Annotated in this window: 45 protein-coding genes; 22 read left to right on the top strand and 23 right to left on the bottom strand. The window is 57.2% G+C overall.

The window, feature by feature from the left end:
* Positions 1 to 194: 194 nt before the first annotated feature.
* Positions 195 to 668 carry a hypothetical protein gene (locus EI293_RS00485; RefSeq protein ID WP_125434662.1) on the top strand — a complete coding sequence of 158 codons (474 nt, stop codon included), beginning with the start codon at positions 195 to 197 and terminating at the stop codon, positions 666 to 668.
* Between the two features lie 13 nt (positions 669 to 681).
* Here EI293_RS00485 and priA read toward each other — a convergent pair whose 3' ends face one another.
* The 5 genes from priA to rpsF all read right to left on the bottom strand — a co-directional run bounded on the left by priA (position 682) and on the right by rpsF (position 7,390).
* Positions 682 to 3,228, bottom strand: a complete 2,547-nt coding sequence (gene priA, locus EI293_RS00480; protein ID WP_211339453.1) for a replication restart helicase PriA — start codon at positions 3,226 to 3,228, stop codon at positions 682 to 684.
* Positions 3,229 to 3,514: 286 nt separating this feature from the next.
* Positions 3,515 to 5,908 carry a GSCFA domain-containing protein gene (locus EI293_RS00475; RefSeq protein ID WP_125434658.1) on the bottom strand — a complete coding sequence of 798 codons (2,394 nt, stop codon included), beginning with the start codon at positions 5,906 to 5,908 and terminating at the stop codon, positions 3,515 to 3,517.
* Positions 5,909 to 6,200: 292 nt separating this feature from the next.
* Entirely contained in the window at positions 6,201 to 6,644 is a 444-nt protein-coding gene (gene rplI, locus EI293_RS00470; RefSeq protein ID WP_044002833.1) for a 50S ribosomal protein L9, read from the bottom strand.
* 115 nt (positions 6,645 to 6,759) lie between these two features.
* Complete coding sequence (rpsR, locus tag EI293_RS00465; RefSeq protein ID WP_044002832.1) at positions 6,760 to 7,011, bottom strand: 30S ribosomal protein S18; 252 nt, start codon at positions 7,009 to 7,011, stop codon at positions 6,760 to 6,762.
* Positions 7,012 to 7,015: 4 nt separating this feature from the next.
* Entirely contained in the window at positions 7,016 to 7,390 is a 375-nt protein-coding gene (gene rpsF / locus EI293_RS00460) for a 30S ribosomal protein S6 (protein WP_044002831.1), read from the bottom strand.
* Between the two features lie 403 nt (positions 7,391 to 7,793).
* On the opposite strand from rpsF, the gene EI293_RS00455 reads away from it, so the two are divergent.
* The 19 genes from EI293_RS00455 (at position 7,794) to EI293_RS00365 (ending at position 33,337) form a co-directional block, all read left to right on the top strand.
* Complete coding sequence (locus EI293_RS00455; RefSeq protein ID WP_125434656.1) at positions 7,794 to 9,119, top strand: c-type cytochrome; 1,326 nt, start codon at positions 7,794 to 7,796, stop codon at positions 9,117 to 9,119.
* Between the two features lie 156 nt (positions 9,120 to 9,275).
* Positions 9,276 to 12,317, top strand: a complete 3,042-nt coding sequence (locus tag EI293_RS00450) for a TAT-variant-translocated molybdopterin oxidoreductase (protein ID WP_125434654.1) — start codon at positions 9,276 to 9,278, stop codon at positions 12,315 to 12,317.
* Between the two features lie 75 nt (positions 12,318 to 12,392).
* The gene (gene nrfD / locus EI293_RS00445) at positions 12,393 to 13,850 is read left to right on the top strand and encodes an NrfD/PsrC family molybdoenzyme membrane anchor subunit (RefSeq protein ID WP_081768456.1); all 1,458 of its coding nucleotides are present in this window, start codon (positions 12,393 to 12,395) and stop codon (positions 13,848 to 13,850) included.
* Positions 13,843 to 14,367 (top strand): DUF3341 domain-containing protein, encoded by a 525-nt coding sequence (locus EI293_RS00440; protein ID WP_044002828.1) that lies wholly within the window; start codon positions 13,843 to 13,845, stop codon positions 14,365 to 14,367. The genes nrfD and EI293_RS00440 overlap by 8 nt, the downstream gene beginning before the upstream one ends.
* On the top strand, positions 14,367 to 15,110 hold the full coding sequence (locus EI293_RS00435) for a c-type cytochrome (RefSeq protein ID WP_125434652.1): 744 nt from the start codon (positions 14,367 to 14,369) through the stop codon (positions 15,108 to 15,110). The genes EI293_RS00440 and EI293_RS00435 overlap by 1 nt, the downstream gene beginning before the upstream one ends.
* A gap of 9 nt (positions 15,111 to 15,119) precedes the next feature.
* Positions 15,120 to 16,433 (top strand): quinol:cytochrome C oxidoreductase, encoded by a 1,314-nt coding sequence (locus tag EI293_RS00430; RefSeq protein ID WP_125434650.1) that lies wholly within the window; start codon positions 15,120 to 15,122, stop codon positions 16,431 to 16,433.
* Between the two features lie 95 nt (positions 16,434 to 16,528).
* Positions 16,529 to 17,602, top strand: coding sequence for a cytochrome c oxidase subunit II (locus tag EI293_RS00425; RefSeq protein WP_125434648.1), 1,074 nt, complete (start codon positions 16,529 to 16,531; stop codon positions 17,600 to 17,602).
* A 25-nt stretch (positions 17,603 to 17,627) separates the two neighbouring features.
* Positions 17,628 to 19,487 carry a cytochrome c oxidase subunit I gene (locus EI293_RS00420; protein WP_246010491.1) on the top strand — a complete coding sequence of 620 codons (1,860 nt, stop codon included), beginning with the start codon at positions 17,628 to 17,630 and terminating at the stop codon, positions 19,485 to 19,487.
* 179 nt (positions 19,488 to 19,666) lie between these two features.
* Positions 19,667 to 20,749: a COX15/CtaA family protein gene (locus EI293_RS00415; RefSeq protein WP_125434646.1), complete on the top strand. Its 1,083-nt coding sequence runs from the start codon at positions 19,667 to 19,669 to the stop codon at positions 20,747 to 20,749.
* A gap of 55 nt (positions 20,750 to 20,804) precedes the next feature.
* Positions 20,805 to 21,656 (top strand): heme o synthase, encoded by an 852-nt coding sequence (cyoE, locus tag EI293_RS00410; protein ID WP_125434644.1) that lies wholly within the window; start codon positions 20,805 to 20,807, stop codon positions 21,654 to 21,656.
* A 111-nt stretch (positions 21,657 to 21,767) separates the two neighbouring features.
* Positions 21,768 to 22,355, top strand: coding sequence for a cytochrome c oxidase subunit 3 (locus EI293_RS00405; RefSeq protein ID WP_125434642.1), 588 nt, complete (start codon positions 21,768 to 21,770; stop codon positions 22,353 to 22,355).
* 22 nt (positions 22,356 to 22,377) lie between these two features.
* Positions 22,378 to 23,148, top strand: a complete 771-nt coding sequence (locus EI293_RS00400; RefSeq protein WP_125434640.1) for a cytochrome c oxidase subunit 3 — start codon at positions 22,378 to 22,380, stop codon at positions 23,146 to 23,148.
* A 97-nt stretch (positions 23,149 to 23,245) separates the two neighbouring features.
* Positions 23,246 to 23,575 carry a cytochrome C oxidase subunit IV family protein gene (locus EI293_RS00395; RefSeq protein WP_125434638.1) on the top strand — a complete coding sequence of 110 codons (330 nt, stop codon included), beginning with the start codon at positions 23,246 to 23,248 and terminating at the stop codon, positions 23,573 to 23,575.
* Positions 23,576 to 23,578: 3 nt separating this feature from the next.
* On the top strand, positions 23,579 to 24,244 hold the full coding sequence (locus EI293_RS00390; RefSeq protein ID WP_125434636.1) for an SCO family protein: 666 nt from the start codon (positions 23,579 to 23,581) through the stop codon (positions 24,242 to 24,244).
* Positions 24,231 to 24,785: a DUF420 domain-containing protein gene (locus EI293_RS00385; protein WP_125434634.1), complete on the top strand. Its 555-nt coding sequence runs from the start codon at positions 24,231 to 24,233 to the stop codon at positions 24,783 to 24,785. Before EI293_RS00390 ends, EI293_RS00385 begins: the two co-directional genes overlap by 14 nt.
* Positions 24,786 to 24,870: 85 nt before the next feature.
* Entirely contained in the window at positions 24,871 to 25,137 is a 267-nt protein-coding gene (locus EI293_RS00380; protein WP_125434632.1) for a hypothetical protein, read from the top strand.
* A gap of 1 nt (position 25,138) precedes the next feature.
* Positions 25,139 to 25,522 carry a DUF983 domain-containing protein gene (locus tag EI293_RS00375; protein WP_317127187.1) on the top strand — a complete coding sequence of 128 codons (384 nt, stop codon included), beginning with the start codon at positions 25,139 to 25,141 and terminating at the stop codon, positions 25,520 to 25,522.
* A 100-nt stretch (positions 25,523 to 25,622) separates the two neighbouring features.
* Entirely contained in the window at positions 25,623 to 29,360 is a 3,738-nt protein-coding gene (locus tag EI293_RS22455) for a sensor histidine kinase (RefSeq protein WP_125434628.1), read from the top strand.
* Positions 29,361 to 29,518: 158 nt separating this feature from the next.
* Positions 29,519 to 33,337, top strand: a complete 3,819-nt coding sequence (locus EI293_RS00365) for a hypothetical protein (protein WP_125434626.1) — start codon at positions 29,519 to 29,521, stop codon at positions 33,335 to 33,337.
* A 110-nt stretch (positions 33,338 to 33,447) separates the two neighbouring features.
* Here EI293_RS00365 and EI293_RS00360 read toward each other — a convergent pair whose 3' ends face one another.
* The 7 genes from EI293_RS00360 to EI293_RS00330 all read right to left on the bottom strand — a co-directional run bounded on the left by EI293_RS00360 (position 33,448) and on the right by EI293_RS00330 (position 42,703).
* The gene (locus EI293_RS00360; RefSeq protein WP_170170186.1) at positions 33,448 to 35,535 is read right to left on the bottom strand and encodes a beta-N-acetylhexosaminidase; all 2,088 of its coding nucleotides are present in this window, start codon (positions 35,533 to 35,535) and stop codon (positions 33,448 to 33,450) included.
* 197 nt (positions 35,536 to 35,732) lie between these two features.
* Positions 35,733 to 37,037 (bottom strand): DUF58 domain-containing protein, encoded by a 1,305-nt coding sequence (locus EI293_RS00355; RefSeq protein WP_170170261.1) that lies wholly within the window; start codon positions 37,035 to 37,037, stop codon positions 35,733 to 35,735.
* A gap of 189 nt (positions 37,038 to 37,226) precedes the next feature.
* Positions 37,227 to 38,120, bottom strand: coding sequence for an AAA family ATPase (locus EI293_RS00350; protein ID WP_246010547.1), 894 nt, complete (start codon positions 38,118 to 38,120; stop codon positions 37,227 to 37,229).
* A 334-nt stretch (positions 38,121 to 38,454) separates the two neighbouring features.
* Entirely contained in the window at positions 38,455 to 39,921 is a 1,467-nt protein-coding gene (locus EI293_RS00345; RefSeq protein ID WP_125434620.1) for a DUF4350 domain-containing protein, read from the bottom strand.
* A gap of 12 nt (positions 39,922 to 39,933) precedes the next feature.
* Positions 39,934 to 40,728: a DUF4129 domain-containing protein gene (locus EI293_RS00340; RefSeq protein ID WP_125434618.1), complete on the bottom strand. Its 795-nt coding sequence runs from the start codon at positions 40,726 to 40,728 to the stop codon at positions 39,934 to 39,936.
* A 93-nt stretch (positions 40,729 to 40,821) separates the two neighbouring features.
* The gene (locus EI293_RS00335; RefSeq protein ID WP_125434616.1) at positions 40,822 to 41,727 is read right to left on the bottom strand and encodes a hypothetical protein; all 906 of its coding nucleotides are present in this window, start codon (positions 41,725 to 41,727) and stop codon (positions 40,822 to 40,824) included.
* A gap of 10 nt (positions 41,728 to 41,737) precedes the next feature.
* Positions 41,738 to 42,703 (bottom strand): stage II sporulation protein M, encoded by a 966-nt coding sequence (locus tag EI293_RS00330; RefSeq protein WP_125434614.1) that lies wholly within the window; start codon positions 42,701 to 42,703, stop codon positions 41,738 to 41,740.
* 166 nt (positions 42,704 to 42,869) lie between these two features.
* On the opposite strand from EI293_RS00330, the gene EI293_RS00325 reads away from it, so the two are divergent.
* Positions 42,870 to 43,607, top strand: a complete 738-nt coding sequence (locus EI293_RS00325) for an RDD family protein (protein WP_125434612.1) — start codon at positions 42,870 to 42,872, stop codon at positions 43,605 to 43,607.
* Positions 43,608 to 43,690: 83 nt separating this feature from the next.
* On the opposite strand, the gene EI293_RS00320 is transcribed toward EI293_RS00325, so the two are convergent.
* The 5 genes from EI293_RS00320 to EI293_RS00300 form a co-directional block, all read right to left on the bottom strand.
* Positions 43,691 to 44,110, bottom strand: coding sequence for an RDD family protein (locus tag EI293_RS00320; RefSeq protein ID WP_125434610.1), 420 nt, complete (start codon positions 44,108 to 44,110; stop codon positions 43,691 to 43,693).
* 189 nt (positions 44,111 to 44,299) lie between these two features.
* Complete coding sequence (locus EI293_RS00315) at positions 44,300 to 46,273, bottom strand: DUF4394 domain-containing protein (RefSeq protein ID WP_125434608.1); 1,974 nt, start codon at positions 46,271 to 46,273, stop codon at positions 44,300 to 44,302.
* Positions 46,274 to 46,496: 223 nt separating this feature from the next.
* Positions 46,497 to 48,119 carry a bifunctional GNAT family N-acetyltransferase/carbon-nitrogen hydrolase family protein gene (locus EI293_RS00310; protein WP_125436225.1) on the bottom strand — a complete coding sequence of 541 codons (1,623 nt, stop codon included), beginning with the start codon at positions 48,117 to 48,119 and terminating at the stop codon, positions 46,497 to 46,499.
* Between the two features lie 223 nt (positions 48,120 to 48,342).
* Positions 48,343 to 49,026, bottom strand: coding sequence for a uracil-DNA glycosylase family protein (locus tag EI293_RS00305; protein ID WP_170170185.1), 684 nt, complete (start codon positions 49,024 to 49,026; stop codon positions 48,343 to 48,345).
* Positions 49,027 to 49,131: 105 nt separating this feature from the next.
* On the bottom strand, positions 49,132 to 50,262 hold the full coding sequence (locus tag EI293_RS00300; RefSeq protein ID WP_125434604.1) for a T9SS type A sorting domain-containing protein: 1,131 nt from the start codon (positions 50,260 to 50,262) through the stop codon (positions 49,132 to 49,134).
* Between the two features lie 93 nt (positions 50,263 to 50,355).
* Between EI293_RS00300 and EI293_RS00295 the strand changes: the two genes are divergently transcribed.
* Positions 50,356 to 50,832: a hypothetical protein gene (locus EI293_RS00295; protein WP_125434602.1), complete on the top strand. Its 477-nt coding sequence runs from the start codon at positions 50,356 to 50,358 to the stop codon at positions 50,830 to 50,832.
* Between the two features lie 86 nt (positions 50,833 to 50,918).
* Here EI293_RS00295 and EI293_RS00290 read toward each other — a convergent pair whose 3' ends face one another.
* The 6 genes from EI293_RS00290 to truB all read right to left on the bottom strand — a co-directional run bounded on the left by EI293_RS00290 (position 50,919) and on the right by truB (position 57,459).
* A complete protein-coding gene (locus EI293_RS00290; RefSeq protein ID WP_044002799.1) occupies positions 50,919 to 51,578 on the bottom strand; it encodes a CoA transferase subunit B in 660 nt (219 codons plus the stop codon).
* Positions 51,579 to 51,637: 59 nt separating this feature from the next.
* A complete protein-coding gene (locus tag EI293_RS00285) occupies positions 51,638 to 52,333 on the bottom strand; it encodes a CoA transferase subunit A (RefSeq protein ID WP_125434600.1) in 696 nt (231 codons plus the stop codon).
* 67 nt (positions 52,334 to 52,400) lie between these two features.
* Positions 52,401 to 53,621: a T9SS type A sorting domain-containing protein gene (locus EI293_RS00280; protein ID WP_246010546.1), complete on the bottom strand. Its 1,221-nt coding sequence runs from the start codon at positions 53,619 to 53,621 to the stop codon at positions 52,401 to 52,403.
* Between the two features lie 467 nt (positions 53,622 to 54,088).
* Positions 54,089 to 55,522 (bottom strand): T9SS type A sorting domain-containing protein, encoded by a 1,434-nt coding sequence (locus EI293_RS00275; RefSeq protein ID WP_125434596.1) that lies wholly within the window; start codon positions 55,520 to 55,522, stop codon positions 54,089 to 54,091.
* A 114-nt stretch (positions 55,523 to 55,636) separates the two neighbouring features.
* Complete coding sequence (locus EI293_RS00270; RefSeq protein ID WP_125434594.1) at positions 55,637 to 56,584, bottom strand: bifunctional riboflavin kinase/FAD synthetase; 948 nt, start codon at positions 56,582 to 56,584, stop codon at positions 55,637 to 55,639.
* 50 nt (positions 56,585 to 56,634) lie between these two features.
* Positions 56,635 to 57,459 carry a tRNA pseudouridine(55) synthase TruB gene (gene truB, locus EI293_RS00265; protein WP_125434592.1) on the bottom strand — a complete coding sequence of 275 codons (825 nt, stop codon included), beginning with the start codon at positions 57,457 to 57,459 and terminating at the stop codon, positions 56,635 to 56,637.
* Positions 57,460 to 57,671: the final 212 nt, after the last annotated feature.

Raw genomic sequence — 57,671 nt, 5'->3', positions numbered from 1 at the left:
CTCCGGTAGCAGCTGCCGACCCGCCGGTGCTTGAAGCCAATAGCCATGGTGGGGCTTCTGTCACACCAACGCTCCCATTGATTGCACCTCATAATCGGCCCATAGCGCAACCATCAACGGTGGCAAGTGCGCCCGATACGCTCTATGGCCGGCCGGTAGGACGGGGCTGGCCACAGGCTGCTTCAACCCCGGCCATGTCTTCCGGCACTGACGCCTCAGTTCCCGATCCTGCTACTACCACCGTAAACGTAATTGGTGGGACGCTGGTGGCGGCCGGGCTCGTAACACTTGTCGTCAATTCCGATTCGGATTCTGGCTCGGGTACTGACTGGGGAGGTATTTTTCTGGTCCTTATAGCGTTGTCTGCAATTCCGGTTGGAGTCGCGCTACTGCTCTATCAAGGTAAAAACGGTCGGCAGCGGCTGAAGCGGGAGGCCCGCCGACAGGCGCGAAAAGGCACTACGCCCGCCACTGCAGAAACCCCGGCCTCTGCTACATCGGGGCCCAGCAACCGGCCCTTGCGGAAAATAGGTATCGGGCTCCTGATAGGCGGGGCGGTGCTACTGGCCGCCGGCGCTCTGCTGTCACCGTATGGGCTCCTGTTTTTCGGGCTGCCCGGCTTGATCCTGCTGATTTCGGGCCTGATTATCAGCGTCAGCGCGATATAGCAGCGGCCCTGAGCTACATCGGGTCTACGTCCACGGCGAAGCGCACCTGCTTGAACTCCTTCTGGTCGCGCAAAAAGTCGATGGCAGCCAGCATATCCGTTTTGGCAGCGCGTAGTACGGTATGCTCCCGGCTCAGCTTGATGGTGATTTCCTGCAGGTAAAAGTTGCGGATACGGAAGATGTAGGGTGCCTCCGGCCCCAGCACGGCCTCCCGGCCCAGCCGGTCTACCAGTTCCTGAGTAAGCTGGATGGCGGCCCGTTCGCCCACGCTCACATCCATATGCTTCACCGTGAGGCGGATGATGCGCATAAACGGCGGGTAGCCATGTTCGCGTCGCTGTAGAATCTCGTACTCGTAGAATTCCAGGTAATCGTTGCGAATCACCTTGTCGAAAATCACCTGCTCCGGGTCGCCGGTCTGGATGATTACTTTGCCCTTTTTGCCCTTGCGGCCCGCCCGCCCGCTCACCTGCACGAACATCTGAAACGCCCGCTCGTGCGCCCGGAAATCGGGGTAGTGAATAATGCTGTCGGCGTTGATGATACCCACTAGGCTCACGTTGGCAAAGTCCAGGCCCTTGGTCACCATCTGCGTACCCACCAGAATATTAGTGTTCTGCTTTTCGAACTCCGAAATAATCTGCTGGTAGGCGTTTTTAGCCCGCGTCGTATCCAGGTCCATGCGCTGCACGTTGGCGGCGGGCAGCATTACTTTGAGGTCGTCTTCGAGCTTTTCAGTGCCGAAGCCCACCGTTTTTACGTTGCGCGAGCCGCAGGCCGGGCATTGCGCCACCATCCGCTCGTGGTAGCCGCAGTAGTGGCAGCGCAGTTCATGGCTGTGCTTGTGGTAGCTCAGGCTCACGGCGCAGCTCTGGCACTTCGGAATCCAGCCGCAGTCGAGGCAGTTGATGAACGGGGCGTAGCCGCGGCGGTTCTGGAACAGAATAATCTGCTCCTGCAACGCCAGCTTGCGCTCCATCTCGGCCATCAACTCGGGCGTGAAGTGGTTGAGCATGGTTTTCTGCTCCCGGCTTTTGCGGGTGTCCACCAGCTCAATTTCGGGCAGGCCGGCTTCGCCGAACCGCTTGGTCAGCTCCACCAGGCCGTAGCGGCCGGTACGCGTTTGATAATAGGTTTCTACCGCCGGCGTGGCGGAGCCCAGCAGGGTTTTGGAGCCCTGGAAATTGGCCATCATCAGAGCCACTTCACGGGCGTTATAGCGCGGGGCCGGGTCGTACTGCTTGTAGCTCGACTCGTGTTCCTCGTCCACAATCGTGAGGGCCAGGTTATCGAAGGGCAGGAAAATGGCCGACCGCACGCCCACCACCACCTGAAAGCGGCCCGAGAGCACCCCATTCCACACTTCCACCCGCTCGTTATCCGAGAATTTGGAGTGGTACACCCCCAGCCGCGAACCGAAGACGCGCATCAGCCGGGTCACAATCTGTGCTGTCAGGGCAATTTCGGGCAGCAGGTACAACACCTGCCCGCCGCCGTCGAGGGCCTGCTTGATCAGGTCGATGTAGATTTCCGTTTTGCCGGCTCCCGTCACGCCGTGTAGCAGCACAATGTCCTTGTCCTGAAACTGGCGCATGATGTCCTGGCGGGCCGTCTGCTGGGCCTCGCTCAGGGTGAAGTGAATTTTGGCCTCGGCATCGTCCTCATCCAGCGGAAACCGCGACACAATCTGGTCGAACTGTTCCAGTACGCCGTTTTTGATGAGCGTATTCACGGCGGAAGGGGAGAGGTGCGGGGCCGAAGTCAGGGCCGCCTTTTCCAGGCCTTTGTGGTTGGCGTGCTCGTTCTGGTACACGGGCACCCGCTGCAGATAGCGCATCACCACGTCCAACTGCTTGCTCTTGCTGGCCAGCTGGGCAAACAGCTGCTCAATGGCCGCCTCCGAAATATACTGATGCGCCAGCCGAACCTTCTTCAGCACCTTCGGCGAGTACTTATCTTGGAGGTGCTCGAACAGAAACACCACGTCCTTTTGCATCAACGACTTGATGTACTTGTGGAAGGACGCAATGCCCAGCAGGTCGCCCACCTCCGTAAACGTCATCGACTTGCCTTCCTCGCCGGTACTGAGGGCATCCACTACTTTCTGCTCCTGCTCGCTGAGCGGATACGGGTTGGTTTCCGCCTCGAAAGCGGGATGCAGCTGCACCCGGCTTTCGGAGCTGAGCTTGAGGGCGGCCGGTAAGGCGGCGTTGATTACCTCGCCCAGCGTGCAGAGGTAGTAATCGGCCATCCAGCGAAACAGCTTGAGTTGAGGCTGCGTCACGACCGGCGCATCGTCAATGAATTCGAGGATGTATTTGGCCTGATACTCCTTGGGTGGTTGCTCATGCACGGCCGCCACAATGCAGCTGAGCGTCCGTTTAGCCCCGAACTGTACAATCACGCGGCCACCTACCACTACCTGATCATTCAGCTCGAATGGCACGCGGTAAGTGTACAGCCTGGGCAACGGTAACGGCAGAATCACATCCGCAAACAGCGTGAGGCGGTCGGCAGCGGGTTCCGGCTGGTGCTGAACAAAATCAAACGTAAGACTCAAAGGAAGGCAAAAGCAAGAGGTGGAGGCGCGGCCATGTAAGGGCGCTACAGGACTCGCGCAAGCCCGGTTGGACCGGTTGCGTTGTCGTCGGCAACAAGTAGTAAAGATACGCCGCTTGCCGCCGTGAGGGAAGCCCATCGGTAAATTAGCAGGCCCGCAGCTGCTTGCGGTAAGTGCTCCGGTACTGGTTGGCAACTGAACATCAGGCTCACAATCTTAGGCCCTACGCTGGCTTCGTAATGGCCCGGTAAAAGTAAAACCCGGCCGATAGGGGCCGGGTTTTATTTTAGGTAGTTTCGGGAGCGTCAGCCGACGGTTTGCGACGGGGTGGCCGCGGTTTTCGCTTGGTGGCCGGCTTTGGTTCAGGCACCGGTTCTGGAGCAGCAACCGGCTCCGGAATAACAGCAGGTTTGGGTGCCGGTGTCGGTTCAGTTGCTGGGGTTGCCGTCACTGCAGTGACCTTAGGCTTACGAGGGGCTCGTTTGCGAGCCGCCGCTACCGGAGCAGGAGTTTCAGAAACTACTGGCTCTGGAACAACAGGTGCCACGGGCTGCGGGGCAGCTGGTAGCTCTGTAACTGTTTCGGGAACAACTGCCTTTTTCTTCGGTGCGGCCCGGCGGCGCGGCTTGGGTGCAGCAGGAGCAGGAGCTTCCGGAGCCACCTCCGGTGCAATTTCGGCAACAGCTGCTACGGGTATTTCTATAACCGGTATTTCCTCCGGTGTTGTCGCAACGGGCTTTTGCCGAACCGGAGCCTTCCGGACACGCGGCTTAGGGGCGGCCTTGGGCTTCACGGGAGCGACCGGCTCAGCTGTCTGCGGCTCAGTTACCGGAATTTCCACGGCAGCGGGCAAAGAAGCGGCTACCGGTGGCAAAGCCGGGGCTTCCGGCAGATTAATAACGGCAGCGGATACTTCAAATTCAGCCGGTGCAGCTGTTGTATCCGCGTCGGATTCCGCGTACAACGGCTGACGACCCGAGCGTACTCCCGTGCGGGGTGGCCGTTCCCGCTTGTCACGACGGTTATTGCGGACACGAGGTGCTATTTCTTCTGCTAACATCTCTGCCGAATCCTCTGCTGGTACCGTCACCGACGGCTGCCGCAACTGCTCTTCGGTGATGTAGACTACTTCCGATGCCGGCTCTGCTTCTATGGTTTCAGCCGCTGGTAGGATTTCTGGTTCTACTGGAACAGAAACTGCTGGTTCTTCCTGAACGGTAGCGGTGCCGCTGGCAGCTGCTTCGGCCGCTAACCGGGCGTGCTTGCGCTTGGTGCGCTTGGCTCCACCGCGGGAACGACGCTTCTTGCGCCGTCCGGCTTCTTCCAGTGTCTCTTCGGCTGAATCCTCATCCTCATCTGCTTCCGGCCCGTCGGCCAGGCCGGCGGCGTAAGCGTGTTCGTAAGCTACTTCAGCAGAAGCCGGTTCGGCAGCAACGGGTGAGGGCAGCGCTTTCTCTTCTTCGGCTGCATCATCGTCCGCATCCGGCTCGTCGGTTTCCAGCAGCATGCCGGCACCTTTACCCAGTAGCGAAGCCCGAGAGTAGGAGGGAGCCTCCGGCACACGAACAGGTGCTTCCTGGGAATGCACAATAACCTCTGCAGCCGGAGTAACGGGCGTTTCTTCGGCATATGCGCCGATGTCAATTCGTTCCTCGCCGTCGTCTTCGTACTCAGGTTCCTGTATCGAGGGAACAATTGGGAGAGGTAAAGCGGCCAGTTCCCGCTCCACGTGCAGCGTTTCCATCCGCACGTCGGCCTGGGAGCTAATCTTACGCAAACGCTCCAGCGTGGACTCCAGAAACTGCCGATGCTCCGGCGCGCCCGCGTACAATGGCCGGTGGCCCAAGGCCAGCCGCAGGCTTTCCCATTCCTTCTTGAACCGTCCGAACGCCGCATCGAAATACGTACGGGTAAACCGTTCCCACACGTAATTCTCCGCTACTTCCGAAGGGTGCAGCATGTCGGTGGCATAGAAGCGGTAGTCGCGCAAATCGTCCAGCAACAGCTCGTAGGCCGGGAAATACGTCACGTCGGGCAGCAACTCGCTCAAATAGTGACACGCCACACGCAGCATCGATTTGCTGGCTGAGTTCAGCACCAGTGTGTCTTTCAGGTGGCGCACCGGGCTCACCGTCAGAATAAAGCGCAGGCGCGGGTTAATGCGCCGCAGATACGCGTGGGTTTCCGCCACGGCCGCAATAATGTCATCGGCCGTCAGTAGTTCCTTCTCGAACTTATCGGCGGGCAGCTTATGGCAGTTACTGATGATTTCGTCCGTTTCCCGCAGACGATAAGCAAATGCCGAGCCCAGCGTGAGCACCACGGCATCGGCCGTAGCCAGAAACACGCCCGCTTCCCGGGTCAGCGTCTGGATGCGCTGCAATAGCTCCACCGGGGAGTCAGCCCCGAGTTCAGCGTGCAGGTCGTGGCTTTGCCAGCGGCCCCGGGCTTCCACCAGGTGCTGCTGCCAGTCCATGTCTTCACCGGCAGCGGCGCGCAACAGCTTACAGGCCGAAATAGGATTGAAAACGGTACCAAACGGATTTGCCATCGTCGCGACCTTGAACTCGGTCAGGCGGGAGCCGATGGAATCCGAAAAACAGGAGCCTATCGTCAGTACCCGAGCCGAATGCGGCAGCTGTTGGGGATGAGGCGTCAGCGGTAGTTCAGTTCGAAACATTGGATGTAATACGGCCCTCGGCGGGCCAACGGACGGGCAACCTACTTAACATCTTGCGTTCAGCCAAACGGCTTCCTCTGCAAGCGCGCGCCTACCAGACGCGGATGAGGTTGCTACCGAAATAAAAAGACGGAGTGCAAGCCGGCCAGACCGGTTATAGGTGCCAGCTACCGGTTCTACGCGTAAAGGTCGCAATAGTATGGCTTCACAACGAAGGATAGCCAAACAAAACGCCCGGTTGCCAAAGCAACCGGGCGTTTTGTTTAAAAAAAACCTGTTCGCAGGTAGCAGCTTATTCAGCTACTACGTTGAAGCGCACTTTGTGCTTCACCTCGCGGTGCAGGTCGGCGGTAGCAGTGTACTCGCCAACAGCGCTGGGCTCCGAGTCGAACGACAGACGCTTGCGGTCTACGTCGATGCCTTTGGCTTTCAGAGCATCGGCCAGCTGCAGCGTGGTTACCCGACCGAAGATACGGCCGCTTTCACCCACTTTAGCCGGAATGTCCAGCACCATATCACCGATCTGGTCAGCTACGCCTTGGGCATCGCCTTTCACCTTGTCAGCTTTGTGGGCCGCTTGGCGTACGTTTTCGGCTACGATTTTCTTGTTGGTCTTGTCGGCCAGCACGGCCAGACCCTGCGGGAGCAGATAGTTACGGCCGTAGCCGGGCTTTACAGCAACGATGTCGTTCTTGTAACCCAGACCTTTAACGTCGTCTTTCAGAATTACTTCCATGTCTTTATGAGAAGTGAGACTGAGAGAGATGAGAAGTGAGACTATGTTCCGACTGCCCTAGGGCTGAATAGAATACAGTCTCACTTCTCACTTCTAACTGTCTCAGGTCTACAATCTATTTCAACGAGTCGGTTACGTAGGGCATCAGGGCCAGGTGACGGGCTTTAGCCACGGCCTGAGCTACTTTGCGCTGGAACTTCAGGCTGGTGCCGGTGATGCGGCGGGGCAGAATGCGGCCCTGCTCGTTCACAAACTTCAGCAGGAAGTTCGGGTCTTTGTAATCAACGTACTTGATGCCGTTCTTCTGGAAGCGGCAGTACTTCTTGCGGGTATCCTGCTTGTGGATCTTTTCGTTGGCGAGGCTCATCGTATTATTGGGCTACGGCTTCCGATTGTTTAACTTTCTGCTGGTTCATTTCGCCTTTGCGACGACGCGTACCGTAAGCCACGGCGTGCTTGTCCAGAACAGTAGTGAGGAAACGGATAACCCGCTCGTCACGACGGAACGCGAGTTCCAGCGTGTCTACGACGTTACCTTCACCAGTGAACTCCACGAGGAAGTAATAACCGGTGTTCTTTTTCTGAATTGGGTACGCCAGCTTTTTGAGGCCCCAAGCTTCAGTGTTGATGATGTCGGCGCTATTTTCCTTAAGCACCTGCGAGAACTTCTCGACCGTCTCTTGCACTTGGCTCTCGTTCAATACGGGAGTCAGAATGAAGACCGTCTCGTAATTTCTTACTGCCATTACGACGGGGTGAAATTTGACGTGAAAAACTAAATGAGGGGCAAAGATAACAGGAATTACTCCACTCTGCTACCAGCCTGCTATACTTTATCTATAAATACTCAGATTGTAAGCATTTGGTAGTCAATTGGCAAACCTATTAGCCGTTGGGTGGTATTCATCTGGAAGGCAAACGGTAAGCCATTCAGATTACCTTAACGATAGGCAGTCAACCGATGATGGCGGGCCGGGAAACACACACAAGAAAGCCGTGAAAATTGCGGATTTTGTGGTTTTTAGAATGATTCTAAGCTTCTGGCAAAGGGCGAAAATTAGCCCGGGCCGGTTTGTTCTCTGGGTTTCCCAACCTACATTTGTGGCCTTGAAGCACCCCCGCGTTTCTTTTTTTCAGTCAAACTGTGCTATGGATAGCATCCGACTACGTCCCCTTACCCGCCTCTTTCTCGCTCTGTTTCTGTTCTTTGTCAGCGTAGGCTCGTCCTTCGCCCAAGGCACGGCCGCTGATCCGAGCAAAGCAGGCGTGGCACCCGGCGCTACGGCGGCCGCTGCCCCCGCTGCTGCTGCTGGCGCAACCACCGGTGACCCCGCCGCTATTGCTGCCGGCGACGCTCTTTTTAAAGGCAATTGCGCCCAATGCCACGCTGTAAATGAGGTGGTAGTGGGTCCGGCCCTGGCCGGTATCACTAAGCGTCGCCCCATGTCCTGGATTATTCCATGGATCAAGAATTCCAGCAAACTGGTGGCCAGCGGCGACGAGTATGCGGTGAAAATCTACAACCAGTATCAGAAGCAGCAGATGCCCAGCTTCCAGCTGTCGGACGCTGAAATCACCTCGATTATTGCCTACACGACTTCGCAGGAAGGTGTTGGTGCTCCAGCTGCGAAAGTAGATGGCGGTGCTGCCACTGCTGATGGTGGTGGTGCGGTTGCTGGTGAAGAAGCTGATGGTGGCAAGTCGATGAACATCCTGCTGATCGTGCTGGTGGTTGTGCTGATTGTACTGGTGGTAACGCTGGTCATCATTGCCAACATCATGAAGGATGTGCTGCGTGGTCGCAAGGACCTCGACGGCCGCGACCGGGAAGTGATGGAGCAGCGCTTCGATTTCTCGAAAATCTACAAATCGACGGCCGTGCGGGCTATTGTGGGTGTGGTGTTTGTGCTGGCGGTACTATATGAATCTGTTCAGGGAGCTATGGGCGTAGGTCTGCAGCAGGGCTACCAGCCTACCCAGCCGATTGCCTTCTCGCACAAACTGCACGCTGGCGAAAACCAGATCAACTGCGCCTACTGCCACACTTCGGTGTACAAGAGCAAGTCGGCTAACATTCCTTCCCCGAACATCTGTATGAACTGCCACTCGCAGATCAAAACGGAGTCGCCGGAAATCAAGAAAATCTACCGCGCCATTGAGCGTAAGCAGCCAATTCAGTGGGTTCGGATTCACAACCTGCCCGATCTGGCCTACTTCAACCACTCGCAGCACACCCAAGTGGGTGGCATCGAGTGCCAGACCTGCCACGGTCCTATCCAGAACATGGAAGTGGTATACCAGTATTCGCCGCTCACCATGGGCTGGTGCATCAACTGTCACCGCGAGACTCCGCTCAACACCAAGGGCAACGGCTACTACGACAACCTCGTGAAGCTACATGACACCGAGAACGGCGCAGTGCCCTTCACGGTATCGTCGAACGGTGGTACGGAGTGCTCAAAGTGCCACTACTAGCAAGCTAGGGCCTTGAAGGCCTCCGCTACGGAACTGATGTTCGGTGGCAGAGGTCTTCAGGGCCTCACCTACCTTAACAAACAGCCTGCTTAGAGACTTACCGGGCCTCAGAATCCAAGTCGCTAAGTCCCTAAGACCCTAAGTTCCAAAAACACGATGCAAGAGTCGCCTAAGTACTGGAAGGGAATTGAGGAACTGGAGAACTCACCGGAGTTCGTGAAGAATGCACTCACGGAGTTTGCAGACTTCCTGCCGGTGAAGGAAACCCATGGCACCTCGGATGCCACGGTAGCCCCTCGCCGCGACTTCCTCAAGCTCATGGGCTTCGGCTTAGCCGCCGCCACCCTCGCCAGCTGCGAAACCCCGATCAAAAAGGCTATTCCCTACCTCAACAAGCCTGAAGAGGTAGATCCGGGTATTGCCAACTTTTACGCCTCCACCTTCTTCAACGGCCAGGACTACAACAGTGTACTGGTGAAAACCCGCGAGGGCCGTCCGATTAAGCTGGAAGGTAACCCTGAGTCGCCCATCACGCGTGGTGGTTTGTCGGCTCGCGCTCAGGCCGCTGTGCTGAGCCTGTACGACGGAGCTCGTCTGCAGCACTTCGCTAAGAAGGGTGCCAAAGTTGACAAAGACCAGCTGGACCAGGAAGTGCGGAATGCACTGGCTGGCGCTGGTCGGATTGCCATTGTATCGCACACCATCATCAGCCCCTCTACCAAAAAGGTAGTGGCCGAATTTGCTGGCCGCTTCGCGGGCACCGAGCATGTGATGTACGATGTGAACTCGGCCTCGGGCCTGCTGCGCGCCAATGGTGGTGTGCTGCCCGCGTACGATTTCAGCAAAGCCGATACGATTGTCAGCTTCGACGCTGACTTCCTGGGTACTTGGTTGTCGCCCGTGGAGTTTGCTCGTCAATACGTAGCCAACCGCAAGGTTTCGAGCGAAAAGCGCAGCATGTCGCGCCACTACCAGTTCGAAACCAACATGTCGCTGACCGGCTCCAACGCCGATGTACGCGAGCCGCTGAAGCCCTCGGAACTGGGCGAAGCTGTGCTGGCCGTGTACAACGTGGTTGTGGGTGGCGGCAACGCTTCGGCTTATGCCGATAAATCCAAAAAAGTAGCCGCTGCTGCTGCTGCTCTGCAGAAGGCTGGCTCGCGTGGCCTCGTTGTATCGGGCTCTAATGATCCGGCGGTGCAGGCCCTCGTTACGGCCATCAACCAGCGTCTGGGTTCGGCGGCTGTTGACGTGGCTAATCCTTCTCTGATTCGTCAGGGAGATGATGCCAAAATGAGCAACCTGCTCAAAGCTATCAGCGCCGGACAAGTTGGTGCCGTTATCTTCTACAACGCCAACCCTGTGTTCGACCACCCGATGGGTGCCGAACTGGCAACCGCGCTGAAAACTGGTAAAGTCCGCACGACCATTTCGCTGAACGACCGGCTGGACGAAACCGGCGAATTGTGCACGTATGCTGCTCCTGACCACCACTTCCTGGAGTCGTGGAATGACTATGAGCCTAAGCGGGGTTATCTGAGCTTGGCTCAGCCCGTTATCACGCCGCTCTTCGCCACGCGTCAGGCGCAGGATTCGCTCCTGACTTGGGCTGGCAATCCTACCACGTACTACAACTACCTCCGCGCTCAGTGGAAAGGCGTTCTGGGTGGTGATTTCAACAAAGCCTGGGATAAAGCAGTGCATGATGGTGTAGCCATGGGTTCGGCTGCTCCGGCTGCTCCCGCTCAAGCGGCTCCTGCACTCGATGTAAATGCTGCAATTGCTGCTATTAAATCGTCTCCCAAGCCTTCAGGTCTGGAACTGGCGGTGTACGAGAAAGTGGGTATCGGCAGCGGTGCTGATGCCAACAACCCTTGGCTGCAGGAACTGCCTGATCCTATTACAAAGGCAACTTGGGGTAACTATGTAACCGTACCTCGCGCCTACGCTGTGGCCCAGAAATGGGAGCAAGGTGATGTAGTGAAAGTAACCGTAAACGGTAAGTCAGTAGAACTGCCCGTACTGATCCAGCCGGGTCAGGCCGCCGGTACTATCGGTATTGCTTTGGGCTACGGCCGAATGAAGGCCGGTAAAGTAGGCAATGGCCTTGGCGCTAACGTGTTGCCCTTGTTGGCTATGCGTAACGATGCCATCAGCTACACGGCTGCTGCTGCTCTGGCTGCCACCGGCACTAAAGAGCCGATTGCGCAGACGCAGACTCACCACACCATCATGGACCGCAAGCCGGTGGTGCAGGAAGCTACGCTGGCCCAGTATATCAAAGACCCCAAGGAGGTAACGGAATACGTTACGATTTCCACTCCGGACGGTCCGCAGAAGCCCAGCAAAGTTTCGTTGTGGCAGGATTACGAATACAAGAACCACCATTGGGGCATGGCCATCGACCTCAACTCCTGCATCGGCTGCGGCTCGTGCGTAGTTGGCTGTCAGGCTGAGAACAACGTGGCGGTAGTAGGCAAGCAGGAGGTAATTAACCGTCGGGAAATGCATTGGATGCGGATCGACCGGTATTACAGCTCTGATGCCCACAAGTCTGACTTCGAAACCAAAGGCAAGCTGAGCACTTATGCTGCCATGGAAGACCCCTCCGAGAATCCCTCGGTTATCTTCCAGCCGATGATGTGCCAGCATTGCAATCATGCACCCTGCGAAACCGTGTGCCCCGTACTGGCTACCACGCACAGCTCGGAAGGCCTGAACCAGATGACCTACAACCGTTGCGTAGGTACGCGTTACTGCGCTAACAACTGCCCATATAAGGTTCGTCGCTTCAACTGGTTCTCGTACTACACCAACGAGAAGTTCGAAACTGTAAACGGCCACATGTTCACCGACCTGGGCCGCATGGTGCTGAACCCCGATGTAACGGTTCGGGCTCGTGGTGTGATGGAGAAATGCTCGCTCTGCGTGCAGCGGATCCAGCTCGGTAAACTTGAAGCCAAGAAGCAGAAACGTCGTCCGAAGGATGGCGAAATCGTTTCGGCTTGCGCCCAGTCCTGCCCTACGCAGGCCATCGTATTCGGTGATATGCGTGACCCCGAGTCGCGGATTTCGCAGCTGTTGCGTCGCGAAGACGGGGAGCGGGCTTTCCATGTACTCGACGAAATTAACGTACAGCCGAACATCACCTACCTGACCAAAATCCGCAACACGGACAAGTCAGATTTCAACGCCTAGAAACCGAGCCGGGGGAGGGCAGAAGAGCCTACCGCACTATTGCCCTCCCTCTTTACTCCTTTAAGTCCAAAAACTATGCAGCACGTATCGCCTGTACGGGAGCCGCTCGTTACCGGGGGGAAAACGTACCACGACGTCACCCAGGACGTGTGCCGCCAGGTAGAAGCCGCCCCGAATGTTCGGTGGATGGCGGCCCTGAGCGTCGCCCTTCTGCTCCTCGGTGTCTTCTTCTACTCGGTATACCGCACTCTCTGGTACGGTATCGGGGAGTGGGGTCTGAACAAAACCGTTGGCTGGGCCTGGGACATCACCAACTTCGTGTGGTGGGTAGGTATTGGTCACGCCGGCACGCTGATTTCGGCCGTATTGCTGCTGTTCCGTCAGAAGTGGCGTACCTCCATCAACCGTGCCGCAGAAGCTATGACGATTTTCGCCGTAATCTGCGCCGCTATGTTCCCGGTTCTGCACATGGGCCGTCCGTGGCTGGCTTTCTGGGTTTTCCCGCTGCAAAACACCTTTGGGTCCCTGTGGGTGAACTTCAACTCGCCGCTGCTGTGGGACGTATTCGCCATTTCGACCTACTTCTCGGTGTCGTTGGTATTCTGGTACACCGGTCTGGTACCCGACTTCGCTACTATCCGTGACCGGGCCAAAGGTCCAATTGCTAAAGTAGCTTATTCGTTGCTGAGCTTCGGCTGGAAAGGCTCGGCCAAGCACTGGAGCCGTTACGAAACGGTTTCGCTGATTTTAGCTGGCGTTTCGACGCCGCTGGTACTTTCGGTACACACCATTGTATCGATGGACTTTGCTACCTCGGTTGTACCGGGCTGGCACACCACCATCTTCCCTCCTTACTTCGTAGCTGGTGCCATCTTCTCCGGCTTCGCCATGGTACTGACGCTGATGCTCATTACCCGGGTAGTATTTAAGCTGGAAGATTACATCACCATCGAGCACATTGCCCTCATGAATAAAATCATGATGATTACGGGCTCGATTGTAGGTGTGGCTTACATCACGGAATTCTTCATTGCCTGGTACTCGGGCGTAGAATTCGAGCAGTACGCTTTCATCAACCGTGCTACCGGTCCTTACTGGTGGGCTTACTGGTCGATGATGACCTGCAACGTAATTACCCCGCAGCTGGTGTGGTTCCGTCGGGTGCGTTACAGCATTCCGCTGACCTTCATCCTGTCGATTATTGTGAACATTGGGATGTGGTTCGAGCGTTTCGTGATTATCGTAACCTCGCTACACCGTGACTACCTGCCGTCGAGCTGGGCTATGTTCTCGCCCACTATTATCGACATCGGCATCTACGTTGGTACTATCGGTCTGTTCTTTACCCTGTTCCTGTTGTTTGCCAAATTCTTCCCGGTAATCAACATGGCAGAAGTGAAGTCGGTACTGAAATATACAGTGGACAACGGCCCGACCTATACTGGTCATGACGCTGCCCACCACGCTCATCAGCCTGCTACCACCCACGGAGTTCCCGCCTCGGCCTCTGTAAACTACGATAAGCATGACTAAGCGCTTCGCCCTCGGCATCTTCGACGACGAAGACGTGCTGCTGCACGCCGTTGAAAACGTCCGCGAAGCGGGCGTTAAGATCTACGAAGTATTCACGCCATTCCCAATTCACGGGATGGATGATGCTCTCGGTATCGAACGTTCCCGTCTGCCCATTGCGGCCTTCTTCTTCGGTCTGACGGGTCTGTGCTTCGCCCTGTGGCTGCAGATCTACACGCTGGGCTTCGACTGGCCGATGATCATCGGTGGTAAACCCCACATTGCGCTACCGGCTTTCATCCCGGTATCGTTCGAGTTAACGGTACTTTTCTGCTGCCACGGTATGGTAATTACCTTCTATACCATCAGCAAACTCTATCCACGCTGGAAGACGCCAGTACTGGATGTCCGCTCTACCGACGACAAGTTTGTAGTGGCCATTGAGGTGAATGAAAACACCGATATGACCAAGCTGACCCAGCTGTTGCGTGACAACGGGGCTTCGGAGGTGAACCAAAAAGAAATGTCTAAGTTCTAATGACGCACTCGCTGAAACTAACTCTGCAAGCGTCGGCGGTTCTGCTGGCATCGGTGTTCACCACCGCCTGCAACCGCGCCGATGACCCTGGTCTGGAGTACGCTCCGGAGATGTACGAAGGTATCCCGTACGACCCGTTGCGTCAGGTCAATGCCAACACCATCAACCCAATGGGCATCAATGAGCGCACCCCCGCGGTGGGCACAGTAGCCCGGGGTAAAGCCACATATTACACCCACATTGCCAAAGACGATGTGGCTACTGCTGAAACCACTTTGCGCAACCCGTTTCCTTATACCAAGGAAAACCTGGAGGAAGGTAAAGTACTGTACTCACGCAATTGCCAGCATTGCCACGGCGAAGGTGGAGCCGGTGACGGTCCGGTAGGCGCCAAGTTCAAAGGGGTACCTAACTACTCGGCAGGTGCCTACAAAACCATGAACGACGGGCACATTTACCACGTGATTCAGTGGGGACGTAACCGCATGATGCCGCATGGCTCCCAGGTAAACCCTGAGGAACGCTGGAAGATTGCCATGTATGTACGTGCTCTGCAACTTGGTAAGGGTGCCGATGGTTTAGCCGATATGGTGAAAACCGGTGGTGCTCAAGCCAACGTGCCGACGGCTGACTCCACGACTACGTCGGGGCAGATGAAAGAGAATCCTACCAAGGCTGGTTCCGACAAAGCATCGGAAACTCCAGGGCAGGGGGATAAAGCAAATAACGGAACGGCGATTTAATCTACTTCTATGGCAACTCTGACGCATCAAGAAAGCGTTACGGCTGAATACCTGGAGGTTACGCCGGGAACCCGTAAAAACTTCATGCTCATCATGGTGGCAGGCGTTGTTCTGCTCGTGGTTGGTATCATCATGTCCATGATGGGCATTGGCGCGCACCACGAAGCGGGTGCTGCGGCCCACGGTGCCGCTCATGGCGCAGCCGAACATCATGGCAGCGCGCCGTGGCTCAAACGGCTTATTGTAAGCCTTTGGCACAATAACGTATTCTTCACGGGGGTAGCCTCCATCGGAACGGTGTTCGTTGCTATCCAGTACGTGGCTTACGCTGGTTGGTCGGTGTTAGTAAAGCGCGTAGCTGAAGCTCTTAGTGCTTGGCTGCTGCCTGGCTTGGTTATCATGATTGTTGTATTTGGCATTAGCCTGATCAACCATGATATCTTCCATTGGACGCTTCCGGGCATCATGGAGAAGGGCAATGAGAACTACGACGAAATAATTGCCGGCAAGTCAGGTTTCCTGAACATGCCGTTCTATCTGATTCGCATGGTCTTGTTCCTTGGTCTATGGGCCTTTTTTACCAAAAAGCTGCGCGACCTGTCACTGGCAGAAGACTTAAATGGCGGTACTGAGTACTTCCACAAAAGCATTAACGTAGCGGCTCTATTCCTGGTAATCTACGCAGTTTCTTCGCCCATTGCGGCTTGGGACTGGGTAATGTCGGTTGATACGCACTGGTTCTCCACCATGTTCGGCTGGTACATCTTCGCCTCTTGGTGGGTGTCGGGTTTGGCAGCTATTACGTTGTGCACCATTCTGCTTAAGCAGGCCGGTTATCTGCGGTGGGTGAAAGAAGGCCATCTGCATGACTTGGGCAAGTTCATGTTCGGCTTCAGCATCTTCTGGACCTACGTATGGTTCTCCCAGTTCATGTTGATCTGGTACGCTAACATTCCGGAAGAGTCGGTTTACTTCAACCAGCGTTTGGGTGGCTTCAACGGCCAGTACACGTGGATGTTCTTTGGCAACTTGGCAATCAATTTCGTGTTTCCCTTCCTAGTATTGATGACCCGCGACGCCAAGCGTCAGATGATCATGCTGAAGATTGTGAGCATCGCCATCCTGATTGGCCACTGGTCGGACTTCTACTTGGCTATCATGCCCGGAACAATGAAGGCCGAAAACGGGTTTGTAATTGAGATTGGCGTGGCCCTTATTTTCCTGGGTGCATTCCTGACCTTGATGACCAAACGCCTGTCGCAGGCTTCTCTGGTACCGATTCATCATCCGTTCTTGGATGAGAGCATCCACCATACCACCTAAATTCAGACATGAGTATTGAGAAGTGAGAAGTTAGACTGTACAGTATAACAGGCTCTCACTTCTAACCTCTCAACTCTCACTTCTACATTCTGCTAATGACTACTCTTGGTATTGTTCTGGTGTTGGCGTTGCTGTTGGTCGTATTCGGCCTGCTGTTTCGTCTCCAGATTCTGACCTCCATTTTTTCGGGCAGCTCAACCCGCGAAGTAGGGGTGAGCAACCGCGTAAACGCCATCCTGTGTATCGTCTTTCTGGTAGTTGGTGGTGCGGCCTTCGCATGGTCGTTCATCGATAACTACGACAAGATGAATCCCCCGATTGCCTCGGTGCATGGTATTGCTACTGAGCGCATGTTCTGGACTACAATGATCATTCTGGGCATTGTGTTCACTCTGACGCAGGTCCTGCTCTTCGTTTACTCATACAAATACCAGTATAAGGAAGACCGTCGGGCTTTCTTTTTTCCGCATAACAACAAGATTGAAGTTATCTGGACCCTGATTCCAGCCATCGTGATGGCTGGGCTCGTGTTTGCCGGTTGGAAAGAGTGGACGCGCATTACCGGTCCTGCTCCCAAAGATGCCGTAGTACTGGAAGTGATGGGCAAGCAGTTCAACTGGTTGGTACGTTACCCAGGTCGTGACTTGAAATTGGGCGTCGTTAACTACCGCTTAATTGATGCTACTAACGAATTCGGCTTCGATTTGAGTGATCAGAACGGCATTGATGATTTTGTGGCTCCGGAAATTCACGTTCCCAAAGGCCATCCAGTACTGTTGAAGATCCGCTCGCGTGATGTATTGCACGCTGTGTATATGCCGCATTTTCGCGTGCAGATGTATGCGGTACCTGGCATGCCGACCAAATTCTGGTTTACGCCTATCAAGACTACGGACGAGATGCGTGCACAGACTGGCAACCCAAAATTCAACTACGAATTGGCTTGCAATCAGATCTGTGGTCGGGGTCACTTCGCTATGAAGCTGAACATCGTGGTAGATGAGCCGGATGATTATGTTGCTTGGTTCGCCCAGCAGAAATCATTCTCGGAGCAAAACCCGGATGTATTGGCCAGCTTCAAACAGAAGTCGGATAAAATGGTTGAGAAGGTATCAGCAACTCAGGCCGCTGCTACTGTAGTACCTGTTGCTGCTAAGGCTTCGCTCTAATCTAACTAAACTGCACGCTTCCTTTATGGCTGCTAACCTACCAACTCAAGTGCAAGGCGGCATTGGCGCTACTCAGCCCGGTGTTCAGCACGATGAGCATGCGCACCACGACGAACACGAGCACCACGAGCAGGGCTTTTTGTCGAAATACGTTTTCAGCACTGACCATAAATACATTGCAAAACAATTCCTGATTACGGGTATTTTTTGGGCAATCATCGGTGGTACGCTGTCAAGCTTGTTTCGTCTGCAACTCGGCTGGCCCGACGCTACTATGGAATGGCTTAAGCCTTTCCTAGGGAAATGGATTGAAGCTGGTAAGCTGAACCCAGAGTTCTATCTGGCTTTGGTAACCATGCACGGAACTATCATGGTGTTCTTTGTACTGACGGCTGGTCTATCGGGTACGTTCTCGAACTTCCTGATTCCTCTGCAGATTGGTGCTCGCGACATGGCTTCGGGCTTTATGAACATGCTTTCGTACTGGTTCTTCTTTGCTTCCAGTGTGGTGATGTTCAGCTCACTGTTCATTGAAACGGGTCCGGCTGCTGCTGGTTGGACAATATATCCGCCGCTGTCAGCTTTGCCACAGGCTATTTCGGGTTCCGGTGCTGGTCAGACGTTATGGCTGGTGTCGATGGCACTCTTCATCGTGTCGCAGTTGCTGGGTGGTGTTAACTACATCACTACGGTAATTAACCTGCGTACTCAGGGCATGAGCATGAGCAAACTGCCGCTGACCATCTGGTCGTTCTTCCTGACGGCTATCTTGGGTCTGCTCTCGTTCCCCGTTTTGTTCTCGGCTGCATTGCTGCTGATCTTTGACCGTTCGTTCGGTACATCGTTCTTCCTGTCTGACATCTACATTGCTGGTCAGGCGTTGCCAAATACGGGCGGTTCGCCCATCCTGTTCCAGCACTTGTTCTGGTTCCTGGGTCACCCCGAGGTGTATATCGTAATCATGCCTGCTATGGGCATGGTATCGGAAATCTTGGCCACCAATGCTCGTAAGCCCATCTTCGGCTACCGCGCTATGATTGGTTCGCTGCTTGGTATTTCCCTGCTGTCTTTCATTGTGTGGGCTCACCACATGTTCGTGACTGGCATGAACCCATTCCTGGGTTCCGTCTTCATGTTCCTGACGCTGATTATTGCCGTTCCTTCGGCAGTGAAGACTTTCAACTGGCTGGCTACTCTGTGGCGTGGTAATATCCGTTTCACAACGGCTATGTTGTTCTCTATCGGTTTCGTGTCGCTGTTCATTGCTGGTGGTCTGACGGGTATCGTACTTGGTAACGCTGCTCTCGATATTCAGATGCACAACACGTACTTCGTGGTGGCTCACTTCCACTTGGTAATGGGTTCATCGGCCTTCTTCGGTCTGTGGGCTGGTGTATATCACTGGTTCCCTAAGATGTTCGGTCGGATGATGGACGAGAAACTGGGGTACATTCACTTCTGGCTGACGTTTATCGGTGTGTACTTGGTGTTCCTGCCAATGCACTACGTAGGTATTGCTGGCTTCCCCCGTCGTTATTATGCTTGGACTGGCTTCGACACGTTCAGCCAGTTTGCTGACCTGAACAAGTTCATTTCGATTGCTGCTATCATTGCTTTCGTTGGTCAGTTCATCTTCATCTTCAACTTCTTCTACAGCATCTTCCGTGGCCGTCGTGCCACCGAGAACCCTTGGAACTCGACGACGCTGGAGTGGACTACACCCGTAGAGCCTGTACACGGCAACTGGCCCGGTGCTATTCCGGCCGTTCACCGCTGGCCTTACGACTACAGCAAGCCAGGTGCTGCTGAAGATTTCATTCCGCAGACCGTACCCTATTCGCAGACCCAGTCTTCGAATCTGCCGTACGAGCGGGAAATGGAATAAGTGTCTTAGACACTTAGCCTCTTAAAAAAGGGCCGCTGTACTTACGGCGGCCCTTTTTATTGCCTGCAAAAGGGAAATCCGGACCGGCCGTGCCGGACAACGGATTTCCCTTCTTTTTTTAAGCAAACCGCCTGCCAGGCGGTTTGTATCTTGACTTCATCCGCACACAACAGTAACGCATGGTAACGCCTGCATTCGTGCGCCGCTTCCGCTTCTGGGGTATCCTGACAGTGGTAGCCGTGTACATTTTGATTCTGGTAGGAGGTATTGTTCGTAGCACTGGCTCGGGTATGGGATGCCCTGACTGGCCTAAGTGTTTCGGGACGTGGATTCCGCCCACGCACATCAGCCAACTGCCAGCCGACTACAAAGAAATTTACACGGCGCAACGTGTCGAGAAGAATAAGAAGCTGGCGGCGAAACTGGAGCGGATGGGTTTTCACCAAGTGGCAGGGGATATTTTTGCGCATCCTACACAGTACATCGAAACCGACTTCAATCCGGTTAAAACCTGGATTGAATATGTGAACCGATTGGTAGGAGCTCTGATCGGACTATTCGTCTTCGGTACAGTGCTATTCGCGTTACCGTACTGGCAACGAGACCGGCCGGTATTCTGGCTGGCATTTGGGTCGTTTCTGCTGACGGGTGTGCAAGGCTGGTTAGGCTCGTTGGTAGTTTCTACCAATCTGCTGCCCATTATGGTGACTATCCACATGGGGCTAGCCCTAGTGATTGTAGCTATGCTGCTGTACGCTGTGGACCGTTCGCAGCGCGGTACATACGTTGACGTACAGCCAGTACGTACTATCTCAGGTCTTACACTCTGGTTGTGGGTGGCTCTGTTGCTCACCTTCGTGCAGATTGTGCTGGGGACTCAGGTGCGGGAAGAGGTGGATTTAGTAGCCTCGGCCGCTAATTACCTGAACCGTGCTACCTGGGTGGAGCAACTGGGCGGTGTATTCCGGTTTCACCGTACGTTTTCGATACTGTTGCTGCTCGTAAACCTGTACGTGGCGTACCAGCTGTACGCTTTGCCTTCCCGTCGGCTACACCAGCTGGCTATGGCTATCCTGGGACTGCTAGGAGGGGAGATACTGGCCGGCATCCTACTGACCTACTTTTCCTTCCCAGCGGCTGTCCAGCCTATACACCTCACATTGGCCACCTTGTTGTTCGGCGTGCAGTTCTTGGGAATAGTGGCTTACCGTCGGGCTACTAAGTTGCAGCGGCAGGCGGCTACTCCGGCCGTTGTTGCGTAACTTTGCGGCCCCGTTTGGCGGACTTTTTCGCCGCGCAATCTGTTTTCAGCAGTTGATGAGCAAGGCTAGGGCTTTTTTTCAGTTACTAAAATTCCGGCTGGCTCTCACCGTGGCCTTCTCCAGTGCCATTGGGTACCTGTTGGGTGCGCACGAACTGGACTGGAGCCGGGCCCTATTGGTAATGCTGGGTGGTCTGGCCGTGACCGGTTCGGCGAATACCATCAATCAGATTTTTGAAATCGACCTGGACCGGCAGATGAAACGGACGGCCCAGCGGCCTTTGCCGCTGGGTATCCTGAGCCCGGCCGAGGCGTGGGCCTTTGTAGTGGTGCTCGGTGTGGTAGGGCTAGGGATTCTGACTTACTTCTTCAACCCGTTGTCGGCGGCCCTGGCGCTAGTTTCCCTGATCCTGTACGGGTTCGTATACACGCCTCTCAAGACTATTTCACCAATCTGCGTGGCCGTGGGAGCCATTCCCGGCGGATTACCACCACTGATTGGGTGGGTGGCCGCTACGGGCTTCCTGGGTACGCAGGGGTGGATTCTGTTTGCCATTCAGTTTATGTGGCAGTTTCCCCATTTCTGGGCCATTGCCTGGGTGCTGGACGACGACTACAAGAAGGCTGGCTTTAAGATGCTGCCTACGCCCGGCAAAAAGGACCTGCGCACGGCTTTCCAGATCATGACCTATACGCTGGTGCTGATTCCGCTGAGTCTGCTGCCATTCTACTTTGGCATGACCGGTACGGTGTATCCGATGGTAGCTGCTATATGCGGCGTGCTGTTCCTGATGCAGACGTTTTACCTGATGCGCACAGTGAGTAAGAAAGCAGCCATGAGCATTATGTTCGGCTCTTTCCTGTACCTGCCCATCGTGCAGATTGCTTTGGTGTTGGATAAACTCTAGCGCACTATCAGAAGTGAGAAATTGAACATAGGAAGCGAGACAAAAGCCGCCTTCAATATGTTAAAATTCAACACACTTCTTCCGTTTCACTTCTCACTTCTTTAGAAAGATATGCATCCTTCAGAAGCCTTGAATACCAAGCAGCCCGCCACCGGAATTCATCCGGCGCGCTTCCTGCTGATGCTGATGATGGTCAGCGTTTTCATGATTTTTGCAGCTTACACCAGTGCGTACATCGTACGCCGCAATGAGGGTAACTGGCTGGAATTTACGTTGCCGGCCGGCTTCCTGTATACTACCCTCGTGATTGCGCTCAGCTCAGCTACCATGCAGTGGGCGTGGCTGGCGGCCCGCAAGGATAATCTGGCCCAGGTGCGTATAGCATTGGTTGCCACACTGGTATTGGGGCTGGCTTTTCTGGTTGGGCAATGGCTGATGTGGAATCAGTTGGTAAGCCAACGTATCTTTTTTGCGGGTACAGATGCCAACCCTTCCGGCTCATTTCTGTATGTATTAACCGGCGTCCACGGTTTTCACCTGATTACGGGGCTTATCTTTTTGGCCATCGTATTGCGTAAAAGCTTTCACTATCAGGTGCATTCCCGTCAGATGCTCTCCATTGGCAACGTCACCATCTACTGGCACTTCCTGGGCGCGCTTTGGTTGTACCTGTATTTGTTCCTACTTTTGAATCATTGATTTTTGTCAACCCCCGCACGCTATGTCCACCATTTCCACGACGCAGGTAATTTCTGACTCCGCCCTGGATAAGCCGCGTACCGGTACCTGGGACGGCGGGAACGAGCCTTTCAACGCCAGCTACGGTAAGCTGATGATGTGGTTCTTCCTGTTGTCGGATGCCTTTACGTTTGCTGCATTCCTGACCACCTACGGCCTGATTCGTCACCGCCACTTGGCCTATGAAGGCACTGCCGAGGCGTTCAAGTTCTCATCGAACTACTGGCCCATTCCGGAGAAAGTATTCAACTCGTTTCCCGGTCTGCACGGCATTGATCTGCCGCTGGCGTTTGTGGCCTTGATGACGATGATTCTGATCTTCTCGTCGGTAACGATGGTACTGGCCGTAGAAGCGGGCCACCGCTTCGACAAGAAGGATGTGCAGAAGTGGCTGTTGTGGACGATTCTGTTCGGCACCATCTTCGTAAGCTGCCAGGCCTGGGAGTGGAGCCACTTTATCGGTGGCACCGACGAAGGCACGCTGATGAACGATGGTACGCGCTTCTTTGGTGCGAACCTCACCGTGAACCAGTACGGCCCCGTACTATTCGCTGACCTGTTCTTCTTCATCACGGGCTTCCACGGTACCCACGTATTCTCGGGTATCTGCCTGCTGATTTACTGCTTCATTGCTACCACCAACGGCACGTTCGAGAAACGCGGCCACTACGAGATGGTAGAGAAGATCGGCCTGTACTGGCACTTTGTAGACTTGGTGTGGGTGTTCGTTTTTACCTTCTTCTACCTGGTTTAATTTACAAGCGTAACTGAGTAGCTGGGTGTCCGTTGAGGGTATTCAGCTACCGGCTTTTCAGCTCAGTTGCTTTTTCACTCAGCTACTCTCTACCATCATGGCTAACCACGCGCCTGAACATCCCGCCCATACCGGCGAAATTGCGAAGCCCAACACCGCTTGGATCTGGAAAACCTTCTGGGTTATCACGGCTATTACCGCTCTGGAATTTGCTATTGCCTTCGTGATGCCTTCCAGCACGCTGCGCAACTCCATCTTCATCATCCTCACGATCTGCAAAGCCTTCTTCATCGTGGCTGAGTTCATGCACTTGAAGCATGAAACCAAAGGACTGATCTGGACGATTCTGGTTCCGATGTCGTTGTTGATCTGGCTGCTGGTTGCGTTGATTACGGAAGGCAACGCCATTCACAAAAACATATTCTAACGGATGAGGCCCCAACAAACCTTACTGTTGGGCCTGATTCTGCTAGTTCCGGTGCTGGCTTTTCTGTTTCTGAAAAGCTTTGGGACCAACCGTTACGCGCTGCCAACTTACCTGCCCGACCGTGTGGACTCCACGCAGGTGGCCGGGAAGTGGCAGCGCGATACTGTTTTTCACCGGATCGGTGAGTTTCAGTTCACGTCGCAATCCGGGCGGCAGGTAACGGGGGCGGAGCTACGCGGTGAGGGCCTGTATGTGGCCAGTTTCTTTTTTACCAGCTGTCCGGGAGCCTGCCCACGCCTGAACAGCCAATTGGTGCGCGTGCAGGAAAAATTTCGGCAGGATCCGCGGGTTCGCCTCGCCTCTTTCACCGTGGACCCCGTCCGCGACTCGGTAAGTGTGCTGGCCCGCTACGCCGAGCAGTACGGGGCTATTGCTGGCAAATGGTTTTTCCTGACCGGTGACAAAACTGCCCTTTACCGGTTAGCTACAGAGGAGTTCCGGCTGCCGTCCCCAGAGGGCAGTGACTCCGCGCTGGTACACAGCCAAACGTTGTTTCTGGTAGACCGCAACGGCAACGTACGGGGCCGCTACGAAGGCACCAAAGAGCGGGACGTGAACCGTCTTATTACCGAAATCGAAGTTTTGCTTTACACCTATGAGCACCCCTAATCCAACCACCAATCCTGCCGGGTTTACCAAGTACAAAATCCTGATGGGAGCCTTGGCCGCCATTATTCCGGTGGCGGTGGCTATCCTGTACTTTCTGCCGGGCGTGTTTGTGATTCCGGGTCTGAATGTCAAGGCACTACCTGCCGTCAACGCGGTGCTGAACTCGTTAACGGCAGTTTTTCTGGTCATTGGCTATTATTTCATCCGGCGCAAAGACGTGGCAAAGCACCGGGCCATGATGGGGCTGGCATTTTTGCTGGGCTCGCTGTTCCTGGTGTCGTACGTAGCCTACCATTCGCAGGTAGCCAGCACCAAGTTTGGCGGGGAGGGACTAATTAAAGGGATTTACTACTTCATCCTGATTACGCACATACTACTGGCGGCCATAACGGTAGGGCTGGTGCTGTTCACGCTGTACTTCGCTCTGACGGAGCAGTTTCAGAAACACCGTCGCATTGCCCGCTGGACGTATCCGGTGTGGCTTTACGTGTCGGTAACGGGCGTTATCGTATACTTCATGATTTCGCCGTACTACACCTAGGCCGTTGTGTCACCTTATCAGGGGCGACGGTCGAACCGCGGCCTCTGGTTTGGGGTTACGTATGTATCACACTTAGCTAAAAATCATGAAAAAGGCCGCATTCGGAGGATTTTTGACGTTGGTAGTCGCGCTGCTGCTTAGTGTAGTGCCGCTGGCGTCTCGGGCGCAATGCGCCATGTGCAAAACACAGGTGGAAGCCTCGCGCCAGGAAAAGGACGGCTATGATACCACGGGCCTCAACAAAGGAATTCTGTACCTGATGACAATCCCTTACGTACTGATCGGGACGGTGGGCTTCTTCTGGTACCGTCATAGCCAGCAGCAGAAGAAAAAAGCCACTGCTCAGGCCTGATATGGATTCTACGCTGACGGGTATTCTCAACCAACGGTGTCCGCGTTGCCGCCAGGGACGGTTGTTTACACATTCGGCACTTAACCTGGCCCATTTCACGGAAATGCCGCCAGCTTGTCCTGTGTGTGGTCAGGCATACGAGCCGGAACCCGGCTTTTATTGGGGCGCCATGTACATCAGCTTTGCCTTTTCTACCGGAATCATGCTGGTAGTAGGGCTGGCAGTATATTACCTGCTCGGCGACCCGGATACGTGGGTGTACACGTCGGCCGTGGCTATTGTGGCCCTGTTATTTACCCCGCTCAGCCTGCGGTACTCCCGTACGCTGATGCTGTATCTGTTTGGCGGAGTACGCTACGACAAGCGGTACGCCACGCGGCAGTAGCCCTGCCTCCTCACAAGTAGTTAGGAAATGCCGCCGCAGGGCGGCATTTTTGTTTGGTACTAAGGTTGTAGTACCTAGGGTTCATCAGTCGCTTATTCATTTGAAATTCCTTCGTCTGACCCCGGTTTTGCTGTTGCTGCTGGCCATGCTGTGCTTTGCCGGCGCGTATTTCAGCAACCGCTACAGCCAGAACCCGGAGGTGGTGCTACAGGCCTCGGCCACCCGGCTGCAGGAAGTGCTGATGGAGGCGGAACTAACGGGCGAGCGGGAATCGACGGATTTGCTGCAGCGGCTGGCTACCGGCCGGGTAAGTTTCCGCAGCCTCACCAGCCACACCACGTACCCCACATTTATTTTCTGGGGTGAGGAAGTGGTGTACTGGTCCGACCACACCATTCGCCCCGACGCGGAGCAGGCCCTACAACGCTTCCACGAGCGGCTGCTGGAAACCCGGTTCGGGAAGTTTCTGGCGTTGCGCCACGTAGAAGGCCCGTACACGGTACTGACCTACATTCCGCTGGAAATCAGCTACGGCATCAGCAACCGGTACCTGCGCGACGGGAACGGGCAAGGCATCTTTCAGGGCCAAAACGTGCGGCTGGTGGTGGAGAAGCCGGCGAAACCCTCCAATCTGCCCCGATTGGTATCGAACGAAGGCAACTACCTGTTTTCTATCGAGAGTCTGCAGGCCGACCCCATTACCGGCAAATACCTGCCTTTAGCCTTGCTGCTGCTGGGTTTTGGCTTGTACGTGGCGGGCTGGCTGCTGCTGGCCGGCCGTCGTTTTACTCAGGGCTTGGTGCTTCAGGGGGCGGCACTGGTGATGCTGCCGCTGCTGTTCTTCCGGGGAGCTATGCTTTACCTGGGGCTGCCTTTCTCCTTTCTGGAAGTGAAGCTGTTCGACCCAAGGGTATATGCTGCCTCCTGGCTTTCACCTTCGCTGGGCGACCTGCTCCTGAATGCCCTGCTGTTTGCGGTGCTGGCCTGGTACGGGCTACTGTTGTTTCGGCGGTACGGTATGCTGCGCTTAGTGCAACGGGTGAATGGCTGGCGGCAGCGCGTACTGATAGGGGCCGTAACGGTGCTGACGTTCTACGGGCTGCTGGAGCTGCTTTTCGACTTTTACACCAGCAGCTTCAGCAACTCCCAGCTGATTCTGGATATCACCCAGGATATTCAGGTGAACGGCTTCAAGCTGCTGCTCGGGGTAGCTATTATTCTGCACGTAGGCAGCTACCTAGTCGGATTTTATCTGTTGTCACAGCTGTTTACGGGCATTGTGCGGCCTTCTACGCGGCGCGTAGGCATTCTGCTGCTGTTGCTCAGCACCATCTGTTTTCTGAGTGTCGGGCTGGGGCTGGAGCAGGTGCACTTGACGTTGCTGGGCATTACGCTGGTGTTTTTTCTGGTATTGCGGCTAACGGGCCTGAAATCGGCGGGAGCGGTGCTGCCGTACCAAGTATATCTGTTCATTTTCCTGCTGCTGGGCGTGAGCTCAGCGGTAGGAGCCCTAGCGCAGTATGAGCATTTTAACCGGCAGCTGCAGCTGAATAAGCAGAATCTGGCCAGTAACCTGCTTACTGATAACGATCTGCAGGGCGAATACCTACTGGTAGAACGCAGCCAGGAAATGGCCCGGGACCCGGTGTTGCGCACCATGCTGGCCAGCCCCTTCGTCAACCTCGACCTAATTCGGCAGAAGGTGAGTAAATACTACCTGCGCGACTACTTCAACAAGTACGAAGTGCGGGTGATGCTGTTTAACCCGGAAGGCCGCGGCGTGGCCATTGGGGGCACGCTGCCGCTCACGCGGGAGCATCTGCTGCGCAACGCCCGCCCCACTGACCACCCGAATATCTACTTGGTGCGCGACGGGGGCAAGTCGTTCAGTTCCCGGCGCTACGTGGCGTTTATTTCGGTTCCCGCGCCGGAGGATACCGAGCAGGCCAGTACCATTGTGTTGGAGCTGACGCTCAAGAAGCTCACGGCCAATAGCGTAGTGCCGGAGCTGCTAATTGACCAGATGTTCTTTCAGCCCCGCCTCGGCACTGAGCTAAGCTACGCCGGCTACGAAAACGGCCGACTGGTATACAGTGAGGGAGACTTCGACTACGTGAACCGGCTACCGGCCAGCCTCTTCCGCGACTCCCGCTTCTTTACTACCGGCATAGCTCTGAGCGGCTACCATCATTTAGCCATCCGCAGCACGGACCGGTCGGGCCGGCTGGTGGTGGTGACGACGGCCACGTATTCCTTCTCCGATTGGCTGGCCAATTTCTCGTTCCTGTTTCTGCTCTACAGCTTCTGCTGGCTGCTGCTGATGGGTGTTGTGCTACTGGCCCGGGGGCACTACCGGGAGGTATTGCGCACCAACTTCAGTACCAAAATTCAACTGTTTCTCAACTTCGGCGTGCTGGTGCCCCTCATTGTAGTGAGCGTGGCCATTGCCAGCCAGGTCACCAACTCCTACAAGCGCGACCTGCTGCGTTCCTACCAGCGCCGGGGCCAGGCCGTGCAGGAAAATCTGCTGAAAAACCGCGCGTTGCTCACCGATGACGCCAACCGGGCCGACCTGGTGGACCTGGCCGAAAACGTGGCCGCCCTCACCGAGACGGACCTCAACCTTTACGATGCCCACGGCGAACTGCTGGTCAGTAGCCAGCCGCTCATTTTTGAGGCCAGCCTGCTCAGTACGCTCATGAACCCGCAGGCCGTGTCGGCGCTGGCGGAAGAGGGGCAGCCGCGCGTGCTGCTGACGGAGCGCGCCGGTACGTTGTCGTTTAACGCGCTGTACCTGCCGTTGCGGGCCGGCACCGTGCGGCAGGGCCGGCCCGGGGCCGTGGTGGGCTACGTGGGTATTCCGTTCTTCGATTCCGAAAAAGACCTGGATAATAAACTTACGGAGCTGATTTCTACCATTCTGAACATCTTCACCCTGATGTTTATCTTGTTCCTGCTGCTGGCCTTCGTGGCGTCCCGGATTCTGACGGAGCCGCTCAAGCTCATCACCGAAAAGCTCAGGCAAACCACCCTCACGGGCCAGAACGAAATGCTGGCCTACGAGTCGGAAGATGAAATTGGGCTGCTGGTGCGCGAGTACAACCAGATGCTGCTGAAGCTGGAAGAAAGCAAGCTGGAGTTGGCGACCCAGGAAAAGGAAGCTGCCTGGCGCGAAATGGCCCGACAGGTTGCCCACGAAATCAAGAACCCGCTCACGCCCATGAAGCTGAGTCTGCAATTTTTGCAGCGTGCCATTCAGGACCAGCGCCCCAACCTCGACGAGCTGATCAACAAAGTCTCACAGACGCTCATCACCCAGATTGACGTGCTCACGGACATTGCCACCTCGTTCAGCACCTTCACCAACCTGCCCGCCATGCGTCCCGAGCGGCTCGATGTAGCCCCTATTCTGCGGCGATGCGTGGGGCTGCACCAGGGGGCGCAGGGCCACAGCATCCGACTGGAGCTGCCCGCTGACGCTGATGCCGGTCGCTACGTAGTCTTTGCCGATGAAAGCCTGTTGGTGCGTACCTTCAACAATCTGCTCATCAATGCCCTGCAGGCCATGCCCGTGGGCCGCACGCCCGAAATTGTGGCCACGCTGGCAGCAGTAGGCCACGACCGTGTGCGGATTGGCATTCAGGATAATGGCACCGGCATTCCGGAGGATGTGCAGACCAAGGTGTTTGTGCCCAACTTTACCACCAAGGAAACTGGCTCCGGCATTGGGCTGGCCGTGGCCCGGCGCGGCATCGAAAGTGCCGGCGGCCACATCTGGTTTGAAACGGAGGAAGACCAGGGTACCAGCTTCTTTATCGAGCTGCCGCTAGCGGGGTAGGGGGCGCGCATGTAAGGTGCTTAGGCGGCGGAAAGCCTGCCGGGCCGTCCGGAACAGGTGCAGCCGCGTAACTTCCACTTTATCTCCGCCACTGCTGACTTTTCTTGGCCTTTCGGCGTTATAGCGGCCCCGGCTTTTCTGCCTCGTAATTTTACTGAATGACCAGCAACTCTACGCCTTCCTTCCTGCGCTTGTGCGTACTGCTGGGTTGGCTGGTGCTGGTTGTGGGAACAGCCCGGGCCCAGCAACGCCCCGACGCCCCGCCCAGTACCCGCCGGTGCGCGTGGGTGCGCCTCACGCCGGGACGGGATACCACGGAGTTTGCCCTGCGCGACACCCTGACCATTGTACCGGCTTCGGTGAGTGTGGCTGGGCGTTCGGTGAGATATGATGCGCGCCTCGACCGGTACCGGCTGGTGCTGCCGGGGCGGCGGGTGCCCAGCCCCGAGCCCGGCCGCCCCGACCTTGTGCTACCCGGCGGTCCTGATTCGGTGCAGGTGTGCTACCGGGTGCTGCCCATGCAGCTCTCGGCCGCGCGCTACCTGCGGCCGCGCCGGCTCATGGATAGTCTGGAATTCTGGCGGCGGCCGTCGTTTGGGATGGAGGACTTTGCGGTGAAGGAGCAGATTCTGAGTACGCCGGGCATCAACAAAAGCGGCAACCTCTCGCGGGGCGTTTCGTTCGGCAACTCCCAGAATGTGTTTGTTAATTCCTCGCTCAACCTGCAGCTGGAAGGTAAGCTCACTGACCAGATCAACCTGACGGCCGCTATTTCCGACCAGAATGTGCCGTTTCAGCCCGAGGGTAATACCCAGCAGCTCCAGGAGTTCGACCGGATTTACATCACCCTCACGCACCCGCGCTGGAACCTGACGGCCGGCGACGTGGTGCTGCGTAACAAGCCCGATTACTTTCTGCGCTTCTACAAAAATATTCAGGGCGGCGCGGCAGAGGTCAACTTTGGGCAGCTGCCGGTGGGTGGTTTTGGCGGTGGTAGCGGCCCGGGCGTAAGCAATCCGCAGCTGATTCAGTATCCGAATGCGGCCGGTACCAGTACGGGTACCTTCGTGACGGCCCCGCCCACGGTGCCCACGCCACCCGGCCAGCCCCAGAACGGGCCGCCCGCCGACGCTACCCGCCCCGGCCTCAGCCCCAACAGTACCGGCCCCAATGGGGTAAGCCAGACCGTAACGACCACCGGCCGGCGCAATGGGCCGCTATTGTCCCTGAAACGCGGCGAGGCCTTTGCTACTACCTCGGTGGCGGCGGGCGTGGCGAAGGGCAAGTTTGCCAGCGTGGATATTGCGCCCATTGAGAACGTGCAGGGCCCGTACCGTCTGCGAGGGCCCAACGGGGAGCAATTCATCATCATTCTGGCCAACTCCGAGCGGGTGTACCTGGATGGCCGGCTGCTGATGCGCGGCTTCGATTTTGACTACGTTATCGATTATAACCAGGCTGAGCTGACGTTTTCGCCCCGCCACCTCATCACCAGCAACACACGCATCAAGGTCGATTTTGAGTACTCCGACTTTAACTATACCCGCTCCCTGGTGCAGGCCAGCCACTATCAACAGCTGGGCCGCCTGCAGGTGCACGCCAACTTCTACCGCGAAGCCGATAACCCCGACAATTCCCCCAACCTTACCTTGGATGATACCACCAAGGCCCGCCTGCGCAATCTGCGCGGCAACGTGAGCCTGGCCCGGCTGCCCGGTGCCGATTCCGCCACCTACGACCGGCAGCAGATCCAGTATAGCCGGGTGGTACAGCCTGACCCCGTTACCGGCCAGCTGGTGCCGGTATTTGTGTTTCCGCTGCGCGATACGCTGCAGGGCGCGTACACGGTGCGTTTTACCAACCTGGGAGCTAACCAGGGCAGTTACCGCATCAGCACCACCAACGGCAACGCCAACGGCCGGGTGTATGAGTTTGTGGGCGAAGGACGCGGCGATTATGCCCCCATTCGGCTGCTGCCAACGCCCTTGCAGAAGCAGCTCCTGACGGTGGGCACCAGCTATCGGCTCGACTCCACGGCCACGGTGTTTGTGGACTTGGCGGCTTCCGATCTGGATTTGAACCGCTTCTCGCCGGAGTCGGCGCAGGGGCAGGCTGTGCGGGTGGGCTACGCCGTGCAGGACCGCTCGGTGCGGATTCCCGGCTTGGCCGGCTATAAGCTGCGCAGCGCCCTCGACTACGAGTATACTAGCCGCCGGTTTGCGCCCATCGACCGATACCGGGATATTGAGTTTGACCGCAACTGGAGTACTTCCAACACGCTCATCACCAACAATCAGAAGCCGCTGGAGGAGAATATTCTGAACGCGGCCATCGGGTTGGTAAAAGACGTTGACAACGCCATGGGCTACCGCCTGAGCCGGCGCTACCGGGCAGGGGAGGTAGATGGAGTGCAACACTGGCTGGATGTGGCCCGGCAGCTGGGACCGGTGCAGCTGCGCGGCAACCTGTTTCTGCTGAACTCGGAATCGGGCCGCCGCGAATCAACCTGGACGCGGGGGGAAGCGGCTGCCCGCTACGTGGCTGGCCCGGTAGTGCCCGGCTACGTGTACCGATTCGATAAAAACCGTGTAGCCAGGGCTGCCGGCGATTCGCTTACCTCGGCCAACTATTACGATGAGCACGCGCTGTTTCTGCAAAGCCGCGACTCGGCCCGCACCCGCTTTCGGCTCGATTACAGCTACCGCCGCGACCAGACTCCCAACCCCGATCAAACGGCCCTACGCGAGCGGGGCCGCGCCCAGACCTGGCAGGGAACCTTCGCTTCCCGCTTCGGCCAGAATCAGGATATAGCCATTCTGGCCACGTACCGCGACCTGGCCGTGCGTGATTCGGCCCGGCAACATACGGTGCTGGGTAAGCTCGACTGGAACGCCAGCTTTCTGCAGAATGTGCTGCGCTCGGAACTGAGCTACGCCGTGGGTACCGGCCGGGAAGCGCGCCGCGACTATACGTTTCTGGCGGTGCCGGCCGGGCAGGGTACGCATTACTGGGACGACCTGAACCAGGACGGCCAGCAGCAGCGCAATGAGTTTTTTGAGGCCCAGACGCCCGATGCCCAGTACCGCACCTACATCAAGCTCTTTTTGCCCACCGACGTGTACACTCCGGCCTTTACCAACCGGTTCAGCTACCGGCTCACCACCAACGCCCCCCGGGGCTGGCGGGAACAACCCGGCTGGCGCGGTTTCGTGGGCCGGTTTTCGGCGCTCAGCACCGTGACGCTGGACCGGCGTACTACGGAAAATACCTTGTCATCCAGGCTGAATCCGTTTGCTTTTCAGACCAACGATACGCTGCTCCTGAGCCTGAATAAGCTACTGCGGAACACCGTCTATTTTAACCGTTCGAATCCTGTTTTCGGTGTGGAATTCACGGTGCAGCAAACCCAGCAGAAGGTACTGCTCACGCAGGGCTCCGATACGCGCAACCTCGCCAGCCAGAGCCTGCTGCTGCGCCGGACGCTGGCGAAGTCGTTTACGGGGCGCTTCACCACCACGCGCGGTATCCGCGAAAACCTGGCAAACTACCTGCCGGAACGGAATTTTCGGGTGCTGCAATACGAGCTGGCGCCCGAAATCAGCTACCAGCCCAACCAGGTGCTGCGGCTGACCACCAGCTACCTGCGCACCACCAAAAACAACACCAACGGCCCCGACGAAGACACCCGCGGCACCTTCGACGACCTGGGCCTGGAAACGCGCATCAGCCAGGTGGGCAAGCGCACCCTGGCCCTCACCACGCGCTACGTGCGCGTGGGGTTCGAGGGGAACCAGGCCAGCCTCGTGGGCCTCGAAATCCTGAACGCCCTGCGCCCCGGCAGCAACTTCACCTGGAATCTGAACCTGGAGCAGCGCCTAAGCAACGGCCTCAACGTCACGCTGGCCTACGACGGCCGCAAAGCCAACGGCCTCAATGCCGTGCATACCGGCCGCATGCAGGTGGCAGTGTTGTTTTGAGTTGGGTGAAGCGGTGACGATGGGAGGTAAGTAGAACGTCATTCCGAGCCTGCGACAAATCTCGTGTGCTGACGTTGCAACTCACTATAATCCTTTATACTGCTATACGGCTACTTCGCCTCCACCAGCCGGCGCAAGTGCGGCAGCACAGCCAGTTCCGTCTGGCCGACGGGCACTTTCAGCGCGTCGAGCTGCTTGAGGGCGGCAGTTTGCGCGGCGGACGTGGGCGTCTGGCCTTTCTCCAGCAGCGCGAGGCGTTCCAGGGCCAGCGTGGCGGCGGTTTTCAGGTGAGTGGAAATCAGGGCATACTCCTGCAGCAGCGGGTTTTGCTGCAGTGTGGGCTGTACCAACGCATCGTTCTTTTGCCAAAGCTGGAGCTGGTCGCGGAGTTGGGGCAGGTAGCGGCGCACAGCAGAGGGCGCGGTGGTGCGGGCCATGAGCAACGTGTCTACCAGCTGCCCGAACTCCCGCGCTCCGTCCGATTCGGCGGGGGCGGCGTCCACGAGGCGGTTGAGCGGGGTCTGGGTGGTGTAGATGAAGCCTTGAAAGTGGCGCTTGTACTCCTTCACCGGCTCCAGCACCTGGGCCAGGGTACGCAGCGGGGGCACGGCCGCCGCTGAGCCGGCCAGCTGCCGCAGCAGCAGCTGCGGCGCCCGGCGGTGCTGCAAGCCCAGCGTTTCCAGTTGCGGACTCAGCAAGGCCAGCCGGCGGTACATATCGGGCACGTCGCGGACGGTGGCGGCACTCCACAACCGCTCCGCTACCGCGGCCGTCCGGGGCCAGATGCGCGAATCGACAATGATGGAATCCGCGAATTCGGCCCACATGGTGGCCTCGCCGCCTAATACCAGCTGCTGCTGGGCCGGGGTGAGGCCGGTGGCGTCGGGCAGCGGGTCGGTGGCGTAATGAAAGGCCGCCGATTGGTTCAGGTCGATGTAGTAGCCGCTGGAAAGCAGGGCCGGGTTGCCGGCCTTCACGGCGTCGAGCACGCCTTTCTTGCCCCGCCAGCTCTGGATTACGGCGTTGGTGGGCAGGCCCGGTCCCAGAATCTCGTCCCAGCCCACCATCGTTTTGCCATATTTGGTCACGATACCCAGTACGCGGCGGTTGAAATAGGTCTGAAGAGCGTGCTTGTCGAGGGTTTTACCATCAGCTTTGAGCATGCCGTTGGTGCGGGCAAAAGCCATGATGCGCGGACTGCGCCGCCACTGCCGCCCGTCGTTTTCGTCGCCCCCGATGTGGAAGTACGGGTCGGGAAACAGCCGCGTCATCTCCCCGAACAGCGTGTCGAGCAATGCGTACGTGGTTTCCTTGGTAGGGTCAAAGGCCACGTTAGCCAGCCGCCAGCTCTGGTACACGGTGTAGGTAGAGTCGTTGGATGATAACTCAGGGTAGGCCGCCTGCCAGGCAATGGTATGGCCCGGTACGTCGAACTCGGGCACCACCCGAATGCCGCGCCGGGCAGCGTAGCGGATAACATCGCGCACCTGCCGCTGCGAGTAGAACTGGCCGCTCACCTGCGAAAGGCGCGGCAGCGTGCGGCTTTCCACCCGGAAACCCTGATCGTCACTCAGATGCCAGTGCAGCACGTTGAGCTTGGTCGCCCACATGCCATCCAGGTTGCGCTTGATAACGGCTACGGGCATGAAATGGCGGGCTGCATCCATGAGCAAACCGCGCCAGGGGAAGCGCGGGGCGTCGGCCACATCTACTTCGGGCAACACGGAACCCCCCACCTTGTTGGGGGCCGCCAACTCCCGCAGGGTGGCCAGGCCGCGCAGCAGGCCCAGGTGGGTGGGCGCGTTGAGGGCCACGCCCATTGGCGTCACGCGCAGCGTGTACGATTCGTCCTCGCCCACCGTCAGCAGGTTGCCGGGGCGGCCATACTGCAGCACCAGCGCCGCCGTGGGCAGGGGGGAAGCCCGCCGCCGGTTGGCCCGGGTCCGACCCGGCAGCAGCACCGGCAGCACCAGCCGCTCCACGGCTTCCGCCACGGCCGAGTCGGCGGCAAGGGTGGCGGGCGTCTGCTGGGGCGTGAACACCTGCCAGGTGAAGTCGGGCTTCACCAGGAAGCGGCCCTGGCCCCAGTTGGCGCGGGTGGGCACCGGCAGCAGCATGCGGGTGGCTAGCGGAACGGTGGGCAGAGCGAAAACCGGGCGCGTGAGCAGGCACGCCAGCAACAACAGGAAGAAACGCATAGGCATGGGAAAGGCAAGCGGAGCGGAACGGCGAAGGTAGAAAGTTTGAAGGCGGGCGGAGTAAAAAGCCCGTCATCCTAAGCCCAGCGAAGGACTTTCTCACGCTATAACGACTATCGTACCAACGACTCGTTCGGGCGCAAAAAGGTCCTTCGATGGGCTTAGGATGACGGGCTATATTCCTGCAAGTTCCTCTCTCAAATCAGCCCTCGGGCCTTAAACTCCAGGTATTTGTTGATGGTATTTACCGTCAGGTTCTGGGGGGCGGTGAGCAGGGCGTGAATGCCGTAGCGGTTCAGCTCACGCACAATCTGGCGTTTTTCCTGGGCGAATTTCTCGGCTACCGTCTGGTTGTACACGTCCTGGGTGGTTTCGGTGGGGCCATCGAGGTAGGAGCGAAGCTCGGTATTCTCGAAAAAGACTACCAGCAGCAGGTGGTCTTTGGCCATGCGGCGCAGATAAGGTAGCTGGCGCTGCATGCCATAGAGCGTCTCGAAGTTGGTGAACAGGATGAGCAGGCTGCGCTGCCGGATATGACTGCGCACCGATACATAGAGCCGCTCGTAGTCGGTTTCGAGGTATTTGGTTTTCTGGCGGTAGAGCACTTCCAGCAGCTTGCGCAGGTGGCCGCTGCGCCGGTCGGCGGCCACCATAGCCCCGGGCTGGTGCGAAAAGGTCATCAGCCCGGCCTTATCGTGCTTGATGAGGGCAATGTTGCTAACCACCAGCGTGGCGTTGATGGCGTAATCGAGCAGGCTCAGGCCTTCGAAGGGCATGCGCATCACCCGGCCTTTGTCAATGAGGCAGTACACTTGCTGGGCCCGCTCGTCCTGGTAGTGGTTCACCACCAGCGAGTCGGCGGCCTCGGGCGTCGTGGCGCGGCGGGCGGTAGCTTTCCAGTTGATGTTGCGCGGGTCGTCGCCGGCCACGTAGGGCCGGATCTGCTCAAATTCCATGCTCTGGCCCACCCGCCGGATGCGCTTCACGCCGACTTCGGTGAGGCGGTTGTGAATGGCCAGCAGCTCGTACTGCCGCATCTGCAGAAATGATGGATACACCGGCACCACCCGGCTCTCATCGAACCGGAACCGCCGCCGCACCAAACCCAGCGGGGAGGCCGCGTACACGTTCATGGCCCCGAACTCGTACTCGCCGCGCTTGGTGGGCCGCAGCCGGTAGCTGATGATGCTGGTTTCGCCGGGCTTGATAGCGGCCCGGAACAGCACGTCGCGCCGCTGAAACTGGTGCGGAATCTCGTCAATCGTTTCGGTGCGGATGGGAAAGCGGTACAGGTTTTCGAGGTAGAGGGCAATATCGTTGTCGGAGCCGTTGGCCAGCTTGTCGCCCATTACTCGCCGCCCGAACACGCCCCCGCCGCCCGCATACAGCAGCACGATATCCACCACCATCAGGGCCACCGCCAGGCCCAGGCCCAGCTGCACCGGGGCCAGCCAGCCGGGCAGGAAAAACGCCACCACCAGCCCGGCAATCAGGGCGGTCATCAACAGAAAGAAGCGGCGGGTGAGAAAGAAGGATTTCAAGGACAGGGAAGAATAGTAAACGTCATGCTGAGCGCAGCGGAGTCGAAGCATCTCTGCCGCTTCGTTTTCACGATTGAGTTAGTCAGAGGTAGAGATGCTTCGACTCCGCTCCGCTGCGCTCAGCATGAAGTTCGATTGTACGCATATGCTCTACCGTGGCACTTCAATCTGCTGCAGAATCTGCTTCACCACATCGTCGGGAGTGCCGCCTTCCATTTCGCGCTCCGGGGTGAGCTGGATGCGGTGGCGCAGCACCATCGGGCACAGATACTGGATATCCTCGGGCGTCACGAAGTCGCGGCCACGCAGGGCAGCCAGGGCTTTGGCACCGTTGAGCAACGCCAGGGAGGCGCGGGGCGAAGCGCCCAGGTACAGGCCCTTGTGGGCGCGCGTCTGGCCTACCAGCCGGGCAATATATTCCAGCAACTTGGGCTCCACGTGTTGCCGTTGCACCTGTTCCCGCAGCTGCCGCAGATCCTCCGCCGATACCACGGCCTGCACTGCGTCCAGCGGCGCGCCGCCAAAACCGGCGTGGTGTCCCTGCAGGATAGCCACTTCTTCCTCCACGCTGGGGTAGCCCACGCTGAGCTTGAATAGGAACCGGTCGAGCTGAGCTTCGGGCAGGCGGTAAGTACCTTCCTGCTCAATGGGGTTTTGAGTGGCTAGCACCACAAACGGCGCGGGCATGGGGTAGCGGGTGCCGTCCTGGGTAATCTGGCGCTCCTCCATCACCTCAAACAGGGCCGACTGCGTTTTGGCCGGCGCCCGGTTGATTTCGTCAATCAGTACCACGCTGGCGAAGATAGGGCCGGGCCGGAACTCGAACTCGCCGCGTTGCGGTCGGAACACTGAGGTGCCCAGCACATCGGAGGGCATCAGGTCGGGAGTGAACTGCAGACGGCTAAACGGGACGCTCAGGGTGCGGGCGAGAAGTTTGGCCGTAAGGGTTTTGGCTACGCCGGGCACGCCTTCGAGCAGCACGTGACCATCAGCCAGCAACGCCACCAGCAGCAGCTCGGCCAGCGCCTGCTGACCCACAATCACTTTGCCCAACTCTTGGCGGATGGCCTCAGCGTGGCGGCTCAGGTGACTCAGGTCGGTGCGGGGAGCGAAAGAGGAGAGACTTTCCGTCGCCTCGGCTGCTGGGGTTTCGGGCGCTGCCGATAGGGACGGGGCCGGAGAAATGGGCAGGTTATCAGGTGAGTTGGGAGAAGAAGAATCCATATGATGAACGGAGAAATGACAGGTGGAAGTAGATTGGTATAATTATATCTGATATTCTGTATTATAGGCCCATAATATTTCTGCAAAGAAGCGAATCACTTATATTAAAATAGTTATAAATTAGTTAAATTCAATTAATAGAGATAATGCAATCTTAGGCAGCTGTCTGCCGGAAGGCTAAAATAGCTTTGTTCAAATTCAGCAGTTCAGTGTCAGAAATTTGCGGGGCAGTGAGCAGGAAATTGATACGACGTACCAGCGCGTCTATCTCCTGTCGCGCAACTCCGGATTTCTGGGAGAGTCGCTCCCGGGTGTCAGCATCGGTCAGGTCGAGGGCAGGCTCGTGGTAGCGGGTGCGCAGATGCTCCAGAAACAACCCAATTTTCTTTTCAGCAATAAGCGCGTGGCTGCTCCCCTGGCGGTATAGGCCCGCCACGGTACGCGTAAAAAGCAGCGTCGTATTTGGTAGGGGTTTCAATATTGGAATGACACGCTGCCGACGTCGGGCCTCAATGCCCACAAACAGTATAGCTACCGCCAGGGTCAGGTACATGGCATAGCGCAAGGCCTCGTGTTCCAGTAATACCCGTAGTAATGACTGCTCACCCCGGCGCCCCTGCTTCTGGTACTCATCCCACCACACAGTGCGGCCGGTGGGTAGGTAAGACAGAGACGAAAACGCGAAGTTGCTGGTGCGTGGCTGTAGCAGATAATAGTTAGAAAACGCTAGCGGCACTGAGCAGAGGTATAGGTGTCCGCGGCCATGCGGTACGCGTAGCAACACCGGCTGGCCTTGTTCATCGGTGGCCAGTTGAGTAGCCTTGTCCGCTATATTTTGTTTGGCCTGCAGGCGGCTGGAGGCTGCCAACAACGGCAGCCGAACTCCGGCTTTGGTGGCTAATGTTGGGTTACTGAACTGCAGCCGCACAGAGTCATTGGCAAGTAGGGCCTTCGCGGAGGTTTTTCGCAGCTTGATGGATGGCGTGTACACGGAAGTTTTAAACCCCACGGTATCCGCAAAGAAGGAATCAAAGTTTTCGGCGGCAATCAGGACATCATTTCCCCGTGCTATATGCCGCAGCAGGGAACGACAATCCTGGCGGCTCAGCTCGAAGGAATTAGCCACAAACAGGTACGTAGCCGGTTGGTAGTCGCCATCCGAAAGGCCAGCAGCATAGTCCCGGTCATCGTTGTCAGTGGGCTGCCCTTCGTTGGGCTGCTCGGTATTGGCCGGCGGCGTTTTGGGCGTGCCGGCAGCGGTTGTTGCAGCGGAATCAGCAGGTGTGCCGTTCGTTACGGAGTCGAGTTGCTCAATCAACTCATCACGTTCGGCCGCTGCGGCTGAGGTAGCGGAGTCTGTAACTGCCGTGGCAGGAAGGTCGTCTTCATCTACCCCTTCAATCTGGCTGTAGATGGGGGCCCGCACAGTACGTACATCGGCACGCGGTACGCCCAGCATACCGGGCAACTGATCGAACAACACGTAAGTGCCGTAAGGGATTTTGTCTTCATTCTGAAGCGTTGGGCTCCAGTCGAGCGGCTTGGGGCGGTAATACTCTACGGCCACATACGCTGCAAACAGCAGTCCCAGCCCCAGCATATACCAACGGAAAGTCGTCATGGTAGTAGGTAGTTAGGCAGCCTGTGAGGTAGACGAGAGGCGGCGCTCAAAGGCCTGCCGGGTAGTGCGCGCGCGCTCGTAGTCGTCAGCTGTGAGGTCATCCTGCTCCCCGTACCACACGTACTCAAACTGGCGTGTCAGTTCCCGGAAGGATTCAGGCAAGGGGCCAGTGGGCAATTCGTAGAGGTAGTCATGATTGGTTTTGTCGGGCTGCCACTTAATAAGTCCTTTGTCAGAAAGCTGCCTCAACACCCGCAAATAGCCCAGGCGCACAGCCAAGCGGTAATTCCGTGCTTCTTCGGCCTGCGTCAGTAGCACATCGAGGTCGAGGGCATGTAGGTCTTCGGTTTCGGCGTCATAGCTCAAGGCGGCGCGGCGCGGGGCGCGTCCAAAGGCGCGGGTCAGGTCCACCTGCATCAGCTTGAGCACCACAAACACCAGCGCCACTACCAGAAAGGCGTAAATGCCATATTGCCAGATAAATTTGCCCGAAGGTGTAGCCAGCAGTTCGGCTAGCCAGCGCCAGAAGCGTAGCCAGAGCATGTCCCAGGCGCTCAGTTCACTTTTTACCTCCACGTAGCGGAAGTCACGTTGGCCGCGTAGCTCCCGTAGGCGTTCCGCGTCGGGTTGGCGCAGGCGCAGGGCCGGGTTGTTATCGGCAGGAAGCACGCGGATGGTCGCTTGCGTGGTACTGTCGGGCGCAACCGCTGCGGCTGCTGGTCTGGTCAGCAGCAACATTAGTACCAGCAGCCGGACCGGCAGGCGGCCGGTCCAGCTGCGTAATCCGATGGAAAAAAGAGAAGCCAACGACACGTACTGAATAGCGAAAAGAAGAGGACTGCCGGAGTCAGCCTTGAATGAATGAACCTAGACTTCTATCCAACGATAGGTAGCTAGTGGCTAGTACTCGCCCTCGTCATCGGGCCGGAAACTGGCATTTTGCACCGTGGGTGCGGCCGTAGAGCCCAGGGAGGCGATTATGTTGCGCATGCCCAAGCCCTCCTTTTTCTCCACCAGATTGAAGTATTGAAAGGCGTATGCTACCATGAGTAGCGAGTAGAGTAGTATGCTACCTACCGAGGAGATAATACTGCTACCCACCATCAGCACATCGGAAGACAAAAAAGGCCAGTGCAGTAATTTTCCTATCACGGCAAAAATCTGGGTTATCGAGAACACCATGCCCAGCATACTTACAATAATAGACATGACAATGGACAGGCCCAGCATGCTCCACCAGTGGCCTTTTAGCAGGTGCATACTGCGGCTAATACCGGTACCCACGCCGGCGTCCTCAAACACCTGCGTTGTCCAGATCAGGCTCAGGGCCACCGAGAGATAGATACCGGGGATGATGAGTAAAAATGTGCCCAGCATTGAGATGATAATGGCGGCTAGCGCCCCCAGCAGCAGCATCGGGAAACGGCGAGCTACTATGCGGCCCACCTGCTGTGGCGTCACCGGCTCGTGGGCGGGCTGTTCCATGCGCAGCCGGATGTACCCATACACAGTAGCGGCCAGCAACGCGTAACTTAACAGCATTCCTACCAGTCCAATTCCGGCCAAAGGGTTATCAAATCTTTGAACGGCAGAACCGGAAAGTGCTCCGTCCATGGTGTTGTAGGTGTAGTTATTGGTAATACCCAGGCCCAAGCCCGCCAGTAAGGCTACGGGTACCACAAAGTACATAACGCACTTACCCAGCGGCCGCCAGTGCGCCCCGAGAAATTCGAACGTAGCCGTTATCTTCTGACCAAAGTCCCGTTCCTGCCGAAAATCAGCCTCTTGAGTAAATTTTTGTTGCATAGCTCTGAGATTACGAAAGCGCGGGAAGTGGAAGGTGAGGTACGCGGGCAGCCAGCCGGCGCGGATACACGACAAAATACCAGATGATAAATGCCGCTGAACTGCCAATAATCAGCAGGCTCAGGAACAGCGGCATTTCGGTGTGGCGCGTTACGAAGCCTTCCAGAAACCCGGCCATGATGAAAATGGGAACTAACCCAATGGCCAGCTTGAGGCCGTCGCGGGCGGCTTGGCGGAACGAGTCGGCGCGGGAGTAAGTACCGGGAAAAAGCATGCCCCTTGCCATCACCAGGCCCGCACCGCCCGCCAGCACAATGGCCGATATTTCGAGGGTTCCGTGAATCCAGATGGTGAGTACAGACGGCAGCAGCACACCTTTCTGGTAGAAGAAATACTGGAAAGAGCCTAGCATTACGCCATTGCGGAACAGGGCCCACACGGTGCCCAACCCCAGCGTGGCGCCCAGTGCGTAGGCCAGCAGAGCCACATAAATGTTATTGAGCGTGATGGCCAAAAACATGGGCGTTTCGCTCATGCCCTTGTACACGGCCATTGGGTCGCCCCGCTCAATGTTTTCGAGGGTGCGATTTACGTAGGCGTCGCCCAGCACTACCCGCACAAAGCTTTCATCGTAAGCCGCCGAAAGGGCTCCGATAAAGGTGAATAGCAGAAACAGGCCCAGCGCCACGGCCAGCGTGCGGTGGTGGCGGGCAACCAGCAACGGTAATTCCTGCCGCCAGAAATCCACGAATCGGCCTGTCGATTCGGTTTTGTTCTTGTAAAGCGTCTGGTGTTGCCGGGCCGTCAGGTCGTTGAGGTAGCGCGTGGTGGGGGAGCCGGGATAGAACGTCTGGGCATAGGCCAGATCATCGGTGAGGGCCACGAAGCGGACCGCCAGATCCTCCGGGTTAGCGGCGCGCTGCTCATATTGCTTCCAGCGGGCTTGGTTTTGACGCAGAAATACGGCTTCACGCATAAAATATCGGGCAAAACAGGGCCCCGGAACCCGCAGGATATATTCAAAGAGGATGCACCGAAGTTAGCAGCTCAAGCTGTACTTTGCGCAACATTCCCGACCCGCGAAGATTGGTAAAAATTCGCAGGCTACGGTGTATTTCCTTGTCTTCTTTTATTTTACCCAGATGAGTACTATCCGCGTCCAGACCACGCAAAACGTTACGCTTGAGTACGAGGTAGCCAGTGCCGGTGACCGGGTGTTGGCCACCATCATTGATAACGTAGTCATCTTCGCCTGGGCCATTGCCTGGGTACTGTTGGCCAGCGCGCTGGGTATGACTAACAACGAAAGCGTGTTAGCCGTGGTCGGCATTATCCTGATAGTATTGCCCGCTTTGTTCTATCACCTTATCTGCGAGATATTCTTTAACGGCCAGAGCATTGGGAAAAAGGCCCGGGATATCAAGGTAATCCGCCTTGACGGTACCACGCCCCGCTTCGGCGACTACCTGCTCCGCTGGATTTTGCGCCTCGTGGATACGGCGTTTATGGGTGGCCTCATTGCGCTGGTAGTCGTCCTGATGAATGGCAAAGGACAGCGCATTGGGGACATTGCGGCGGGCACTTCGGTAGTTAGCACGCGGCCTCGGCAAGCGGCTGGGGCGCTGGCACCGGCCTTCACGGAAGCTGGCTACGTAGTTGTATTTCCCGCCGCCGCCCGCCTCGCTGACCACGACGTGGCCACTATTCGCCAGCTGTTGCAAAAGGGCTTGGCCGGTGAAAACTATGTGCTACTCCACGAATTGGCCACTAAAGTAAAAGACCTGACCGACATCCGTACTGACCTACCGGATGAGGCGTTCCTGCGCACCATACTGCGCGACCATTCCCACTTAGCTGCCCAGGAAAGTCCCCACGCCTAGCTGCTGAGGTGCACCTCTCTGCTCCATAAAAAAAGGCCCGCTCTATTATAGAGCGGGCCTTTTTTTATGGAGCAGAGAGGTGCTTATTTCGCTGATACTACGCGGGTATTGCTGTACTTGTCGTGCCAGCCTAGGTCGCTAAACAGAAACGACAGCGCATCCAACAGCGGAATGAGCCGCCACAGGCTCCGGGCGCGGGCGGCTTCATCCGTCAGAGGCGAGCCATCGGCCATAACGGCCTTTGTGCCGGTGAGGCGCTTGCCGATAGTAAGGCCATTGCTTTTCTCCTGCATATAGTAGTAGAAAAACTGCAATACCAAGCTTACCAGAAAGCTCAGGCCAACCCCGGAGTTCATGCCCCGCAGTACAGTGTAAGAAATGATGTTGCTGACAATCCCGAGTAGGATGCCATCTACTAAGGCATTGATAAAGCGGGTGCCCTTACTAACTGGTACCAGAGTACTGGTATTGGATGAGTTGAATGGGGCGTTAATAGGTTCCATATAAGGAAGTTTGTGGATGAAAGGAACCGCCAATATAGAAAAAACATAATGTGCGTCAGCTAGAAGTAACGAATAGTTAATATGCTTTCGGTCCGGCCGGCCTCTTTCGGCTTCGGAATAAAACGAACGAGCCGTCCTGTCTTTGAAGACAGGACGGCTCGTTTACTTCAGCTTGGGGCAGACAGTGGGCTATTGCACCAGCACCCGCTGCGTCCCAGCCGACTCTCCATCTACCGTCAGGCGCAGGAAATACACGCCGGCCCGGCGGTTGGCTGGCTGCCAGTCGAGCGTGTGCGAGCCAGCGGTGAGGCTGCCGGTAGCTTTCCGCTCCACGGTACGGCCCAGCGCATCAGTCAGGATGAGTTCGGCTTGTCCGGCGCGGGGCAGGCGGAAGGTTACCCGGGCAGCGTCGGTTACCGGGTTCGGATAGAGGCTGAAACCGGTGGCCACGTCGGGCTGACGGACGCCGGTGGTCACGCCGGTAGCCGGGGCCACGGCAAGGTCGCGCACGGCAATGCCGTTGCCAATCAGGACCGGCGCGGTGGCGGCCCCGGTAGTCAGGTTCAGGGAGTATAGGCTGGAGTTGGCCGAAGTACCCGAAGCAGCTACCAGATACGCTGTGTTGGTGCCGGCGGCGGGGCTGAAAATATCAATGTCCACGTTCGGGCCGGCCGTTACCGTCACGCCCGAAGCGCCGATGGTGTTGAGCGTACCTGCATTAGGCGGGTCTTGGCGCACGAGAACGTTCAGGGCTTCATCGTAGCCGAACAGAGTAGTGGTACGGGCCGCGTCGGCGCCGCCGGGGAAGCTGTTGGTGTACGCTACCGAGCCCAGGGCCGGGGTAGCGGCGGCATTAGCATCGGTGGTGGCGTAGGTGATGGTGCCATCCACCGTGGGAGCGGCCGTGCCATCGTTGGGGTTGATGCGGAAGTTGGCGCGGTTCGCACCCACTATCCGGATGCGGTCCACCGTTGGGTTGAAATCAAACCCGATGCTGCCCGTGCCCAGTGGCAGGCTCAGTGAGCTGCTGATGGCCGTGGCCACGCCGGTAGTGGCGTTAATGGTATAGAGCTGGCCGGTCTGGGCCGTGGCGTTGTAGCCCAGCGCGTACAGCGCACCATTCAGCGGCCGTACGTCCATGCCCACCACGGTTTGCGTAGTCGCCACGCCTGTTAGGCCCACCGAAGTACGAATGGTGCCGGGGGAGTTGGTATCGAAGGTGAGTAGGTTGGTGCCGGCCAGCGCGTAGGCTAGTTGGCCCGTAACGGCCGGCAGCGTAGCCGGGCGGTCAATGGCAAAGGCAATATCAGTTATGGCCACAAAAGAGCCTACACCAATGTCGCCTACCTGGGTCGTAGCACCGTTTGCGAGGTTGATGGTGTAGAGCGTAGTAAGGCTGGATGCAGTAGCCACTGACAAATAAGCCGTATTCGTGCCGGTGGTAGCATTGAAATAGATGTCCAGATCAGTAGCCTGAAGCTGGCTCTGGCTGTTGATGGGTATGCTTAGCGTACCAAGGGTGTTCAGCGTCCCATCATTCGGCGGGCTTTGGCTTACCAGGCGGTTGTTGGCTTCGTCCAGGTTGTAGAGCGTGGTGCTGGTGGCACCAATGAAGCTGTTGGTATAAGCCGAGGAGCCTACGCCGGGTATCTGGGCCGCGTTGGCATCGGTGGGGGCGTAGGTCAGGGTGCCGTCGGTGAAAGCCAGCGCGCCGTTGTTGGGGTTCAGGCGAAAGTTAGCCCGGTTTCCCCCAGTCACCCGGATACGATCCACGGTGGGGTTAAAGTCGAACCCGATACGCAGAATGTTAGTGCCCAAATCTAGGGTCAGCGCGTTGCCCACGGCTGTAACTGCGCCGGTGGTACGGTTGATGGTGTACAGCTGGGCCTGCGTGCCGGTGGGGTTGTAGCCTAAAGCAAACAACTCACCCGTATTCGGCCGGAAGTCAATGCCAACAATGGCCTGACCTGCCGTGAAGCCAGTAATAGCCACCGACGAGGCAAGGTTGCTAGGGGCAGCCGCGTTAAACGAAACCAGATTAACTACGGCGGGGGAGCTGGTGCTGGACAGCCCATAAACCGTTTGGGCCGAAGCGGAAGATAAACCCAACAAACCCAGTGCACCCAGCAGCAGACCGCCGCGGCGAGTAGATAGTGTAAACATGAAAAAAAGTAGTAGTTGGTGAATGAAGAAGAAGTTGATGAGTAGCGAAATGCTGGACGTATCTACGGGTGCTTTCAGTAAATAGCTAGGGGTTAATGTGGTTTTAATCTTGCAAGGCCTTTTTGGGACCTAAAAGCCAAAAAACTGCACACTTCATCACGCAAAACGACCTGCCAGAAAGCTAGCAGGTCGTTGTTACTATACAGTTGCGTGGGTGCCGGGTTTAGCCCGCCGATACGGCCTTGCGGCGACTGGCGGTTTTAGGGGCGCGCTCCTCGCCCTGGGCCAGCAATTCGTCGTCGCGCTCGGTTTTCTTTGACCAGCTCAGCGAGTACAGATCTTTGCGCCGGTCACGCAGGTTACGTACCGCGCCACTCGTATTAAGATCTTTGAGCAAATCCAGGTCGAGGTCAGCAATGAGAGTCATTTCCGTGTTCGGGGTGGCTTCGGCTACAATGGCATCGTGCGGGAAGGCAAAGTCGGAGGGGCTGAACACGGCAGACTGCGAGTACTGGATGTCCATGTTCTCTACGCGCGGCAGGTTGCCCACCGAGCCGGTAATGGCCACGTAACACTCGTTTTCGATGGCCCGGGCCTGGGCGCAGAGGCGCACGCGCTGGTAGGCATTCTTGGTGTCGGTCCAGAAAGGCACGAACAGGATTTTCATGCCTTCATCGGAGAGCATCCGCGAGAGTTCGGGGAACTCCACGTCGTAGCAGATCAGAATGCCGATTTTGCCAAAATCCGTGTCGAAGCATCGTAGCTTGTCGCCGCCGCGCATGCCCCAGTAGCTGGCCTCGTCGGGCGTAATGTGCAGCTTGTACTGCTCGTCCACGGTGCCGTCGCGGCGGCAGAGGTAGCTCACGTTGTAGAGCTTGCCGTCCTCATAAAGCGGCATGGAGCCGGCAATGACGTTGATGTTATAGCTCACGGCCAGCTCCATCATCTTGGTTTTGATGGGCTCGGTGAAGGCCGCCATCGAACGAATGGCTACGGAAGGTGACTCCTCGTTGGTGAGGGCCATCATGGGGGCATTGAAGAACTCGGGAAACAGCACGCAGTCAGCTTTGTAGCCCGATACGGTGTCCACGAAGAATTCAATCTGCTGGAAAAAGTCCTCCAGGTTCTTAGTGGCGCGCATCTGCCACTGCACAATGCCAATGCGTACGTTCGACTTCTGGTTACCGATCAGCTTGTCGAATTCCTCGTCGTAGTACACGTTGATCCACTCCAGCAGCGTGGCGTAGGCCTTGCTTTCGGAATCGTAGGGCAAATACCCGCGGATGAGCTTGCGGACGTAGAAGTCGTTGGAAAGCTGGAAGGTGAGAATGGGGTCGGTGAGCTCCTTATTGCGCACCATTTCCACGTACTTGGCCGGCGTCATTTCGTTGGCGTAGGCAGCGTAGCCAGGAATGCGGCCCCCAGCTACCATGGCCCGTAGGTTCAGGTTTTCGCACAACTCTTTGCGGGCATCATACAGGCGGCGGCCCAGGCGCAGGCTGCGGTATTCGGGGTCTACGAATACGTCTACGCCGTAGAGCGTGTCGCCGTCGGCGTTATGGGTGTCGAACTTGCCCTGGCCGGTAATTTTGGAATAGGTGTGCCGGTCACCGAAATCGGAGTACTGCACGATGATGGCCAGCGCGGCGGCTACCACCTGGCCGTTGTCCTCGATACAGATCTGGCCTTCGGGAAATTTCTTCAGCAGCGCGTTGTACTCATCCTGGGCCCAGGCACCCTCCATATTGGAGTACACCTTGTCCATGATTTCCTTTACGGCTTTAAAGTCAGTGCGTTTGAGGGCGCGCAGCACCAGTTTATGGGCCGGTACGGCCGTAGGCGTCATCAACTCAGGAGCGGCCGGCATACCGGGCAGCGTCTGTTTTTTAGCGGAACCACCGCCAGCTTTCCCATTGGAACTCGTGGGCATATCGATGCGGAAAAATGAAAGTCGGAAGAAAGGAGCAAAGGTACCAGCTCCGGCGGGCCGGTTGCTACTAGTACGGCTGCGTAACAGCTTCGGTGACAAAAAGTGTCAGTAAGGCGTCAGGGCGTGTTAGGCTGTGACCTTATGCAGCATTTATGGTTTTCAGAGCATCTTTCAGCATCTCTAGTTCCGCTTCGGCACCAGTGAGGTTGTTTTTGTATCGACGTTTTTGAATGTTGAGATGACGGAAAGAAGGATGTGTCAGCAGCACCAGCGTTGTTTTTACATCGTTACTAAACGTAGCATCGCACATAAGCTGCTGGCCAGCGTTATCAATTTCAGTGATAGTCTGAAGTTGTTTCCAAGGTCGAAGGTCTTCTACCATCGTAGCCAGAAATTTAGCGGGCATCTTACCAAGCACCAGTATTAGCCTGGGACGCTGCATCTCTAGCTGTTTAAGAAAAAAATCCTGACACTCTATGATAAAATCCGGATGCTTAAAAGCAGGGGAATCACCAGTATTCTTCTGTTTATTCTGACTCCCAGGAGATAAGTCGACCCGTACGCCCATGATGGCGTTGGTAAAAAAGCACGACTGAGGCGAAATTCTCACTTCTTCCAGTAGGGCCAGCAAGTTTCGCCAAGTTGGGTTCTGCTTTATGTTTTCCTGACCTGCTGCTTCTGCCTTGCTAAAATTGGCTTCTACATCAAAGTCTTGTCCAACAACCATGATTGGTTTGTCAGAAATGATGGAGCTATCATCGAAGGTGCCCTTACCGCCTGGAAAGAAGGCTCGACCTTTTACCTCTCCAGCCACAGGCTTCATGCAAGCAGGATAAGATAACTTCCGAACCTGTGTGAGCAAACTACCTATTTCTGTCATTGTACTGAATTTCAATGCTGATAATATTTGATGTCTGTTGAATTTGCGCTACTCCCGCACCACCCGCCGCACAGCCACGCCCTCGGCAGTTTGCACCCGCAGTAGCAGCACGCCCCGGAAGCGGCCGAATGCTTCAGTTGGAACGGCGGCCTCTCCGTTTTTCAGGGTAGTAACCCGCTGAAAAAGCTGTCGGCCGGCTAAGTCGGTACCCGTGAGTGTCACCAGGCCCGTTGCTGGCAGGTGCAACCGGAGCGGCTGATTGCCGGTAATGGGGTTTGGGTATACGGCTACCGCCGAGGCTGGGAGGACAGTTGCGGTTCTGAGCGGGCCCGTAATCCGCCGGTACACGTCGCGGTACTCCACGCGGGAAATGGTTTCCTGGCCGGCTATCTGGGTGGTGGTGATAGTGAGCAGGGGAATGTGCTGTCCCTGGGCCAGCCACTTATACTCCCGCATCACGGGCAAGTCAAAACCCTGGTTGATACCCCCCGCTGAAAGGCTGTCGTGGTCTTCAATACGAGTCACCACGCGCACCGTCTGGAACACCCCGAAAGGAGTTGTGAGGCTCCCCCAGGCGTCGGGGCGGTTCACGCGCTTACGTCGTTGGCTGAGGTAGCCGGTGCCGGGAACGGTGAGGCTGAAAAATGAGCGGCTCGAATCGGGGGCGCTGGCGTAGCTCAGCGGAAAGCGGTAGATGACGTCCTGTTCAGCGGCCGAAGCATAAGTAGCCGGTACGGCCGTGGTGCCCAGCTTACCGCCGTAGCCTACGGAGCGAAAATCAGCGTTGGAAGCGTTGAAGAACTGGTACGGCTCGGTGATAGGCAGGGCCAGTCCGGGCGGCAGCGGTACGGCCTGCGGCGAGGCCACGGTGGCCCGGTTGCTGCCACTCAGCGCCGAGTTGAATGTGAACGTATACAGCGGCTCGGCTGGGACTGTCGTGAAACTGGCTACGTTTTGGGCGGTGGCTGTCAAGGCCGCGTAATTCCACGTCTGGTTGGCGCCGTTGCGGCTGAGGGGCGGCGCGCTGGCCGGCAGGGCGGGTAGGGCGGTGCTCTGGCGCAGCGTATCGGTGGGCACCGGCATATCGGCCCGGGTGATGGTTGGGGAAGTTTGCGCCTGGCTTGTAAAGCTCAGGCCGGCAAACAGACCGGAAAATAACAGGGCGTAGCGGTGTCGCATGAGAACCAGGGCATCAGGATTGACGGATAGCCCAAGATACGCGCCGGACGGGTAGAACCGCCTGCATCCGCTCGTATGGTTGTATCTTGCCGTATGCTACCGCCGGAAGAACGACGTATGCAAACCCTGGCGGCCGTGCTGCAGGTACCGGAGCAGTTTCCGCCCACGGCCTGGCTGTGCGCCCCGCCCGACGTGCGCGGCTGGCAGCCCGATATGCCGGCGGCCGTGCTGTTGGTGGCTACTGCCGGGCAGCCTGTGCCCACGCCCCACGGCCTGGTCCGTACGCTGTTTATGGATGAAGTGCAACTGGTGATGGAGCGCCTGCTGGCCCAGGTGCCCGGTGCTCCGGCCTGGCTGCGCGTCAATATCCTGGTCCGCTACAAAACCCACCACGAGTTTCCGGCTCTTACCGGCCACCCCGACACGCTGGCCGAGTATCTGGCTGAAGCCGTGCAGGCTGGCGGGCTGAGTCTGCCGGGGGCTGTGACCCAGCTGCTGCGCTATTTCTCGCACTTTACTCCGGAAGCCGCCGAGCGAATAATGGCCCAGGCCTTCCGCAGGCTAAAATAAAAACGTGTCATTCGGCGCGAAGAATCCGGGTTATCTAATCACCTCAGATTCTTCGCGCCAAATGACACGTTACTCTATTTGGCAACCTACACGCCCGTCATTTCCGGTACCTCGGCCGGAATAACCAGCTTGCCCGCCGTAGCGGCTTTGATTTGTTCTACCGTTACACCGGGAGCCCGCTCGCGCAAGACAAATCCATCGGGTGTTACCTCCAGTACGGCCAATTCGGTTACAATTTTCTTCACGCAGCGTAGGCCGGTAATGGGCAGCGTGCAGGCGGGCAGCAGCTTGCTGCTGCCGTCACGGGCCACGTGCTGCATAGCTACGATGATGTTCTTGGCGGAAGCCACCAAATCCATGGCTCCGCCCATGCCCTTGACCATTTTGCCCGGAATCTTCCAGTTGGCAATATCCCCGTTTTCTGACACCTCCATAGCGCCCAGAATTGTCAGGTCCACATGCTCGCCCCGGATCATGCCGAAGGAGTCGGCCGAGCTGAAGATGCTGGAGCCGGGCAGGGTCGTAACGGTCTGCTTACCGGCGTTGATGAGGTCGGGGTCTACCTGGTCTTCGGTGGGGAATGGGCCCATGCCCAGCAGGCCGTTTTCGCTCTGCAATTCCACGTTTATGCCCTCGGGAATGTAGTTGGCTACCAGCGTAGGAATGCCGATACCGAGGTTAACGTAGGAGTTATTCTGTACTTCCTGCGCAATGCGTTTCGCAATGCCGTGTTTGTCGAGTGCCATAGTGGGTGTTATGGAGTAGTCATTCCGAGCTTGCTGAGGAATGACGCGCTGATTTATAGCTAAGACCGAACCGTTCGTTGCTCAATGCGCTTCTCGTAGTTCTTGCCTTCGAAAATGCGCTGCACGAAGATGCCGGGCGTATGAATCTGGTTGGGGTCCAGCTCGCCGGCCGGTACCAGTTCCTCTACTTCCGCCACCGTGATTTTGCCGGCCGTGGCCATCATAGGGTTGAAGTTGCGGGCCGTGCCTTTGAAGATGAGGTTGCCCGCCGTGTCACCCTTCCAGGCTTTCACGAAAGCAAAATCGGCGTGCAGAGCGGTTTCCAGCAGGTACATCTTGCCGTTGAACTCGCGGCTCTCCTTGCCTTCTCCTACCTCCGTGCCGTAGCCGGCCGGCGTGTAAAAAGCCGGAATGCCCGCGCCACCGGCCCGGCACCGCTCGGCCAGCGTGCCCTGCGGAATCAATTCCACTTCCAGTTCGCCCGACAGCAGCTGCCGCTCAAACTCGGCGTTTTCGCCCACGTAGCTGGAAATCATCTTGCGCACCTGCTTGGTCTGCAGCAGCCGCCCGATACCGAAGTCATCGACGCCGGCATTGTTGCTGATACAAGTAAGGTTCTTCGCGCCCAGGCGCAGAATCTCCTCAATGGAGTTTTCCGGGATGCCGCACAGGCCGAAGCCGCCCAGCATGAGCGTCATGCCGTCGGTGAGACCCCGCAGGGCTTCCTGGGGGCCGCTTACTACTTTGTTGATCATGGAGAATGGGTGGGTATTTGGGCCGGCAAGTTATCAATTGGCTACCGAACCGGCCCTGCACGCGGGGCTACCTCTTTTCCACGCGCAGGATCTGCCGGCTTTTTGCTGCATCCTCCAGGCAGAGATAGTACATACCTGCCGCCAACCCCTGCAACGATACCTGAAATGAAGAACTGTTGGGTTTGGCAACCTGTGCAGCGTTCCAGGTGCGCAGCACCCGGCCCTGAGTATCGGTGAGGGTAACCAGCCCAGCCAATGGCACGGGCACGGCTACCGTCAGCAGCTCTTGCTCGTTCAGGGGGTTAGGATACAAACGTCCGCCTGCTGATCTGGCTGGTGGCGTAGCCGCTAGGACCGGGTCGCCGGCAAGGGCCATCAGGTGATAATCGGCGCCTAAGCTGGCTCCTACCACGAAGTGGCCGGTAACCGGGGCAATCTGCAGGCAGGCGTTCTGGTCGCTACCATAATCCAGGCCCCCAAAATATCCTTTGGAACCCACGTACGCACCCTGAGGATCAAAACTAAAAGTACCAATACTCATAGTATGCGACGCCCGGCTAATGCCGACTACTACGTAATTGCCGCTTGTGCTGCGTTGCGCCTGCAGGAACCCCAATGCCCCCGTTATACTATACGTGCTGCTAGCCCGCGACCAGAGCGTGGTGAACGTAGGGGAGAGTTTGGTAATAGAACCGGACGTTACCACTAAAAAATTACCACCCTCCACCGGTAAAAAGCTACAGATGCCTCTACCCGGTGACAATGCGTTGTAATACAGAGTGAGGGTGGTTGCATATTCAGGGCCGCGCACGCCACTATCACTCACAAAGACTGCTTTCGGAGTGGCAGAAGCATTGCTTACCGTAGGACTTAGTAGCACCCAGTAACCAGCAGTACCGCGAACCAGCCTACTGACGCCCCCAGCCTGCGTAGGGCTGTAATCGAGCAGGACCTGTTGCGTAATCTGTCCGCTGGATGAGATGCGCAGCAGATAAGGATGTCCCTGCACGTTGGCAGTCAGCACAAAATCCTGAGCGGGGCTCCACGCCAGATCTACGAAATCAGGTGCATCAGGCCCGGTGAAGGTTTTGGTCCAGAGCGTATCGCCGGTGGCCTGGTTGAGCAGCAGCACCACGGCGCCACTAGGGGCCGGTGCTTGCCCGGCCCCAATGAGTAGGACATGCCCGGCATTGTCTTCACAGAGCAAATCAGTAGCCGCCACCCGGGTAAACTGCCGGATACGCTGTTTTTTCGTCCAGATAGTATCACCCGTGGCCGTGGTACGCACCAAAAAGAAAGCTGACCCTCCGAAAGCACTGCCCTGAGTTCCGCTGAGAAGGTAACCGCCGGCCCGCACAGGCTGCATTGCCTTCAGCACATCAACCGAACTGGTGCCGTATCGGTTGCTCCAGATGGCCTGGGCAGCAGCTGAGAATGCGCCGCTCAAAAGCAGGAAAACAGCAAAAACAGAAATATATACATGTTTCATCGGCAAACGGACCCGGTTAATGCTGTGTAAAGGTTGCTGCCGCACTGCTGGTACGCTGGTTGCGCCGTGAAATCGGTAGGCAATATCGCCCGGCTGGTGCAGCAGCCAACGCTCAAGGGCATAACTGAAGGTGTTGAGCCCTTACTATGCTTTCCTGGCCGGACACGGTATGCAGAATCAATAGCTCCCCGAGGCCGCAAAACCAGCCTTAAGGAGCTATAATGAACTTCTCTGTGACGTAGGTGCGTAACGGCCGGTCCAGATGATTACGGTACCACAATCTTCACCGTATTGCTCTGCTGTGCAGCGTCCGTCAGCCGCAGGAAATACAGGCCGGCTGGTAGTCCGGTCAGCGAAAGAGCATAGCGGTTTCCGGGGCTGACTGCTCTGGCCGCCCATTGCCGAACTATCTGCCCCTGCGGATTGATGAGCAATAACTGCCCGCTAAGGGTGCCGGGTGCCACCACCGTCAGCTGCCGGGTAGCAGTCACCGGGTTGGGATAGGCTTCTGCCATAGGACGCCGGAGGGGAACTGGTGAAGCCAGAACCGGTGCGCCGGTTACTTTGGTCAGGAAATAGTCGATGGAGGTTGCGGTACCATTGGATATGTTGCCACTGCCGGCCACTACGTATTCCCCCGTTACCCGGTCAATATGGATGTTTCCTACCAGGTTATTAGTCCCCAGATTCAGGGTCGAATAAAAGGTTCTGGTGCTCAGATACTGCCCCTGAGCGGAGTACGTAGACGCCACCAGGGAAATATTATGCGAGGAAGACGACGCATTGCCGGTTACTACATATTGCCCGCTGGTATTACGCACAATAGCCATTCCTATAGTAGAAAGCTGATTGGAAGGCGTAGTGGCTGACCAAAGCAACGTGAAGTCCGGTGAAAACTTCCGCACGGTAGTGCCCTGTACAACTGCAATGTTGCCGTCCTCCACCGCAACCAGCCGGTTGGGAGCCAACTCGTCGAGGCTGTTCGCGTTGAGGTATTCCGCTCCACGTACGCCGCTGTGGCTCACGTACACAAACTTCTTGCTGTTATCGGCCGCCTGCAGTACCGCCAGGTAGCCATTCGGAACGGGCGTCATGGCTGTTAGCCTGCCGGCTTCCGTCGCGCTGAAGTCCAGTGTCGTTTGCCATATAACCTGGCCAGCTACATTCAGGCTTTGCAGTTGCGGGTGGCCCTGCACATTGGCCGCAACCACAAAATTACCGTCGGGACCAAGGGTGATGCCTTTGTAGGTATTGACGTAGGAAAGCGGCAGTTCCTTGGTCCAGAGCGTGTCACCGTTCGGGGCGAAAAGGGTCAGGAAGGAATTGTAATCCAGGTTGGGGTAAGCCGTGGTAGCAACCGTGTAGCCGCCCATCAGCACATGGCCCGTGGTATTCTCGCACAAAAAAGTGGAGCGCACATCGGCATACTTGCGGATGCGCTGCTTCCTGGTCCAGATCGTGTCGCCCTGCGCATCGGTGCGTAACAGCAGCACGGTAGGCGTGCGCGGATACTGTGCGCCCAGAACGGGGAAGTTGGTGCCGCTCAGCAAAAAGCCACCATCACGCAACTGAACCGAAGCCCCGTACCTGTCATTCGTGGGTAATTCGTACTGGTGCGTCCAGATTACCTGACTGAGCACCGCAGAAGGGAAAAATGCCGCGCAAAGTAGGGCGAAGAAGACAGTACACGTTCTTTTCATAGAGTAAGAGATATTATAACTGCCGGAAATCAGCCAGTTACACGAAAGATAGGTAATGCAAGCCGATAGGTAATACGCAGATAGCCTGGGAGTTTTCCGGTAGCTGGAAAAAGCTTACCGCAACGCGTTGCCAGCGGCCTGCGCATCTAGGGCCAACTGGGCTTTGAGCTCGTCCAGACCGTTAAATTTCTGCTCGTCGCGCAACCGGGCCAAGAATTCGATGGTCAGGTTCTGGTCGTACAGGTCGCCTTCAAAACCCAGCAGGTGGGCTTCCGTAGTCTGAGCTAGATTGCCGCCCACGGTGGGGCGCACCCCAATGTTGAGCATGGCGGGCCAGGTTTCACCGGTGGTAGTGGTAGCCCGCACGGCGTACACGCCCTGGGCCGGCACCAGCTTCAATGGCTCCGAACATATCACATTGGCCGTGGGCCACCCAATGGTCCGGCCCAGCTGGCGGCCCTTTACCACGGTGCCGGTGAGCGGATAAGCGTAGCCCAGGTAGCGGTTGGCAGTGGCTACGTCACCAGCATCGAGGGCCCGGCGGATGCGGGTGCTGCTTACGCCCACGGCATCCACATCTTCGCGCGGAATTTCCTCTACCGCCATACCGTAGCGGCCCGCGTGCTGACTCAGGTACTCGAAGCCTCCCTCCCGGTTGCGGCCGAAACGGTGGTCGTAGCCGATAACCAGCTTGCTGGTGCCCACCGTTTGAAGCAGAATCCGCTGGATAAACTCTTCCGACGACCACGCCGCAAATTCGCGGGTGAAGGGCACAATCAGCAAATAATCCACCCCGAATTCAGCCAGCTTGGCGGCGCGCTCCTCCAGCGTATTGAGCAGATAGAGGTCCTGGGGCTCGGGGTGGGTAGGAGGTGGGGCCAGCACCAAGCGCGGATGGGGCCAGTAGGTAATGACTACAGACGGGCCGTTGCTCTGGCGGGCAGCCTCCCGCAGCCGCCGCAGAATCTGTTGGTGACCGATATGTACGCCATCAAACGTGCCACTGGTTACCACTGCATTGCCAAGGTGAGGGAACTGCGCCGGGTCGTGAATGACGTGCATGGGACAAGGAAAACGTACGAACGGAAAGGGGAGGCGAACCGAAAAGCCAGCTAGGCTTCGGGAGTGGAGGACTCGGGGGTAGCGTGCGTGGCGTTGAAATACTCCAGGCCGGCACGACGCTCAGGCAGCCGTTCCCGACGTGGGCGGGCAGGATGTTCAGCTTCACCCTTGGGGCGGGGCGGACGGAGGGCTTCTATTGCCGGCATCGTCAGGGCCTCGGCCAACCGATACTCGCCAATGCGGGTGCGCACCAGTTTAGTGAGGTGGGCCCCACAGCCCAGGGCCGCGCCAAAGTCGCGGGCCAGGCTACGGATGTAGGTGCCTTTGGTGCAGCTCACACGGAACTCCACTTCGGGCAGCGCAATACGGGTCAACTCAAACTCCCGGATGGTAATCTGCTTGCTCTTGATTTCGGCTTCGCCCCCACGACGGGCCACTTCGTAGGCCCGCTCGCCGTTTACCTTCACCGCCGAAAACAGTGGGGGCGTTTGGTTCAGCAGGCCGATAAACTGCGCCGTTGCGGCCCGGATTTCCGCTTCGGTAAGATGCGCGTACGGCAACTCAGCATCCACGGGCGTTTCCAGATCGAAGCTGGCCGTCGTCTGGCCGAGGCGAAAGGTGCCGGTGTACTCCTTTTCCTGGGCCTGAATCTGGTCTATTTCCTTGGTTTTCTTGCCGGTACAGAGAATGAGCAGGCCGGTAGCCAGTGGGTCAAGGGTACCGGCGTGCCCGATCTTCTTGATGCGTAAGGTGTTTTTTACCTTGCGCACCACGTCGAACGACGACCAGGTGAGCGGTTTATCAACCAGTAATACTTCGCCGGCTTCAAAATCGAAGGCGGGGGCCGGAGCCGGGGTCAAATCAGCGTGTTCCATAAGGCAATGCCCACCGCCACGCCTGCATGGCGGGCGGCCTGGGCCGGCAAAAGTACGGACTCCGGAACGCGGATTATGCAGATTGTCAGGATTACGCGGATTTCGGCTGCGAAAAGTGCATGCGTAAAACGGATGAAGCTGAATCAGGTAGATGGTAAAAGAAGATGATAGTGCAGAGCAGGATCCATCGTTACCAAAATCCGCGTAATCCG

Origin of the sequence: Hymenobacter perfusus (assembly GCF_003944765.1) — a bacterium.
Lineage (GTDB): Bacteria > Bacteroidota > Bacteroidia > Cytophagales > Hymenobacteraceae > Hymenobacter > Hymenobacter perfusus.
Note: the sequence above shows the minus strand (reverse complement) of the source record. Positions and strands in the feature narration are given on the sequence as shown.

What these genes read in the sequence shown, in the direction of transcription:
- EI293_RS00485 (WP_125434662.1), top strand. Translation starts at nt 195, where the DNA reads ATGTCTTCCGGCACTGACGCCTCAGTTCCCGATCCTGCTACTACCACC.
- EI293_RS00475 (WP_125434658.1), bottom strand. Translation starts at nt 5,908, where the DNA reads ATGTTTCGAACTGAACTACCGCTGACGCCTCATCCCCAACAGCTGCCG.
- rplI (WP_044002833.1), bottom strand. Translation starts at nt 6,644, where the DNA reads ATGGAAGTAATTCTGAAAGACGACGTTAAAGGTCTGGGTTACAAGAAC.
- rpsR (WP_044002832.1), bottom strand. Translation starts at nt 7,011, where the DNA reads ATGAGCCTCGCCAACGAAAAGATCCACAAGCAGGATACCCGCAAGAAG.
- rpsF (WP_044002831.1), bottom strand. Translation starts at nt 7,390, where the DNA reads ATGGCAGTAAGAAATTACGAGACGGTCTTCATTCTGACTCCCGTATTG.
- EI293_RS00455 (WP_125434656.1), top strand. Translation starts at nt 7,794, where the DNA reads ATGGATAGCATCCGACTACGTCCCCTTACCCGCCTCTTTCTCGCTCTG.
- EI293_RS00450 (WP_125434654.1), top strand. Translation starts at nt 9,276, where the DNA reads ATGCAAGAGTCGCCTAAGTACTGGAAGGGAATTGAGGAACTGGAGAAC.
- nrfD (WP_081768456.1), top strand. Translation starts at nt 12,393, where the DNA reads ATGCAGCACGTATCGCCTGTACGGGAGCCGCTCGTTACCGGGGGGAAA.
- EI293_RS00440 (WP_044002828.1), top strand. Translation starts at nt 13,843, where the DNA reads ATGACTAAGCGCTTCGCCCTCGGCATCTTCGACGACGAAGACGTGCTG.
- EI293_RS00435 (WP_125434652.1), top strand. Translation starts at nt 14,367, where the DNA reads ATGACGCACTCGCTGAAACTAACTCTGCAAGCGTCGGCGGTTCTGCTG.
- EI293_RS00430 (WP_125434650.1), top strand. Translation starts at nt 15,120, where the DNA reads ATGGCAACTCTGACGCATCAAGAAAGCGTTACGGCTGAATACCTGGAG.
- EI293_RS00425 (WP_125434648.1), top strand. Translation starts at nt 16,529, where the DNA reads ATGACTACTCTTGGTATTGTTCTGGTGTTGGCGTTGCTGTTGGTCGTA.
- EI293_RS00420 (WP_246010491.1), top strand. Translation starts at nt 17,628, where the DNA reads ATGGCTGCTAACCTACCAACTCAAGTGCAAGGCGGCATTGGCGCTACT.
- EI293_RS00415 (WP_125434646.1), top strand. Translation starts at nt 19,667, where the DNA reads ATGGTAACGCCTGCATTCGTGCGCCGCTTCCGCTTCTGGGGTATCCTG.
- cyoE (WP_125434644.1), top strand. Translation starts at nt 20,805, where the DNA reads ATGAGCAAGGCTAGGGCTTTTTTTCAGTTACTAAAATTCCGGCTGGCT.
- EI293_RS00405 (WP_125434642.1), top strand. Translation starts at nt 21,768, where the DNA reads ATGCATCCTTCAGAAGCCTTGAATACCAAGCAGCCCGCCACCGGAATT.
- EI293_RS00400 (WP_125434640.1), top strand. Translation starts at nt 22,378, where the DNA reads ATGTCCACCATTTCCACGACGCAGGTAATTTCTGACTCCGCCCTGGAT.
- EI293_RS00395 (WP_125434638.1), top strand. Translation starts at nt 23,246, where the DNA reads ATGGCTAACCACGCGCCTGAACATCCCGCCCATACCGGCGAAATTGCG.
- EI293_RS00390 (WP_125434636.1), top strand. Translation starts at nt 23,579, where the DNA reads ATGAGGCCCCAACAAACCTTACTGTTGGGCCTGATTCTGCTAGTTCCG.
- EI293_RS00385 (WP_125434634.1), top strand. Translation starts at nt 24,231, where the DNA reads ATGAGCACCCCTAATCCAACCACCAATCCTGCCGGGTTTACCAAGTAC.
- EI293_RS00380 (WP_125434632.1), top strand. Translation starts at nt 24,871, where the DNA reads ATGAAAAAGGCCGCATTCGGAGGATTTTTGACGTTGGTAGTCGCGCTG.
- EI293_RS00375 (WP_317127187.1), top strand. Translation starts at nt 25,139, where the DNA reads ATGGATTCTACGCTGACGGGTATTCTCAACCAACGGTGTCCGCGTTGC.
- EI293_RS00365 (WP_125434626.1), top strand. Translation starts at nt 29,519, where the DNA reads ATGACCAGCAACTCTACGCCTTCCTTCCTGCGCTTGTGCGTACTGCTG.
- EI293_RS00360 (WP_170170186.1), bottom strand. Translation starts at nt 35,535, where the DNA reads ATGCGTTTCTTCCTGTTGTTGCTGGCGTGCCTGCTCACGCGCCCGGTT.
- EI293_RS00355 (WP_170170261.1), bottom strand. Translation starts at nt 37,037, where the DNA reads ATGACCGCCCTGATTGCCGGGCTGGTGGTGGCGTTTTTCCTGCCCGGC.
- EI293_RS00345 (WP_125434620.1), bottom strand. Translation starts at nt 39,921, where the DNA reads ATGACGACTTTCCGTTGGTATATGCTGGGGCTGGGACTGCTGTTTGCA.
- EI293_RS00335 (WP_125434616.1), bottom strand. Translation starts at nt 41,727, where the DNA reads ATGCAACAAAAATTTACTCAAGAGGCTGATTTTCGGCAGGAACGGGAC.
- EI293_RS00330 (WP_125434614.1), bottom strand. Translation starts at nt 42,703, where the DNA reads ATGCGTGAAGCCGTATTTCTGCGTCAAAACCAAGCCCGCTGGAAGCAA.
- EI293_RS00325 (WP_125434612.1), top strand. Translation starts at nt 42,870, where the DNA reads ATGAGTACTATCCGCGTCCAGACCACGCAAAACGTTACGCTTGAGTAC.
- EI293_RS00320 (WP_125434610.1), bottom strand. Translation starts at nt 44,110, where the DNA reads ATGGAACCTATTAACGCCCCATTCAACTCATCCAATACCAGTACTCTG.
- EI293_RS00315 (WP_125434608.1), bottom strand. Translation starts at nt 46,273, where the DNA reads ATGTTTACACTATCTACTCGCCGCGGCGGTCTGCTGCTGGGTGCACTG.
- EI293_RS00310 (WP_125436225.1), bottom strand. Translation starts at nt 48,119, where the DNA reads ATGACGCCTACGGCCGTACCGGCCCATAAACTGGTGCTGCGCGCCCTC.
- EI293_RS00305 (WP_170170185.1), bottom strand. Translation starts at nt 49,026, where the DNA reads ATGAAGCCTGTGGCTGGAGAGGTAAAAGGTCGAGCCTTCTTTCCAGGC.
- EI293_RS00300 (WP_125434604.1), bottom strand. Translation starts at nt 50,262, where the DNA reads ATGCGACACCGCTACGCCCTGTTATTTTCCGGTCTGTTTGCCGGCCTG.
- EI293_RS00295 (WP_125434602.1), top strand. Translation starts at nt 50,356, where the DNA reads ATGCTACCGCCGGAAGAACGACGTATGCAAACCCTGGCGGCCGTGCTG.
- EI293_RS00290 (WP_044002799.1), bottom strand. Translation starts at nt 51,578, where the DNA reads ATGGCACTCGACAAACACGGCATTGCGAAACGCATTGCGCAGGAAGTA.
- EI293_RS00285 (WP_125434600.1), bottom strand. Translation starts at nt 52,333, where the DNA reads ATGATCAACAAAGTAGTAAGCGGCCCCCAGGAAGCCCTGCGGGGTCTC.
- EI293_RS00275 (WP_125434596.1), bottom strand. Translation starts at nt 55,522, where the DNA reads ATGAAAAGAACGTGTACTGTCTTCTTCGCCCTACTTTGCGCGGCATTT.
- EI293_RS00270 (WP_125434594.1), bottom strand. Translation starts at nt 56,584, where the DNA reads ATGCACGTCATTCACGACCCGGCGCAGTTCCCTCACCTTGGCAATGCA.
- truB (WP_125434592.1), bottom strand. Translation starts at nt 57,459, where the DNA reads ATGGAACACGCTGATTTGACCCCGGCTCCGGCCCCCGCCTTCGATTTT.